Source organism: Actinomycetospora sp. C-140 (assembly GCF_054796175.1).
Map to the genome: position 1 here is coordinate 166,998 of NZ_JBTWNF010000005.1, position 57,485 is coordinate 224,482.

Below are 57,485 nucleotides of genomic sequence, written 5' to 3' on the forward strand. Positions count from 1 at the left end.
TCGGCCTGCTTGCGGGGGTCCATGACGTTCCAGCCGGTCACGGCCCGGTCCTCGGGGTCCGGGGCGTGTTCGGTGACGGCGACGCCGGCCTCCCGCACCCGTGTGACCTCGTGGCCGGAACGCCCTCCGATCAGCCCGCGCAGCCACCCGTCGGTGGCCGCGACGGGATCCGACCACACCGCCGGCGTCGGCCCCGTCCGGGCCAGGGGTACGAGGACGAGCGCCTCGTCCACGCGGGGCATGTCGGGGTCGAGCAGCAGGTCCGCCGACGTCGCCGAGCAGACCCCGCCGTCGACGTAGCGGTGCCCGGCGATCTCCACCGGCGAGAACCATCCCGGCACCGCGCACGACGCCGTCGCCGCCTCGGCCATCGACGCGGGCGGCGCGCCGGGACGACCGAAGGGCACGCGGGCGCCGGTGTCGTAGTCCATCGCCACGATCCGCACCTGCGGGTGCTCGGGCCAGGTCTCGCTCGCCCACTTCGTCGCCCACCGGCGCAGGCCGGTGGTGTCGCCGCGCCCGGTCGGCAGGAGCGCTGCCCCGAACGCCAGCGGCGGGAAGCGGCGGGGCCGCCGGGCGATCTCGCCGAGCAGCCGCATCGACCCGGGTCCGACCCGCGGCATCGGCGGCAGCCCGCGACGGGCGGTGGAGCGCGGCGCACCCCGCGGGCGGGGCGGCGCCGGCGGCGGGTCGAGCAGCCCGGCGAGCATGTCGGACGTCGGGACCCCGCTGGCCAGGGCCGCCGCGACGACCGAGCCCGCCGACGTCCCGACCAGCACGTCGGCCTCCCGCGCGTCGCGGCCCGTCGCCTGCTCCCAGGTGGTCAGCGCCGCGACGGTCCAGGCGTAGCCCAGCTGCCCGCCCGTCCCGAGGACGAGACCGAAGGTCACGCCGCCCCCACGAGGACGGATCGCCGCGTCGAGCTCCGCCTCGCTCCGTCTCCCGGTGTCACCGCGGCACCGTCGCGCGCAGCTCCGCCAGCGACTCCGCGACGAGCTCGCCGAGCTCGTCGACGTCGGCCATCGAGTCGCGGTCGGCGTTGAAGCCGTAGAACACCCCGCCGTCGTACGACGTCAGCCCCACGGCGAGCGACTGCCCCTTCGCCAGCGGCACGACGGGGTACATCTCGAGCATCTTCGCGCCGGCCGCGTAGAGGGCGTGCTGCGGGCCGGGGACGTTGGAGACGACGAGGTTGAACAGCCGGCGGGCGAACCCGTTCGCCGCCCGGGCGCCCAGCGCGTGCAGCGTCGGGGGCGCGAACCCGCCGACCCGCACCAGCGCGTTCGCCCCCACCGACTGGCCCGACTCCTGGTGCTCGCGCATCGCGTGGGACACGTGGTGCATCCGCAGGACGGGGTTCGGCTCGCCGACGGGCAGGTCGACGAGGAACGACGCGATCTGGTTGCCGAGCAGCCCGGCGCCGGCGAGCGAGCCCGTCGTCTCGGCGTCCCCGCGCACCGACAGCGGCACCATCGCGCGCATCGTCGTCGTCGGGGACACCGACGCCCCGCGGGAGAGCAGCCAGTTGCGCAGCGCCCCGGCGATCACGGCCAGCACGACGTCGTTGATCGTCCCGCCGTGGGCGCGCCGCACCGCGCGGTAGTCCTCGAGGTCGGTGCGGGCCATCGAGAAGCGCCGCTGGGTGGAGATGGGCACGTTGAGCGGGCTCACCGGAGCGGGGCGCACCGCGGTGCGCACGGCGGAGAACAACCCGCCGGCAACGCCCGCGACCTTGGTGACGGTGTCGGCCGCGTCGCGCACGGCGTCGCGGGCCGCCTCGACGGCGTTGCCCGGCCGCGCCACCGCCTCGCCCACGGCGTCGTAGACCAGACGCCAGGCGGACGGCTCCTGGCGGGCGATCCACTCCTCCTCGTTCGCCGGGGCCCCGGAGGCGGTGTCGTCGAGCACGACCTGGCCGATGTCGATCGACGCGACCCCGTCGACCATCGCCTGGTGGGTCTTCGTGACGAGCGCGACCCGACCGCCGGACAGGCCGTCGACCAGGTACATCTCCCACAGCGGGCGGGTGTGGTCGAGCGGGCGGGACATCAGCCGGGCGACGAGCTCGCACAGCGCCCGTTCGGTGCCCGGCGCGGGCAGCGCGGACCGGCGGACGTGGTAGGTGACGTCGAAGTCGACGTCGTCGATCCACACCGGCCGGGCCATGCGGCCGGGGACCTCGCGGATCTTCTGACGGTAGCGGGGGACCAGCCCGATGCGGCTGGAGATGAGGTCGACGAGGCCGTCGTAGTCGAAGCCGTTCCGCGGTTTGCGGAAGACGGACACGCTCCCCACGTGCATCGGGGTCGTCGGCTGGTCCATGTAGAGGAAGGAGGCGTCCAGCGCCGACAGGCGGTCCGGCATGGGCGCGATCGTCGCACAGGGCCGCGTGCCGAGCCGGGCGTCGGGGCGTCTGCCAGGCTGGTCGTGATGTCGCCCTCACCCAGCTCACGGACCGATCGGCCGGTGTCGCCGAAGGACGCCTTCGTGACGGTGTACGGGCGCAAGCCGGTGCTCGAGGCGCTCGGCGACCCGGAGCTGACCGTCGACAAGGTGGTGCTCGCCGACGGCGTCGACCGCGACGCGGTGCGGACCTTCACCGAGGCCGCGCGGGCCCGCGGGCTGACGCTGCAGCGGGCGTCGGCGCAACGGGTCAAGGTGCTGGCGGGCAACGGACGACAGGACCAAGGGGTGCTCGCCGACGTCGTCGCCCCGCGGATGCGCACGGTGGAGCACTTCCTGGAGGAGCTCCCGGACGCCGCCGACGCCCGGGTGCTCGTGCTCGACGGCCTGACGAACCCCGCGAACGTGGGCATGATCCTGCGCTCGGCCACCGGTGCCGGGCTCGAGGGCGTCCTGCTGCCCCGCCGCGGGGCGCCGTCGATCGACCCGCTCGTGGTCAAGGCCTCGGCCGGCATCGCCTTCCACGCCCCCGTGCTGCGCGCCCGCACGGCCGCCGACGGCCTGGCGGCCCTGGCCGAGGCGGGGTTCGTGCTGCTGGGGCTGGACGGCTCCGGCGGGACCCCGTTGTTCGACGCCGAGCTGCCCGGGCGGGTCGCGCTCGTGGTCGGCGGCGAGACCGACGGGATCACCGACAACGTGCGCGACGAGCTCCACGGCACGGTGACGATCCCCCTGGCCGCCGGGGTGGAGTCGCTCAACGCCGCCTGCGCGGCGACGGTCGCCTGCTTCGAGCTGGCCCGCCGGCAGCAGCAGTAGCGCGGAACGGCCCTCGGCTGTCGGACGGTGCGCCTACGCTCGGCGCCGTCCCCGTGGACCGGTCCTCCCCCGGCTCCGCTCGGAGGACGCGTCGCGTGCGCGTCCGCCGCCTGCCCGGGAGGTCTTGTCGTGAGCACGATCCTCACCGCCACCGCGCCGTCCCCCGTCCCCGCTCGGGCCCGCCGGGTCGGCGACGTCCCCGCGCCGCGGGTGCGCCCGCTGGCCGAGGTCCTGCCCGCTCCCCCACGGGCCGCCGTCCCCGCGGCGGCCCCGGACCTCGACCCTCGCCGGGACCAGGACGACCTCGACCGGCTCGCCGCCACGCTGCGCCCTGTCGCGGCCCGGCTGCTCGGCGCCGTCGCGGACGTGCTCGCCGGCCGACGTCCGCCCGGGCACCTGGACGCCCTGCTCAGCGGGCCGGCGTTGCAGACGCTGGCCCGTGCCGCCCGTCCGTCGGCCGCTCGGGGCGGGGCGACCGTCCGGGCACCGGCCTCCGGACCCGCCGCGGCGAACCTCCGCGGCCTGCGGGTCTGCGCGCTGGGCCCGCGCGCGGTGGAGGTCTCCGCCGTCGTGCACGGGCGGGACCGCGTGCGGGCGCTGGCCGCTCGGCTCGAACGGGCCGACGACGGTCCGGCCGACCCCGGGCGCTGGCGCGTGGTGGCGCTGTGCCCGGGGTGACGCGGGCGGTGGAGCAGGTGGAGCCGGTGGAGCGAGCGGTTCAGGTGGAGCCGGCGGGTCAGGTGGAGCCGGCGGCTCGGGCAGAACCGGCTGGTCAGGCCGGCCCGCGGGGCGGCGCCCCGTGGCACTGCTTGTACTTGCGTCCCGAGCCGCAGGGGCAGGGCGAGTTGCGCGACGGGGTGTCGGCGCGGCGCGCCTGCTGCGGGTTGGCCCGGCCGGCGCGGCCGCCGCCGGCGCCGTTGCCCGAGCCGTTGCCCGAGCCGTTGCCGTCGGCGGCGTGCCGCGCGGCGTGGCCGTCCTCGTCGGGCCCGCTGTAGTTCAGCTCCTGCGGGCGTCGGCCACCGAGACCCGCGCCGCGGAAGGCGTCGGGCAGCGCGTCCTGCCCGAGCTGGGAGAGCGCGGGGCCGGCGGCGGTGGTGGGGCCGAGGTCGGGCTCCTGCGCGTGCGCCGCGCCCCGCTGGCCGTCACGGGCGGTGCGCTGACCGTCCCGCTGTCCGGCGCGGCCGTCCCGGCCACCGCCGGGGCGCTGCGAGCCGGGCGCGGGTCCGCGGCCGGGCCGACCCCGGCCGCTGCGGCCCGTCGGCACCTGGGGCGCCTGGGGCGTCTGGGCCGTCTGGGCAGCCGCCGCGGGCGGGGCGGCGGCGGGCGGCACCGATCCGGGCGGGCCCGCCGGGGCCCCGGGAGCGCCCGGAGCCGGGGACCCGGGGCCGGCCGGCGGCGCGCCGGCGGCGCGTCGTCCGACCGGGATCGCCCCGGTCGGCGCGCTCGCGAGGCGCGGGTCGACGGGCAGCGGCGCGGCCCCCGAGGTGGTCGGGGTCTGGCGCGGGTCCGGGGTGTCCGGGCGGATGGCCGCCTGGACGCTGGTGTCCGTGGTCGGGTTGGCGCCCGGCACGGCGTCGACGGGGGCCTGCTCCTCGACCTGGATGGTGAGGTTGAACAGGAACGCGACGGACTCCTCGCGGATGCCCTCCATCATGGAGGTGAACATCTCGTAGCCCTCGCGCTTGTACTCGATCTTGGGATCGCGCTGGGCCATCGCACGCAGGCCGATGCCCTGCTTGAGGTAGTCCATCTCGTAGAGGTGCTCGCGCCACTTGCGGTCGAGCACCGAGAGGACGACCTGCCGCTCGAGCTCGCGCATCCCACCCTCGGGCGCGATGCGGTCGATCTCGTCCTCGCGACGGGCGTAGGACTCGAGGGCGTCCTCGGTGAGCACCTCGACCAGGTAGTCGCGGTCGACGTCGTCGTGCTCCTCGAGGATCTCCTCCCACGAGACCCCGACGGGGTAGAGCTGGCCCAGCCCGGTCCAGAGCTTGTCGAGGTCCCAGTCCTCGCTGTAGCCCTCGCTCGTGGCGCCGTCGACGTAGGCGGTGACCACGTCGACGATCATGTTCTGGACCTGCTCGGAGAGGTTCTCGCCCTCGAGGACGCGGTGGCGCTCGGCGTAGATCACCGTGCGCTGCTGGTTCATCACCTCGTCGTACTCGAGGATGTCCTTGCGGGCCTCGAAGTTCTGCTGCTCGACCTGCGTCTGGGCGCTGCGGATGGCCCGGGAGACCATCTTGGCCTCGATGGGCATGTCCTCGGGGAGGTTGAACCGGGTCATGATCGACTCGACCATGGCGCCGTTGAACCGCCGCATGAGCTCGTCGCCCAGCGAGAGGTAGAACCGCGACTCGCCCGGGTCACCCTGGCGGCCGGAGCGGCCGCGCAGCTGGTTGTCGATGCGGCGCGACTCGTGGCGCTCGGTGCCCAGGACGTAGAGGCCGCCGGCCTTCTTGACCTCCTCGGCCTCCCGCTCGACCTCGCTCTTGACCTCGGCCAGCGTCTCGTCCCACGCCGCCTCGTACTCCTCGCGCGACTCCACCGGGTCGAGGCCCTGGGCCCGCAGCCGCTGGTCGGCGATGAAGTCGGGGTTGCCGCCGAGCACGATGTCGGTGCCGCGGCCGGCCATGTTGGTGGCCACCGTGATCGCGCCGCGCCGGCCGGCCTCGGCGATGATCTGCGCCTCCTGCTCGTGGAACTTGGCGTTGAGCACCGAGTGCGTCACGCCCCGCTCGGTGAGCAGCTTCGCGAGGTACTCCGAGCGCTCGACGCTCGTGGTGCCGATCAGCACCGGCTGCCCGCGCTCGAAGTGCTCGGCGACGTCGTCGGCCACGGCCTCGAACTTGGCCGGCTCGGTCTTGTAGACGAGGTCGGGCTGGTCGAGGCGCTTCGGGTCCTTGTTGGTCGGGATGGTGACCACCCCGAGCTTGTAGGTCTTCGAGAGCTCGGCCGCCTCGGTCTGGGCGGTACCGGTCATCCCGCAGAGCTTCTCGTAGAGGCGGAAGTAGTTCTGCAGCGTGATCGTGGCCAGCGTCTGGTTCTCGGCCTTGATCTCGACGCCTTCCTTGGCCTCGATCGCCTGGTGCAGGCCCTCGTTGTAGCGGCGCCCGACGAGCACGCGGCCGGTGAACTCGTCGACGATGAGGACCTCGCCGTCGCGGACGATGTAGTCCTTGTCGCGGAGGAAGAGCTCCTTGACCTTGACGGCGTTGTTCAGGTAGCCGACGAGCGGGGTGTTCGCGGCCTCGTAGAGGTTCTCGATGCCGAGCTGGTCCTCGATGAAGGACACGCCCTCCTCGGTGACACCGATGGTCTTCTTGCGCTCGTCGACCTCGTAGTGGACGTCGCGCGTCATCTTCGGGGCGAGGCGGGCGAACTCGGTGTACCAGCGGGCGCTCTGCTCCGCGGGACCCGAGATGATCAGCGGCGTGCGGGCCTCGTCGATGAGGATCGAGTCGACCTCGTCGACGATCGCGAACGAGTGCCCGCGCTGCACGCACTCGGCCTTCGACCAGGCCATGTTGTCGCGCAGGAAGTCGAACCCGAACTCGTTGTTCGTGCCGTAGGTGATGTCCGCCTGGTACGCCGCCCGGCGCTCCTCCTGCGGCATCCCCGAGTAGATGGCGCCGACCTCGAGGCCGAGGAAGCGGTGCACACGGCCCATCCACTGCGAGTCGCGCTGGGCCAGGTAGTCGTTCACCGTGACGACGTGGACGCCCTCCTGGGCGATCGCGTTGAGGTAGGCCGGCAGCGTCGAGACCAGGGTCTTGCCCTCGCCGGTGCGCATCTCGGCGACGTTGCCCTCGTGCAGCGCCGCACCGCCCATGAGCTGCACGGGGTAGTGGAACTGGCCCAGGGTGCGGCTGGCGGCCTCGCGCACGACGGCGAACGCTTCCGGCAGCAGGTCGTCGAGCGACTCGCCGTCGGCGTAGCGCTCGCGGAACTCGTCGGTCTTGGCCTGCAGCTCGGCGTCGCTGAGCTCGGCGGTCTCGTCGGCGAACGTGTCGACGTAGTCCGCGATCTTGCCGAGGCGCTTGACCGTGCGCGTCTCGCCGGCGCGCAACAGTCGGTTCAGGACCACGGTAGTGACCTCGCTCGTGCTTCGTCGGCGCCACGGATGAGCCGTCCGGTGGCGCGCACCGGCACGGGCCCGCCCCCCATCGTAGGTGTTCGGGGGACGGGCCCTGTGCGCGCGTGCGGTGTGCCGGGCGAGTCAGACCAGTGCGATGACGCCGTACGCGTAGCCGTGGCGGCGGTACACGACGCTCGGGCGCCCGGTGGCCTTGTCGGAGAAGAGGAAGAAGTCGTGGCCGACGAGCTCCATCTGGGAGAGGGCGTCGTCCACGGTCATCGGGATCGCGTCGTGCTCCTTGTGCCGCACGATCTGCCCCGGGAGGTACTCGTCGGTGTCCTCGGCGGGCTCCCGTGCCGCGGGGACGTCCACCGACCAGGGCTGCTCGGCGAGCTCGCGCTCGAGCAGGTCGGTCGCGGCGGCCGCCGCGGACCCGGTCGGCGTCTCCGGGGACGCGATCCCCCCGAGGGCCCGCGCCACCGACACCGGCACGCGCCGGCCGTGGCTCACGCGACGACGGTCGTGCGCGCGGCGCAGACGGGCCTCGAGACGGGCCACGGCCTGGTCGAGCGCGCAGTAGAAGTCGGCGGAACAGCCCTCGCCGCGGACGACGGGGCCGCGTCCACGGCCCGTGATCTCGACGCGCTGACAGTTCTTCGACCGGCGGGGGTTCGGCTCGTGGGAGAGCTGGACCTCCAGCCTCATGATCTTGTGGTCGTAGCGCTCGAGCCGGGCCAGCTTGTCGGCCGTGTGCTCGCGGAAGTGATCGGGGACCTCGACGTTGCGTCCACAGAGAACGATCTCCATTGACGACCTCCCGGTTGGGGGACACGTTGCGCGGCCCGGTGCTCCGGTGGAGGGCGTCCATGTCCTCGCCGGGAGCCAGACCGCGTGAACTGCGACGTTCGCGCCTCCTGTCGTTCACCGACTCAGGATGTGGCCGTCACCGTAGTGACTCCGACCGTTCTCGCGGTAGGTCCGATCTGCCCGATGCCGTCCCACGGACGACACCCGACCGGGTCGGTCACCGGCCGTCACGGACTCCGGGCGGGTGAGACCCGCGCGACGCGCGCGTCCCCACTCGGACGAGTGATGAGCGGGCGCGGGGATCGGCCACGGTGAGCACCACGACCACGTCCACCGGACGGCCCGCGGCGGCGAGCAGGGCCGTCGCGGCCCGTGCGGTCGCCCCGGTCGTCAGGACGTCGTCGAGCAGCGCCACCGCGCAGCCCGGCGGCGGCAGGCCCCGGGGGCGCAGCCGCAGGTGGCGCGCGAGGTTGTCCGCGCGGGCGGCGGCGTCGAGGCCGACGGCGTCCGCGGCGCGCCGGCCCAGCGCGAGGGCGCGGGACACGCACGGCACGTCGGCGCCCGATCGACCGGACCCCGCCACCACCGCCCGTGCGAGCCGCAGCACGTGGTCGCCCCCGCGGGCCCGGGCCGCGGCCGGCCGGGAGGGCGCGGGCACGAGCGCGGCGGGCGGGACCTCGCCGTGGCGCAGCGCCGCGGCGACCAGACCCGCCAGCGGGCGGGCGAGCTCGCGGCGCCCGCGCTCCTTGTAGGCGAGCAGCACCTCGCGCGCGCTGCCCGCGTAGGGCGCGAGCGCGAGAACCGGCGGCAGCCCCGGCAGGTCGAGGAGCCCCGGGCTCCGCCAGCGGTCGCGGCAGCGTCCGCACCAGCGCTCGCCCGCCTCGCCGCACCCGGCACACGGGGCGGGCAGGAGCAGGTCGGCCAGGGCGAGGAACGCGGGGCCGAGACCGGGACGCGGGTCCACACGCCCAGCCTCGCGCCGCGGCCCGCGACCGGGCCAGCAGCGACCCCGGGCCCTGGGGACGCATCCGGCGGATGGGGACGGCGGACGGCCCAGCGGCTCGGCTCAGCCCGGGTACGCCGGCACGGTCCCCGAGCCGAAGCCGGACACGGACTGCCAGACGTCGCCGCCGGTGGCGCTCCCGCCGCCGAGGGGCAGGGTCCAGGTGCCGCCCTGGTCGGCCACCACGAGCGGTCGGCCCGGGCGGGCGGCGACGGCGGTCACCGGCGGGGTGAGGTTGGTGGTCGGGAGCGACTCGAGGTCGAGGCCGTCGACCGACACGAGCGTCACCGGGCGGTCGGCCCGGTTGCCGACGGCGACGAGCTGGTCGGTGCGCGTCCAGCCGACGTCGAGGACCTGGTCGAGGGCCTCGGGACGCAGCGCGGTGACCGAGCCCAGGCGCGCCCCGCCGACACCGTCGCGGGCGATCGCGGCCACCAGGACCCGGCCCCCGGCGACGATCGCGGCCCGCGCGCCGTCCGGCGAGACGCGCAGCGCGGACAGCGTCCCCGGCGAGCCCGGCGGCGCGGTGACCCCGGCGGCGGCGAGCCCCGAGGCGTCCACGGCCAGCGGACGCACCGGGCTCCCGGGGCTCTCGCGGCCGGCCCGGACGACGGTCGTCGAGTCGACCACCGACCAGACCTCGGTGCCGTCCGGGGTCCACGACGGACGCGCGATCGAGCGTCCCTCGATCCCGCTCGGCGTGAGCTCCGAGCCGCCGGGGCCGGTGAGCAGCCGGGCCCGCCGCACGGCGGGATCGGCGGCGCCCCCGTCCTCGGCCACCACCGCCACCTCGCCCTCGTCGCTCGCCGACGCCGAGACCGCGCGGTACGTGCCGCGGCCGGCCGGCCCGCCCGCCGGCTCGCCCGAGAGCAGCCGCAGCCGCCCGTCGTCGGCGACGAGCACGGGGACGTCGGACTCCCCCGGCCCGCCGACGACCGGGTCGAGCGGCAGGTCGGGCCGCGTCGCGACGTCCGGCGGGAGCCCCGCCAGCGCGTCGGTGACGTCGACCTCGGGCGTCACGGGGAGCAAGGGCGCGCCGTCGACGAGCAGGCGGACCCGTGAGACGCCGATCCCGGCCAGGGTCAGCGTCACCTGCTGGGCGATCTCGCGACGTCGCGGGTCGTCGAGGGCCCCGGTCCGGGACAGGTCGACGACCGCGGTGCCCTCCGCGGTCGTCGTGACGTCGGAGCGCAGCGTCGTGCCGACCGGCAGGGCGCTGACCGCGGCGCCGGCCAGCGACTCCGACGGCCCGGCGAGCAGGTACTGCAGCGTGCGCGTGGGCACCGACCGCGCCGGGCTCGTCGCGAGATAGCGGGGGTCGGAGACGGGGGCGTCGTGCTGGGGGTCGAGGAACCAGGTGCGCACCGGGCGGGTGCTGGCCCGCAGGTCGGAGCGCCGCACGATCGTCCCGGTCGGCAGCGACGAGATGCGCCACTGGCCGTTCTGCTCGGTGAGGCCGACGTCGACCTCGACGGGACGGACGCCCGCGTTGAAGACGCCCTCCGGGGTCAGCACGCCGAGCTGGGTGGCGCGGATCCGCACGGTCGCCTCGCCGGCCGGTACCGGGCGGTCCGCGAACACCGTGTCCACCTGGTCGCTGACGACGATCGGGGCCGCCCCGTCGTCCCAGGTGCCGGCCGCGCCGGGCGTGAGGAACGCGCGGGCGGCCTGGTGGCGCTCGGCGGTCGCGCCGGACGCGAGGACCCAGCCGCGCACCGTCTCCAGCGGGCCTGCGTTGCGCGCCGGGCCGGGCGGCGCGGTCGGCTCGGCGGCGTCGCCGACACGGCGCAGCACGGTGACGTCCGACGACCCGGGCACCGACGCGCACCCGGCGCCCAGCACGAGCGCCAGCAGCAGTGCCGGCAGGAGCCGCCCGACCGTCCGGCGGCGCGTCACCGGACCACCGACGAGCCGGGATCGGAGGGTGGTGAGGGCGCGGGGACGTCCGTGCCGGAACCGCGGGTGCGGGCACTGGCGGAGTCGCGATCGCCGGTCGTGCTGCCGCCGGCTGTGTCGCGGCCATGGGCGACGTCGCCACGATCGACGGTGTCGTGACCATCGACAGAGTCGCGACTCTCGGCCGCATCGAGGTCGTCGGTGGTGTCGTGCCCGTCGATCGCCGCGCGGCCGTCAACGGTGGCGCGGTCGGCTCCGTCGTGGGGGTGGACGCCGTCGAGGTCGTCGACCCGGTCGAGATCGTCGAGGTCGTCCACCGCGTCGAGGTCGTCCACCGCGTCGAGGTCGTCCACCGCGTCGAGGTCGTCGAGGTCGACGACCCGGTCCAGGTCGTCGATCTCGTCGGCTCCCGGGGCACCCTCCGGCTCGTCGGTCCCGTCGGTCCCGTCGGAGTCCTCGGACAGGGGCGGCATCGCCGTCCCCGCGGTGGGCGCGCCGTCGTGGATGCCGGGCTCCGCGGCCGCGGGCGCGGCGGCGACGGGCAGCAGGGGCAGGGGGCTGGTGCGCAGGCGCTCGCCGTGGCGCAGCGGCAGGGTCAGGCGGAACACCGCCCCGCGGTCGACCTCGCCCCACGCCTGCAGCCAGCCGCCGTGCAGGCGGGCGTCCTCGAGGCTGATCGCCAGGCCCAGTCCGGTGCCGCCGCTGCGACGCTGGCGCGACGGGTCGGCACGCCAGAACCGGTTGAACACGAGCCCGGCCTCGCCCGGCTTGAGGCCGATGCCGTGGTCGCGCACGACGACCGCCAGCGCGCCGTCGTCGGCGGCGAGGCGCACCTCGATCGGCCGGCCCTCCCCGTGGTCGATGGCGTTCGCGAGCAGGTTGCGCAGGATGCGCTCGACCCGCCGCGCGTCGACCTCGGCGAGCACCTGCTCGCCGTCCTGGTCGCCCAGGTCGAGCAGCAGCGGCGTCCCGGTCTCCTCGACGAGGTGGCGCACGGTCTCGGCGGCCCGGCGCACGACCGCGCCCACGTCCACGAGGTCGAGGCCCAGCTCCGCCATGCCGGCGTCGAGGCGGCTGATCTCGAGGAGGTCGCCGAGCAGGCCCTCGAAACGGTCGAGCTCGTCGACGAGCAGCTGGGCCGACCGCGTCGCCATCGCGTCGCCGGGGTCGACCTGGGCGTGCAGCACCTCGGCGGCCATCCGCACGGTGGTCAGCGGCGTGCGCAGCTCGTGGCTGACGTCGGAGGTGAACCGGCGCTGCAGCGCGCCGAACTCCTCGAGCTGGCGGATCTGCGACTGGATGCTCGCCGCCATCTCGTTGTACGACTCCGCCAGGCGCGCGACCTCGTCGTCGCCGTGCACCGGCATCCGTTCGTCGAGGTGGCCGTCGGCGAAGCGTTCGGCGACGTCGGCGGCCTGGCGCACCGGCCGCACGACCTGCCGCGTCACCACCGACGAGATGCCCGCCAGCAGCACGAGCAGCACGCCGGCCGCGAGCGCGAGCGTGCTCTGGACCAGCGCGAGGGTGCGCTGCTCGGCCGACAGCGGGAAGAGCAGGTAGAGCTGCAGGTTCCGCCCGGCGGTGCGCACCGGCTGGCCGACGACGAGCGTCGGGACCGGCGCCGCCTGGCCCGAGGACGCCACGGTGAGGTACTTGGTGGCGAGGAAGCCCTGCAGCACGGGGGCGCGCAGCTGGGGCGGGATGACCTGGGCCGGCCCGGCGCTGACCTCGACGTTGCGCCCGTCCGGCACGGTCGGCAGGGCGCCGGGCACCCCGCCGACGGTGTCCGAGCCCGCGATGAGGACGGCGTCGAACGCGCCCGCGTCGCTGGCCGGGTCGTTGCCGCGCGTCAGACCGTCCTGGCCGGGGTCCTGCCCGCTCGTGGACAGGCGGTCGAGGACGTCGTCGAGCACGGCCTGCGCGCCGTCGCGGTCGGGGTCGATGCGGGCGAGGTCGCGCTCGAGGGCCTGGCGGGAGATGTCGGCCTGGATGAGCGCCGCCTGCTCCTTGCCCTGGACGAGCCGGTCGGCGATCTGGGTCTGCAGCACGAGCCCGAGCACGGCCACCACGACGATCGACATCGCGAGCGTCGAGAGCACCACGCGCAGCTGCATGGAGCGTCGCCACAGCACGCGGACCTGGCCGGTCCGCTCGGCGACGAACCGGTCGAGGCGACGGCGCAGGCCCGTGAGCAGGCCCGTCACGACGGGCTCCTGCAGATCAGGGTGGGCCGGCCTTGTACCCCACCCCGCGGACCGTCAGCACCACCTCGGGGTGCTCCGGGTCGACCTCCACCTTCGAGCGCAACCGCTGGACGTGCACGTTGACCAGCCGCGTGTCCGCCGCGTGGCGGTAGCCCCACACCTGCTCGAGCAGCACCTCGCGGGTGAACACCTGCCGCGGCTTGCGGGCGAGCGCCACCAGCAGGTCGAACTCCAGCGGCGTGAGCGGGATCGTGCGCCCGTCGCGGCGCACCTGGTGCGCTGGGACGTCGATCGTCACGTCGCCGACCTGCATCTGCTCGGCGGGCTCGGACGGGAACTGACGCAGCCGCGCCCGGATGCGCGCCACCAGCTCCTTGGGCTTGAACGGCTTGACCACGTAGTCGTCGGCGCCGGACTCCAGCCCCAGCACCACGTCGACCGTGTCGGTCTTGGCGGTCAGCATGACCACCGGGACCCCGGACTCCGCCCGGATCGCCCGGCACACGTCGATGCCGTTCATCCCCGGCAGCATGAGATCCAGCAGGACGAGGTCGGGCGAGTTCTCGCGCAGGGCGGGCAGCGCGGAAGAACCGTCGCCGACGACCGTGGTCTCGAAGCCCTCGCCCTCGAGGACGATCGTCAGCATCTCCGCCAGCGAGGCATCGTCGTCGACCACGAGGATTCGCGAGCTCATGTCTCAATGGTGTCACTTCTCACCGACGATCCGGGGGCAATGTCGCCGGACAGGCCGCTGATCAGGCGTTCAGCGACCAGCGACTCCGCCGTCCGGGTGAGTGCCGCGTGCCCCTCGCCCGCGTCGACGACCGCCCAGGGCGCGAGCCATGTCCGGTCGACGAGCTGGTCGTACAGATCCGCGCACCGCGCCTGCAGGGCCGCGTCGGACTCGTACCCGTCCGGAGTACGCGTCGGGTCGGCCGCGGCGCGGTCGCGGACACGCTGCGCGGCGAGCGCGCCGGGGACGCGGACGAGCACCTGCGCGTCCGGCGCGGGCACCCCGAACCGCTCCACCTCCAGCGCGCGGACCCAGGCCACGAACGCGCCGTCGACGTCCTCGCCGCGCCGGGCGGCGCCGTAGGCCGCGTTGGAGGCGACGTAGCGGTCGACGAGCACGAGGTCGTGGGCGGCACGCGCGGCGCGGAGGTCCTCGGCGGCACCGGCACGGTCGAGGGCGAACAGCACCGCCATGGCGTGCACCGAGTCCCGCAGGTCGCCGTGCTGCCCGTGCAGCGCCTCGCCCGCCAGCCCGGCGTGCACGTCGGCGTCGTAGCGCGGGAACGCGTGGGTCGCGACCGTCGCGCCCCGGCGTCGGGCGGCGTCCGCGAGCGCCGCGACCAGCGTCGCCTTCCCCGCGCCGTCGAGCCCCTCGACGGCCACCATCGCGCCCACGACGGAACCCTATGCGGCGGCCCCGTGCGGTCGGAGCGAAGGGCACCTTCGGTCGGATCGACGGGTGAGGGGCGCCCACTGCCGGAACGGGCATCAGTCGTGGGGACGGGCGTCGTGCGCGACGGCTCGCGCCCGTGGAGATCAGGAGTGCACCACGCACCTCGGCGGCCCCGAGGAGGTGCGTAGCGCGCTCCTGATCTCACCGCACGCCCTGGGCGACCTCCCCCGTGACGAGCGAAGGGCCCCGTCGCTCGACGAGGTCGAGCGAAGGGGCCCTTCGGTCAGTACGCGGCGCAACCATCAGCGCGCGGCGCAGGTCGGTCGGTAGCGCGACGGAGGAGCGCTGACGATCGATCTGCTTGCCGCGACCGATCAGTAGCGGTAGTGCTCCGGCTTGTACGGGCCCTCGACGTCCACGCCGATGTACTCGGCCTGGTCCTTCGTGAGCTTGGTCAGCTCGGCGCCCAGCGCCTCGACGTGGACGCGGGCGACCTTCTCGTCGAGGTGCTTCGGCAGGCGGTACACGCCGATCGGGTACTCACCGGGCTTGGTGAAGATCTCGATCTGCGCGATCGTCTGGTTGGCGAACGAGTTCGACATGACGAAGCTCGGGTGGCCCGTGGCGTTGCCGAGGTTCAGCAGACGGCCCTCGGACAGCACGATGATCGAGTGGCCGTCGGAGAACTTCCACTCGTCGACCTGCGGCTTGATGTTGATCCGGGTGGCGTCGCTCTTCTCGAGCTTCTCCATCTGGATCTCGTTGTCGAAGTGGCCGATGTTGCCCAGGATCGCCTGGTGCTTCATCCGCTTCATGTGGTCGAGCGTGACGATGTCCTTGTTGCCGGTCGTCGTGATGACGATGTCGGCCTGCTCGATGACGTTGTCGAGCGTCTGGACGTCGTAGCCCTCCATGAGCGCCTGGAGCGCGCAGATCGGGTCCGACTCGGTGACGGTCACGCGGGCGCCCTGGCCCGCGAGGGACTCGGCCGAGCCCTTGCCGACGTCGCCGTAGCCGCAGATCACGGCCTTCTTGCCGGAGATCAGCACGTCGACGGCGCGGTTGATGCCGTCGACCAGCGAGTGGCGGCAGCCGTACTTGTTGTCGAACTTCGACTTGGTGACCGAGTCGTTGACGTTGATCGCCGGGAACAGGAGCTTGTCCTGCTCGAAGAACTCGTACAGGCGGTGGACGCCGGTCGTGGTCTCCTCGGTGACGCCCTTGATGCCGGACGCGACCTTGGTCCAGTGCTGCGGGTCGTCGGCGAGCGAGCGGCGCAGCGTCTCGAGCACGACCTGGTACTCGGCCGGGTCCTCGTCGGTGACGGACGGGACGACGCCGGCCTTCTCGAACTCGACGCCCTTGTGGACGAGCATCGTGGCGTCGCCGCCGTCGTCGAGGATCATGTTCGGACCGCGGGTGTCCGCGTCCTTCCACGTCATCATCTGCTCACAGCACCACCAGTACTCCTCCAGCGTCTCGCCCTTCCAGGCGAAGCAGGAGACGCCCTTGGGGTCGTCCGGGGTGCCGTGCGGGCCGACGACGACCGCGGCGGCCGCGTGGTCCTGGGTGGAGAAGATGTTGCAGGAGGCCCAGCGGACCTCGGCGCCCAGCTCCACCAGCGTCTCGATGAGGACGGCGGTCTGCACCGTCATGTGCAGGGAGCCGGAGATGCGCGCGCCGTGCAGCGGCTTCGCCTCCGAGTACTCCCGGCGCAGGGCCATCAGCCCGGGCATCTCGTGCTCGGCGAGCCGGATCTCCCGGCGACCGAAGTCGGCCTCGCTCAGGTCGGCGACGGCGAAGTCGATGCCGTTCTTCTCGGCAAGCTTCTGGTTGACGGTGCCCACTGCGTTCGTCATGACTCCTCGTCTTCTCGGGTGTGTCGTCCGCGCGTCTCCACGGGACCTCGGCGCGTGTCTCGACCGGCGGACGGGACACGCCGGGAGGTCACGGGGTCGGACGCACGGTTCACCACCATCCACAGGCGCCCTTGCGATGGTGCGGACCACTGCCGAGCGTGGCGGCCGGGAGACCGGCCGTTGCAGCGCCACTCGACAGCTTCCGTCGCACGGGGAACGTGCGATCGATGCCGTGGGAGAAGTCCAGCACAGGCCCTATGGACGGTCAACCGGAGCGCGCCGGGCGCGGGACCGGAGGCACGGATCCGGTGACCCGTCCGCGCAGGTCTGCTCCGCGTCGACACGGAGTGCGTCGACCGGATCACACCGGGTGCGCCACGGCGCGTGACCGGCCCGTCGTCGATTCCGGCGAGGGGGTGATTCCGGGCGCCGGACCGTAGGATTGCGTGACCGGAACCACAGAGATCCAGGAGGCCACGGACGTGCTCGGACAGATGCAGGACTACCCGCTCGCCCTGCCGCACGTGTTCCACCGCGCCGAGCAGCTGTTCGCCCACAAGCCGATCGTCGGCGTGGGCGCGGGCGGCACGGTGCACCGCAGCGACTACCGCACCTGGGCCGAGCGGGTCCGGCGGGCGGCCGCCGCGCTCGACGCGCTCGGCGTCTCGGCCGAGGGCCGGGTGGGCACGTTCTGCTGGAACAGCCCGGCGCACCTCGAGCTCTACTTCGCGGTGCCCTGCAGCGGGCGCGTCCTGCACACGCTGAACATCCGGCTCTTCGTCGAGCAGCTCATCTACATCGCGAACCACGCCGAGGACGAGGTCGTCTTCGTCGACCGCTCGCTGTTCGGCCAGTTCTGGCCGCACGTCGACCAGATGACGACGGTGCGCAAGGTGATCGTCATCGACGACGGCGCCGACGTGGCGATCCCCGACGACGAGCGCATCACCGACTACGACACCCTGCTCGCCTCGGTGGAGCCGAAGGCCGGCCGCTTCGAGATCGACGACGAGAACCGGGCCGCCGCGATGTGCTACACGTCGGGCACCACCGGCAACCCCAAGGGCGTCGTGTACTCCCACCGGTCGTCGGTGCTGCACTCGATCGCGGTGCTGATGGCCGACGTCGCGGGCCTCGTCGAGCGCGACGTGCTGCTGCCGATCGTCCCGATGTTCCACGCGAACGCCTGGGGCACGCCGTACGCGGCGATCTTCGCGGGCTCGTCGCTCGTCATGCCCGGGCCGAACATGACCCCGAAGGCGATCGCCGGCATCCTGCGCGACCACCGGGTCACGGTGACCGCGGGCGTCCCGACGATCTGGATGGGCGTGCTGCCCGAGCTCTCCGAGGGCGACCTCCCCGACCTGCGCCTGCTGCTCTGCGGCGGCTCGGCGGTGCCGAAGTCGCTGTCCGAGGCGTGGCGCCAGAAGATCGGCCTGCCGATCACCCAGGCCTGGGGCATGACCGAGACGAGCCCGATCGCCACCACCGGCGTGCTCAAGAGCGTCCACGACGGCCTGTCCGACGACGAGCTCGCCGACGTCCGGGCGACGGCGGGCACGCCCGCGCCGCTGGTCGACCTGCGCATCTGCGACCCGGACACCGGCGAGGTGCTCCCCTGGGACGGCGAGACCTCCGGCGAGCTCCAGGCCGCCGGGCCGTGGATCGCGGCGTCGTACTACCGCAACGAGGACGGCGGCAAGCAGTTCACCGAGGACGGCTGGCTCAAGACCGGCGACGTCGCCGTGATCGACCGGTACGGCTACGTGAAGCTGGTCGACCGCACCAAGGACCTCGTGAAGTCCGGCGGCGAGTGGATCTCCTCGGTCGACCTCGAGAACGAGATCATGTCGATGGAGGGCGTCGCCGAGGCCGCGGTGATCGCGATCCCCGACGAGAAGTGGTCGGAGCGCCCGCTGGCCTGCGTCGTCCCGAAGCAGGGTGTCGAGCTGACCCGGGAGGCCGTGCTCGAGCACATCGCCTCGCGCGTGGCCAAGTGGCAGGTGCCCGACGACGTCGTGTTCATCGACGAGGTGCCCAAGACCTCGACCGGCAAGTTCTCGAAGAAGACGCTCCGCGAGAAGTTCGCCGGCCACCAGGCGCCCGCGAAGGCCTGACCCGCACGCGCCCGACCCACGGACGACAGCGCCCCCGGAGCCGGAGCTCCGGGGGCGCTGTCGTGTCCAGGGCCGTTCAGGGCCGGTCAGGACTCACCCGGGCTGGGTGGGTGTCGCGGCCGGCGACTCGAGGCCGCGCTCGCGGCGCCCGACCACGGAGTGGCTCTTCCCGTAGGCGAAGTAGATGACCGCGCCGATCAGCATCCAGACGATGAACCGGATCCAGGTCTCCGCGGTCAGGTTGATCATCAGCCAGAGGCAGGAGATCACGGCCAGGACGGCCACGATCGGCAGCCCCTTGACCACGAAGCTGCGGGGCAGGTCGGGCTGTTTGACGCGCAGCACCCAGGTGCCGATGGCCACCAGCACGAACGCGAACAGCGTGCCGATGTTGACCATCTCCTCGATCACCGTGGCGTCGAAGAAGCCGGCCAGGATCGCGCAGAACACCCCGATGATGACCGTGATCGTCGACGGCGTGTCGTAGCGCCCGGTGCGCGCGAGATTGCGCGGCAGCAGCCCGTCGCGGCTCATCGCGAAGAACACCCGGCTCTGGCCGAGCATGAGCACCAGGACCACCGTCGTGAGACCGGCCAGGGCGCCGACCGAGATGATCGTCGAGGCCCAGTCGGCGCCGACCAGCGAGAACGCCGTGGCCAGGGTGGCCGTGTCGTCGGTCCCGGGCGGGGTCTTGAGCTGGGTGTAGCTGACCATGCCGGTGAGCACCAGCGCGGTCAGGACGTAGAGCACGGTCACGACGCCCAGCGAGCCCAGGATGCCGCGGGGCAGGTCCTTCTGCGGGTTCTTCGTCTCCTCGGCCGTGGTCGAGACCGCGTCGAAGCCGATGAAGGCGAAGAAGACCAGCGAGGCGCCGGCGAGCAGCCCGAACGCGCCGTAGGTGCTGCCGTCGCTGCCGAAGATCAGCGAGAGCAGCGAGGAGTCCAGGCCGGACCCGCCCTCCTTGGGCGGCTCGGCCGGCGGGATGAACGGCGAGTAGTTGGCCCACCGGATGAACGTGGCGCCGACGACGATCACGAACAGCACCACGAGCACCTTGGTGATCGTGAGGATCGCGCTGACCCGGCTCGAGAGCTTGATGCCCAGCACCAGGATCACGGTGAGGACCGCGATGACGAGCACGGCGCCCCAGTCGAACTCGGTGATCCCGATGTCCACCTTCGCCGACCCCGGGAGGCCGACCGCCTCGAAGATCTGGCCGAGGTACTTCGACCAGCTCTTGGCCACGGTCGCGGCGCCGAGCGCGTACTCGAGGATGAGGTCCCAGCCGATGATCCAGGCGATGAACTCGCCGAACGTGGCGTAGGAGAACGTGTAGGCGCTGCCGGCCACCGGCACCGTCGAGGCGAACTCCGCGTAGCAGAGGCCGGCGAAGCCGCAGGCGATCGCGGCGATGACGAAGGCGATCGACACGGCCGGGCCGGAGACGTCACCGGCCACCCGCGCGGTGATCGTGAAGATGCCGGCGCCCACCAGGACCGAGACACCGAAGATCGTCAGGTCGATCCAGGTCAGATCTCGCCGGAGCTTGTGCTCCGGTTCGTCCGTGTCCGCGATCGACTGCTCGACCGACTTGGTCCGCAACAAAGGGGACCGCGGGGTCGTCGACGTCATGGCACCTCCCGCTCGCTGCTTCAAGAAGGTCCGGGACGTCCAGCGACGACCCGACGCGTGCGGCGGGACCCTACGCCGGGTGAAGCCCGCATGAGCACGGACACGAGCGGATCGGTGACCGCGCGTTCACCGTGTTGCTCCGTTCGGCCCAACGAGGCCGCCCGTCAGCGCGGCGACGGGTCCAGGGCGTCGTCGACCGGTCCGGCGTCGCTCCGGTCGAGATCCGGCTCGAGGTAGACCAGACGCGCCTCCGGCACGGCCGCGCGCAGCCGCGCCTCGGCGTGGTCGATCGCCTCGGCCACGGTCTCGGTGGGCAGCTGCGACGAGACGGCGATCTTCGCGGCGACCAGGAGCTCCTCGGGGCCGAGGTACTGGGTGCGCAGGTGGATCACCCGTTCCACCGGCCCGCCGACGAGCGAGGACGTGATCGTGCGGACCAGGGGCGGCCGGGCGCCCTCGCCGATCAGCAGGCTCTTCGTCTCGACGATGAGGATGACCGCGATGACCCCGAGCAGGACGCCGATCGAGATCGTGCCGATCGCGTCCCAGACGACGTCGCCGGTGAGCATCGTCAGCCCGACGCCGGCCAGCGCGAGGACGAGGCCGATGAGGGCGCCGAAGTCCTCCAGCAGCACGACCGGCAGCTCGGGGTTGACCGACTGCCGGATGAAGCCCCACCAGGACAGGTCGCCCTTGAGCTCCCGCGACTCGTGCACGGCGGTCCGGAAGCTGAAGCCCTCCAGCCCGATGGCGACCAGGAGGATCACGACCGCGACGATCGGGCTCGTGAGGTCCTCGGACTCGCCGGTGAGCTTGTGGATGCCCTCGTAGAGCGCGAACACCGAGCCGAGCGAGAAGATCAGCAGCGCGACCACGAACGCGTAGAAGAAGCGGTCACGCCCGTAGCCGAAGGGGTGCTCGCTGTCGGCCTCCCGCCGGGCCCGCTTGCGTCCGAGCAGGAGCAGGCCCTGGTTGCTGGTGTCGGCGACGGAGTGCACGCCCTCGGCGAGCATCGACGACGACCCGGTGATCGCGAAGCCGATGAACTTCGCCAGCGCGATGCCGGCGTTGGCCGCGAGCGCGGCGACGATCGCCTTGCCGCCTCCGGATGCGGACACGGGGTGCCTCCAGGGATGGACCGGGCGGGTGCCGGGTGAACCTAACGTGTGACCTGGCCGGGAGCCGTCAGGAGGCCAGGCCGTCGGCGGCGGCGAAGGCCAGCGCCGGCCCGTCGACCGACGCGACCGTGACCGGGCCGTCGCAGGCGGGGATCCAGACCGCGGATCCCTTGCCGACCTCGCGGGCCTGCCCCCGCGACGTCCGCAGCCGCACGGCGCCGTCGACGGTGACGAGGATGCGCGGGCCCTCGAGCCCCAGGTCGGCCTCCCCCTCGTCCCCGTCGAACGCGGCGCGGGCGAGGCTGAAGTACTCCGAGGGCGTGTACCGCAGCACCGGCCCGGTGCCCTCGCCCTTGAGCAGGGTCGGGGTGCCCGGCGCGAAGTCGAGCACCCGCAGCAGCTCGGGCACGTCCACGTGCTTCGGCGTCAGCCCGCAGCGCAGGACGTTGTCGGAGTTCGCCATCAGCTCGACGCCGGCGCCCGCGAGGTAGGCGTGCGGCGAGCCCGCGGGCTGGTAGAGGCACTCCCCCGGGGCCAGCACGACCCGGTTGAGCAGCAGCGCGGCCAGCACGCCGGCGTCGTCCGGGTAGCGCTCACCGAGGTCGAGCAGGGTGCGGGCCTCGGTGGTGAACTCGCCGCGGTCGCGGACGTGCGCCACCGCGCCGTCGAGCAGCGCGGGCACGAGGTCGTCGACCGCGCGCTGCGGCAGCGTGATCCAGGTGGTGAACAGCGCGCGCAGGCCGTCGCCGTCGGGCTGGGCGGCGAGCAGCTCGGTGTGGTGGTCGAAGGCCCGGACGTCGAGGGCGCGCAGCAGCCGCACCGTGCGCTCGGCGTCGCGGAACCCCGCCAGCGCGTGGAACTCGGTGAGCGCACACAGCAGTTCGGGCTTGGGCAGCGGGTCGGGGTAGTTGCGGTCGCCCGCCGTGCGCGGCACGCCCGCCGCCTCCTCGCGCGCGTAGCCCGCCGCGGCCTGCTCGGCCGACGGGTGGGCCTGCAGGCTCAGCGGCTCCTCGGCGGCGAGCACCTTGAGCAGGTAGGGCAGCCGGTCGGACCACCGCTGCCGCCGCGACGGCCCCAGCGTGCCCGCCGGGTCGTCGGCCACCACGTCGGTCAGCGGCCGGGGCTCCGGATCGCCCACCGTCGAGGACTGGTCGCGGTGCGCGCCGAGCCAGAGCTCGGCCTGCGGGTGCGGGGACGGGACGTCCTCGCCGAGCAGCTCGGCCAGGTGCGTCCGGGAGCCCCACGCGTACGTGCGCACGCTGCCCCTGAGGACCTCCACGAGATCGTGCCTCTCCGTCTCCTCAGGCGGTCCGGACGCCCGGCTCCCGCGCCCCGAGGGCGAGGCCGAGGTAGACCGCGGTGAAGTCGAGCCGGGTGGCCAGCACCGCCGCGCGCAGCGCGTCCGGCACCGGCCCCTCCCCGGCCAGGTCGACGTCGTCGATCTCCAGCACGTCGGCGCCCGGGTGGCGCGCGCCGACGTCGGACACGAGCCGGCGCACCGCGAGGTCCTCGCGCACCGCCAGCACCACCAGCCGCGGCGGCGCCGCAGGGGGTGGGTCGTCGAACGGGTCGGCGAAGATCGACGCCTCCCCGGAGCTCTCCTGCAGCCGGGCCCGCAGGGCCGGCTGGGCGCCCGCCGCGGCCACCGTCGTGGCCTGGGCGACGACACCGGCGTGGGTCGCCAGCACCGTCGCGCCGTAGCCGGCGAGCAGGCCCGCGACCGGGTCGGCGCCCCACAGCAGCGGGGTGCGCTCGGCCAGGCGCAGGGCGAGGCTCTTGGCGGGGTTGACGAACGCCTCCCCGCGCGGCCCGTCGCGCTCGGCCTCCGCGTCGAGCCGGTCGGCGAGGGCGTCGAGGTCGATGTCCAGCAGGTCCAGCCCGCGCGCCACGGCCAGCCCGGTGGCGAGCACGGTCGCGGTGTCGAGCCCGTCGGCGTCCTCGCCCGGGACCCCGAGCGTCATCCGCGGCGTCACCGCGAGGGCGCGCCCGGCGCCGGCGGCGGCCACCGGGCCCTCCTCCGGGCCGGTGAGCACGACGTGGGCACCGCGCCGGACCGCGCGGTGCACCGACTCCGCCACGTCGGCCTCCACCGGGTCGCCCTCGCGCCCGCGGTGGGTGGCGACGACGACGTCGAGCGGGCCGAGCCACGGCGGGGCGACGCCGGTGACGATCACCGGGAGCGGCGCGGTGGGCGTCAGGAGCGCGGCGAGCAGGCGGCAGGCCGACTCGGTGGTGCCGGGGCGGGTCAGCAGCACCAGCGCGCGCGGCCGGAGCCCGGCGAGGTCCGCGGGCACGCCGGCCTCGACCGTGGCCTGCGCGGTGGTGCGCACCTGGGCGCCCGCGGTGGCCACGGCACGCAGGACGCCGTCACGGTCGGCGGCGAGCAGCCGCGTCTCGTCGGAGAGCAGGGCGTCGTCGAGCACGGCGCCTCACCGCCCCTCGGGGTCCGGCTCCGCCGCCCTCGGGTCCGACTCCGCCGGTCCCCCGCTCGCCTCCGACAGCAGGAGCACCGGGATGCCGTCGGTGACCGGGTACCGCCGCCCGCACGCGGAGCACGTCAGGGCGGACGCGTCCGCGTCGTCGGGCGTGCCGGGGCGCAGCGTGCCGTGGTCGGGCGCGGGGCAGGCCAGGATGTCGAGCAGGTCGGGGTCCAGACCGAGCGGCATCGTCGGATCTCCTCTCGGTCGGGTCAGCCGCGCACGAGCGCGAGCACCTCGTCGCGCAGTGCGGCCACGGCGTCGTCGTCGGCGGCCTCGACGTTGAGCCGCAGGAGGGGCTCGGTGTTCGAGGGCCGCAGGTTGAACCAGGAGCCGTCGGGCTGCGTCACCGTCAGGCCGTCGAGGTCGTCGGTGGTGACGCCGTCGCGGTCGCCGAAGGTCTGCTCGACCTCGGCCATGACCGCCGTCGGGTCGGCGACCGTCGAGTTGATCTCGCCCGAGGCGGCGTAGCGCTCGTAGCGCGCCATCAGCTCGGACAGCGGGCGGTCCTGCTCGCCGAGCGCGGCCAGGACGTGCAGCGCGGCGAGCATCCCCGAGTCCGCGCGCCAGAAGTCACGGAAGTAGTAGTGGGCCGAGTGCTCGCCGCCGAAGACGGCACCGGTCTCGGCCATCGTGCCCTTGATGAACGAGTGGCCGACCCGCGAGCGCACCGGCGTGCCCCCCGCCTCGGTGACGATCTCGGGCACGGCCCGGGACGTGATCAGGTTGTGGATGACCGTCGAGCCGGGGTGCTTCGCGAGCTCGCGCGTGGCCACGAGCGCGGTGATCGCGCTGGGGCTCACCGCGTCGCCCTTCTCGTCGACGAGGAAGACGCGGTCGGCGTCGCCGTCGAAGGCGAGGCCGGCGTCGACGCGGCCGAGCGTGACCACCTCGCGCTGGAGGTCGCGCAGGTTGTCCGGGTCGAGCGGGTTGGCCTCGTGGTTGGGGAACGAGCCGTCGAGCTCGAAGTAGAGCGGGTAGACCTCGATCGGGAGGGGGTCGAGCACGGCCGGGACCGTGTAGCCCGCCATGCCGTTGCCCGCGTCGACGACGACCGACAGCGACCGGATACCCGACAGGTCGACCAGTGAGCGCAGGAACGCCGCGTAGTCGTCCCGCAGGTCGCGGTGGGTGACCGCGCCGCGCTCGGCGGACGACGCCTCCGGGGTCGCGGCCCCCTGGCCGCGGTCGAGCAGCGCGGCGATCTCGTCGAGCCCGGAGTCCTGCCCCACCGGCGCCGCCCCCGCACGGCACAGCTTGATGCCGTTGTAGGTCGCCGGATTGTGGCTCGCGGTGAACATCGCGCCCGGCATCTCCAGCGCGCCGGACGCGTAGTAGAGCATGTCGGTGCTGGCCAGGCCGATCTGCACGACGTCGACGCCGAGCGCCGTGACGCCCTCGGTGAACGCGTCCGCGAGCTCCGGCGACGACTCGCGCATGTCGTGCCCGACGACGAGGCCCTTGCCCCCGCCGAGCCCGGACCCCGTGCCCGCGTCCTGCTCGTCGAGCAGGACGCGCGCGTAGGCGGCGCCCACGTCGCGCACGAAGGTCGCGTCGAGCTGGGTGCCCACGAGCCCGCGGATGTCGTAGGCCTTGACGACCTGGTCGATCACCTGGGCGCGGTCGGGTGCGGTGTCGGCGGTCATCGTTCCGGCTCCGTGTCCCTGAGGTCCCTGAGGTCCCTGGCCTGCACGCTGAACACGGGGTTCAGCCTATCGGCCCCGGGGTGATCACTGTGGCCGCCGGGCGATCGCGTCCGTCGAACGGTGACGCGCCGGGAGGACGGGTCAGGAGGAGGCCGGGTCCGGCAGGACCCGCAGGTGTCCGCGCCGACCCGTGGTGGTCGTGGGGATGCCGCCGGTCATGCCCGGCGCGGGCCCGGGCGGCAGGGCGTCGCCGAGGCCCTGGCCCGCGGTGACGCGGGCGCGGCCGTCCCCGACCCCCGTGTCGGCGAGGGGGCGGTCGGCCCGCCCGGCCTCGCGCACGGCCTCGGCCAGGGCCGTCAGGTCGTCGGCCGACGGCTCGGCCGGGAACTCGCCCTCGTAGCGCACGACCTCCCACCCCCGCGGGGCGGTGAGGCGCACGGCGTGGCGCTCGCAGAGGTCGTACGAGTGGGGCTCGGCGCTCGTCGCCAGCGGACCGACCACGGCGGTCGAGTCCGAGTAGACATAGGTCAGGGTGGCCACGGCCGCGTGACCACACCCGGTCCGTGAGCACTTCCGCACTCCTCGCACGGCACGCACGATAGCCCCGCGCGCGGCCCCCGCCCGGCAGGCGCGCGGGGCGCGTCGGCCCGTGCGGGGGCACGGACGGGCGCGTCCGGAGCACATCACCGCACCCCTGTGCGCCCCCGCGTAGGCTCCGGGCCGTGACCAGGAGCGCGAGTCGCCGGGGCGCCACCCCGTCCGCCGGGCACGTCACCGGCCCGCGCCGGCGTCGCCGCGACCGTCGCGGCCGGGGCCTGCGGATGCCGCTGTACCCCTCCGGCTCCCCCGCCGCCCGCACCCGCGCGGAACGCTTCGACGCCCTCGTGCTCGAGGCCCTCGAGCCCATCGAGGAGCGCTGGAGCGCCGAGCTCACGGATCTCGACGTGGCCGTCGACGACGTCCCCGAGGTGCCGTCGGGCGGCCTCCGGTCGCCGGTGGAGGACGACGCGGTGCTCGGTGACGGCGAGGTGCCCCTGGCCCGCCTCGTGCCCGCGGGCATGGACCGCCGTGGGGCGGTCACCCGCGCCCGCATCGTGCTGTACCGCCGCCCGCTCGAGGCGCGCGCGCTCGACGGCGAGGACCTCGCGGACCTGCTGCACGACGTGCTCGTCGAACAGGTCGCGGGCTACCTCGGCGTCGAGCCCGACACCATCTCCGGCGACGAGGGCTGAGACCCCGGCGGCCCCGGCGTCGGCCGGGTCGCCACCAGGGCCGCGCCGATCCCGGCGAGGTAGGCCAGCGCGGCGGCGAGCATCGGCCCGGTGAGCGAGCCGTGCCCGAGGCTGAGCAGTGACCCGAGCACCGCGGCGCCGAGCGCGCCCCCGGCCTGGCGCGCGGTGGTGAGCACGCCGCTGCCGACACCCACGCGGTCGGCGGGCACCCCGGACATCGCCACCGCCGTCAGCGCCGGCATCGCCACCGAGACGCACCCGAGCACCACCGAGCCCGCGACGACCAGCCCGACCGAGGGCCGCGACCCGCCGAGGGCGAGCAGCCCCGACCCCGCCACCCCGGCGCCGAGGCCCAGGAGCATCGGGACCCGCGGCCCGACCCGCGCGGTCAGCCGGCCCGAGAGCGTCGACCCGAGCGCGACCGCGGCGGTCATCGGGAGCACCGCCAGCCCGGCGGACCACGGCGCGAGGGCGAGCGGCCCCTGCAGGACGAGGGACACGACGAGCAGCACGCCGTAGATGCCGAGGTTGAACACGCCGCCGACGGCGACCCCTCCCGAGAACCGCCGCGACGCGAACAGGGACGGCGGCACCATCGGTGCGCCCACCCGGCGCTCGACGAGCACCACGGCGACGGCACCGACGACGCCGGTGATCAGCAGGACCGCGGCGAGGGGGTCGTCCCACCCGCGCTGACCAGCCTCGATGGAGCCGCCGGTGAGGGCGCCGAGGGCCAGGGTGCCCAGAGCGAGGCCTGCGAGGTCGGGGCGCCCCGCGCGTACGGGGGCCGCACGCGCGACCGCCCTGCGGACCATCAGGGCCGTGACCAGGCAGAACGGGACGTTGACGAGGAAGATCGCGCGCCAGTCGACCAGGGTGATCAGCAGACCGCCGGCGAGCGGCCCGAGGGCCATCCCGAGGCTGCCGAACCCGCCCCACGTGCCCAGCGCCCGCGCGCGCCGCGCGGGGTCCGGGAACTGCCGGACGATCAGGGCCAGCGAGCAGGGCAGGAGCGCGGCAGCGCCCACGCCCTGCGCCGTGCGGGCCGCGATCAGCCACGGCATCGACGGCGCGAGCGCGCACGCGGCCGACGCCAGCCCGAAGAGGCCCAGGCCCAGCAGGCACACCTTCCGGGCGCCGACCCGGTCGCCGGCCGAACCCGCCGTGAGCATGCCCGCGGCCAGCGCGACCGTGTACGACGCGACGATCCACTGCTGGTCGCCCACGCCGGCGGCGCCGCCCGCCGTGCCACCGGCGCCGAGGTCGCGGCCGATCGCCTCCAGGGCGACGTTGACGACCGTGACGTCGAGCTGCACGACGAGGAACGCCAGCGACAGCGCGACGAGGGCGAGCCGGTCGCGGCCGCTCCCGCCCGAGTCCGAGGTGGTCATGGCCCCGACGATGTCGCCGGATCGCTTCGGCGTGGGCCGCAGCGAGGGCGCGGGGCCCGCCTCAGCCGAAGGTGTGGTGCACCGCCTCGACGTTGTGGCCGTCCGGGTCGCGCAGGAACACGGCGTAGTAGCCCGGGTGGTACTCCGGGAAGATCCGGGGCGCGTGGAGCACCTCGGCGCCGTGGGCCAGCGCCGCCTCGTGCACGGCGTCGACCGCTCCCCGGTCGGGCGCGGCGAAGGCGACGTGCAGTTCCTGGGCGACGGCCTCGCCGGGGGCGAGCCAGAAGTCGGCGTGCGGCCCACCGGAGCTCAGCCCGACGACCTCCGGCGCGCCGGGCGGGCCGGTGGGGATGCGCATCCCGACGGTCATGCCGAGCGGCGCGAACACCGCGGTGTAGAAGGCGACGGAGGTCTCGACGTCGCCGCAGGGGAAGCCCATGTGATCGAACACACGGCGGAGCCTAGGACGGGCCCCCGACAGCGCTAGTCCAGACGCTTGCGGCTCGGCAGGGCCGACAGCGCCGTGAACAGCACGAGCGCGAGCTGCAGGAGCAGGAGCAGCAGGCGCGTGGTGTCGCCACGGTCGACGACGACCGGTCCGCCGGCGGCCGGGACGGGCACGCCAACCAGGTGCCCCCAGGCCGGGACCGGGGCGACGGGCGCGCCGCCGACGGTCGCGCTCCAGCCCGACTCCTGCTCCGCGGCCAGCACGAGCAGCCGGCGGTCGGCGCCCGGGGACACCCGCACACCGACGGTCGGGAGGTCCGAGGGGACCGGGGTGAGGCCGTTGGGGCGACGCGGGGCGGCCCGGCCGTCGGTGGCGTCGTCGGAGACCGGCGGCTCGAGCAGCACCGCCCCGGCGACCGGCAGCGCCACCCGGGCCGTGGGGCGCCCGTCGGAGACCGGCGGGGCGTCGCCGAGCAGCGGCCCGGCCGCGCCGCGCACCGCCCGGGCGGTGTCCTCGTCGGGCAGCACGATCGCGCCGGTGCCGGCGGTCGCGAGCTCGGCGACACCGGCCTGCACCGTCGCGGGGTCGCCGGAGAGCAGGGCGCGCACGTCGCGCTGCAGCCGAGCGGGTGCCGCCCCGACCGGCGCGAGGTCGTCGTCGCCGTAGCGTGGCAGGGCGGGTCCGGCGCGGCGGGTGGTGTCGGCGTCGCGGGTGACGACGACGACGCCGGCGTCGGCCCGGGTGAGGTCGTCGGCCAGCGGTGCCGCCAGTGCCGGCGCCCGGGTGTCCGCCAGCGGCCCGACGCCTCCGGCCAGCACGGTGACGACGGCCAGCGCGGCCACCGCGGTCGCGACCACCGGGACCGCCACGCCCCGCGCCCGCGCGCTGCGCTCGTCGCCGTCGCGGCGGGACCGCAGGCGCGCCGCCAGCCCCGTCACCCCGGCGCCGGCGCGCTCCGCCGCGCCCGCGATCCGTCCGCCGAACCCGGCGCCGCCGAGGTCCAGCTCGGACTCGCCGCGGCGGGTCGGCGCGCGCGCCGCGCGGTCGGCGGGGTCGCGGCGCCCGAGCAGCCGGCCCAGCGGCTCGGTGCGGGCGGCGGCGACCTGGGCGAGCAGGCTCCACAGCGCCCCGCAGGCCGCGAGGGCGAGCGCCGGGCCCGTCCAGCCCGGGCGCGGGTCGCCGCCCGAGAGCGGGGCGAGGGCGAAGGAGCCGACCACCCCGGCCGCGACGACGCCGAGCAGCAGCAGCGCGAGCCCCGGCACCGCGGCCCGGCGCGGGGCGACCAGGGCGCCGCCCACCGCGAGCAGCACGAGCACGAGGCCCACCCAGGGCAGCACGCCGGGGCCGCCCGGGTCGAGCGAGAGGACCGACAGCGGCGTCACGACCCGCTCCGCGACCGGGGAGCCGGTGCCGTGCAGGAGGACCTCCGGCCCCGCGAGCAGGGCCGTCGCCCAGGGCAGGAGCAGCAGCACCGGCAGCACCACGATCACGGCCAGCGCCATCGCCCGGCGCCGGGCGGCCTTCGGCGGCGCGGGGACCAGGACGAAGCCGATGATCACGACGACGAGCACGAGCAGGTGCACCAGCGGGGCGAACGCGCTCACGACGCCGAGGGCGAGCGCGGTGCCCGCGGCGGTGCTCCACCACGACCCGCGCCGGCCCGACACCCGCACGCCGCGCAGCACGGCGATCACCCCGGCGAGCACCAGCGGCAGCAGCACCACGGCGACGACGCCGTCGAGCCGGCCCTGGGCGACCGCGCCGGCCGGGATCCCGAGCAGCGCGTAGACCGCGCCGGCCAGCGCGCGCAGCACCCGCCCGACCCGCAGCTCGCGCGTCGCGAGGTAGGCCGAGAGCCCCGCGAGCGGCAGTGCCAGGAGCAGCAGCAGCGACGCGGCGGCGGGCGGTCCCCCCAGGGGCGCGAGGGGGGCGCCGAGCACACCGAGGACGGCCAGCGACGCCGCGGCGGGCGCCCCGGTGCCGCCGGCGACCGGGTGCCAGACCGCGAGGTACGACGACCACAGCTCCCGCAGACCCGGGACCTCGGCGATGCGCCCGCCGGCCAGGCCGAGCCCGAGGCGGGCGCGCTGGGTCGCCAGCGAGACCAGCGTCAGCCCGACCACGAGCAGCAGCGGCGGCGCCAGCAGGAGCTCGCGCGCGACCCGGCCCGGCGTGATCGGGACGACGACGACCCGCTCGCTGGGGTCGGTCGGGGGGTCGTGGTCGTAGGCCTCGCCGCCGGCGCCGTACGGCGCCGGCACCGGCCCCGTCGGTGGCCGCGCGTCCTCGACGGGGGCCCGCGGGCCCGGGAGCGCGACCGCCAGCGACTCGCCGGGGCGGCGCAGGCCCGCGGCACGCCGGCGGCGGACACCGGTCGCGGCCCCGACGGGCAGCGCCTCCGGCCCGACCACCGGGGCGCGCCGGCCCCCGTCGCCGGCGGCGTCGAGCGCGTCCGCCCGGGAGCTGCGCTCGGCCCACTCGGGCAGGCGGCCGAGGTCGAGCTCCTCGCGCAGCCGGCCGCGCACGAGGGAGGTCAGCCCGCCGCGCACGGCGTTGCGCAGCCGGGTCGTGCGGCTGGTCAGCAGACCGCGCAGCTCGCGGGGCAGGGCGGTCGCGCCGGTGCTGCGCCGGCGGCGGGCGTCGGCGAGGTCCGCGATGCCGGGACCGGAGCCCAGGACCCGCGACAGGCCGGCGAGCTCCGCCCCGGCGGCGCGGGCGCGGCGCACGAGCAGCAGGCCCAGCGCGCGCAGCACCGCGAGCACGGGCAGCCGGACGAGCCCGAGCACGAACGCCGGGCTCGAGCAGTTCGCGAGGAAGGTCCGCACGCCGTGGGCGCGGTCGGTGGCCCGGTAGCGCGGGTCGACGCCCGCCGTGTCCAGCGTGCGGACGCGGGTGGCGAGCGCGCGGGCGTGGCGCAGGCGGGCCGACGGGGCGCAGAGGACGAGGCCGCCGGCGCGGTTGACGCGCCAGCCGAAGTCGACGTCCTCGCGCAGCAGGCCGAGCGCCGTGTCGTAGCCGCCCAGGGAGTCCCACTCCCGGCGGCGCACCAGCGACCCCGCGGACCCGACCGCGAGGACCTCGGAGTTGGTCGCGAACTGGCCGAGGTCGAGCTCGTCGGCACCGATGCCGGTCTGGCGCGACCCGGACGCGTCGATGGAGACACCGGCCTCGACGACGAGCCGCGGGTCGTCCCAGTCCAGGCACAGCGGCCCGAGGACGGCGGCCGACGGGGAGGCGTCGGCGACCGAGAGCAGGACCTCGAGGCAGTCGGGCGCGGGCGCGGCGTCGTCGTGGAGGACCCAGAGCCAGTCACCCGACCCCCGCTCGCCGTACTCGGCGTTGCGTCCCCACCGCCGGTCCGCGTCGTCGACGGCGGTGTGCACGGCCTCGGCGAACCCCGTGTCGTGCGGCATCCGCAGGACGACGTCGACCTGGTTGCTCGACGCGAGGAGGGCGGCGGTGCCGTCGGTCGAGCCGGTGTCGACGGCGATGACCCAGCGCGGACGGCGGGTCAGGCGCGCCAGGGCGTCGAGGGTGGACGGGAGCCAGGACTCACCGTCGTGGCACACGAGCACGGCCAGCACGGGTGCCGGTGGGGAGGGTCGAGCCACGTGCCGTCCTTCCCCTCGGGCCACCACCCGAGGGCGCCCACGCTGCGGTCCGCCGACCGAGACTAGGGCCCCGGCGACGGCCGCTCCGCCCGGGGTGTCCCGGGCCGGAGGTCAGACGGCGTCGACCGCCCGGCGCTTCAGACGGCGCCGCTCACGCTCGGACAGGCCGCCCCAGATCCCGAACCGCTCGTCGTGGCCGAGCGCGTACTCGAGGCACTCGGTACGGACCTCGCAGCTGTTGCAGATCTGCTTGGCCTCCCGGGTGCTGCCGCCCTTCTCGGGGAAGAACGCCTCGGGATCGGTCTGCGCGCACAGCGCGCGCTCCTGCCACTCCTGCTCGTCCTCGGTCACCATGGCGAGCTCGGACAGGACGTCCCTCATCCCGACCGGCGACCTGCCCGGACCGTGCGTCTCGAATCCTTGACTACCCAGCACCACCGACCCGCTCTCCGCACCGTTCACGACGCCTCCCTCGTCTCGACTCCCCCCGGCCCCCGCAAGCGGACGAGGCGTCGGCCCCGCACCGACGTGTCATCGCGTAGGAATTACACCGGTGTCGTTCCATCCGGGTCAAGCTCGGGGCCCCGGATAGCCGCATGTCGCGACGACCGGTCGTCACGTGCGGTGAGCGTCATGCGCTATCCGTAGCAACGAAGGCCCGAACCGCTTCGGGGACACTGGTCCTCGTGGCCCCCCGCTCACGCCTGCGCGCTCGCTCCCCGGTCAGCCCCATCTTCCTGGTGCTCGTGGCCCTCACCGCCGCGGGGGGCGCCCTGACCCTCCTCGGGTCGCGGGGCGCGGTCATCGGCGGCACCGTCCTGCTGGTCCTCGCCGGCTGGGCGGTGTCCCTGTGCCTGCACGAGTTCTCCCACGCGCTGACCGCCGACCGCTGCGGCGACCACTCGGTGCGCGCGCTGGGCTACCTGACCCTCGACATCCGCCGCTACGCCAACATCGGCCTCACCCTGGTGCTGCCGCTGTTGTTCCTGCTCATCGGCGGGATCCCGCTGCCCGGCGGGGCCGTGTGGATCCAGCGCGCGGCCCTGCGCTCGCGCCCCGCGATCAGCGCGGTCTCGCTCGCGGGTCCGGTGGCGAACCTCGTGCTCGCGGCCCTCATCGGGATCGGTGTCGCGCTCACCGCGCCGCCGTTGCCGCTCGCCGCCGCGCTGTCCTTCCTCGGGCTGATCCAGGTCCTGACGTTCGTGCTGAACCTGCTGCCGATCCCGGGCCTGGACGGCTGGGGCGTCATCGACCCCTACCTGCCGTACTCCACCCGGGCAGGCGCCGCGCGCATCGCGCCCTACGCGCCGTTCGCGATCATCCTGCTGCTGTTCCTGCTGCCCGGCGCGTCGTCGCTGCTGTTCACCGTCGCCGACGCGCTCTTCGGCCTCGTCGGCGGAGACAGCTCGGCCGCCTCCCTCGGCAGCGCGCAGTTCACGGCGCTGCTGTCGCGCTGACACCGGCCCTCCGGACCCTCGGCACGCCGCTGTCGGTCCCGGGGAGGACGATCGTCGCCAGGAACCGAGAGAGGAGTTCGGGGTGCAGGTCACCGTTCTGGTCGGCGGTGTCGGGGGCGCGCGCTTCCTGCAGGGCGTCAAGGCAGCGGCCGCACCCGGCGACACGATCCGTGCCGTGGTCAACGTCGGCGACGACATCTGGCTGCACGGGCTGCGCGTCTGCCCCGACCTCGACACGTGCATGTACACGCTCGGCGAGGGCATCGACCCCGAGAAGGGCTGGGGCCGCGCCAAGGAGACCTGGTCGGTGCGCGAGGAGCTCGAGGCCTACGGCGCCGACCCGACGTGGTTCGGCCTCGGCGACCGCGACGTCGCCACCCACCTCGTGCGCACCCGGATGCTCCGCGCCGGCTACCCGCTCTCCCAGGTCACCGCGGCGCTGTGCCACCGCTGGGCGCCGGGCGTCGAGCTGATCCCGGCGAGCGACGACCGCATCGAGACCCACGTGGTCGTCGACGACCCCGACAGCGCCGACGACCCACCCGCCCGGCGCGCCATCCACTTCCAGGAGTGGTGGGTGCGCCACCGCGCCGCGCCGACGGCGCACTCGTTCGCCTCGGTCGGCCGCGACCAGGCGACGGCCTGCCCCGCGGCGCTCGCCGCGGTCGCCGAGGCCGACGTCGTGCTCGTGGCGCCGTCCAACCCGGTGGTCAGCGTCCACACGATCGTGGACGTCCCCGGCATGCGCCCCGCCCTGTCGGCGGCGCCCGGGAAGGTCGTCGGCGTGTCGCCGATCGTCGGCGGGCACGCCGTGCGCGGCATGGCCGAGGCCTGCCTGGCGGCGGTGGACGTGCCGGTCAGCGCCGAGGGCGTCGGGCGCTGGTACGGGTCACGGTCCACCGGTGGCCTGCTCGACGGCTGGCTCGTGGCGCCGGGCGACGGCGCCGAGGTGCCGGGCGTCGAGGTCCGCGAGGTGCCGCTGATGATGACCGACCCGGACACCACGGCGGCGATGGTGCGGGCGGCCTACGAGGTCGCCGGTGCGTGAGACGAAGCGAAGCGGGAGCTCGAACCGACGATGACTGACCACGCGTCCGAGGGCCTGACCCTCTGGGGCGTCGGGGGTCTGCCGGAGTTCCGCCCCGGCGACGACCTGGCCGGGGCGCTCGCCGCCCGCCTGGAGGGCACGTTGATCGACGGCGACGTCCTCGTCGTCACCTCGAAGGTGCTCTCGAAGGTCGAGGGACGCCTCGTCGCCGTCCCGTCCGACCCCGACGAGCGCGACGCCGCCCGGCGGGCGCTGATCGACCGCGAGACCGTCCGGCTGCTGGCCACGAAGGGCCGCACCAAGATCGTCGCCAACCCGCTGGGCATCGTGCAGGCCGCGGCGGGGATCGACGCCTCGAACATCGCCGGCGACGAGGTCGCGCTGCTGCCCGCCGACCCCGACGCCTCGGCGGCCGCCCTGCGCGCGGCGCTGCGCGAGGCGCTCGGGGTCGACGTCGCCGTGGTCGTCACCGACACCATGGGCCGCACCTGGCGCACGGGGCAGACCGACGCCGCGATCGGGGCCGCGGGCCTCGAGGTCGTGCACGCCTACGCCGGCGCGGTCGACGCGCAGGGCAACGAGCTGGTGGTCACCGAGGTCGCCGTGGCCGACGAGGTCGCCGCGGCCGCGGACCTCGTGAAGGGCAAGCTCGGCGGGGTCCCGGTCGCGGTCGTCCGCGGGCTGCCGGCGGCCCTGCGGTCGGAGACCGCGCGCGGCGCCGACCTCGTGCGCCCCGTGGAGGAGGACCTGTTCTGGCTGGGGACCGAGGAGGCCCTCGCCCGGGGCCGCCGGGACGCCGTGCCGGCGCGGCGGTCGGTGCGGGCCTTCGCCCCCGACCCCGTGGAACCCGCCGCGCTGCGGCGCGCCGGTGCCGCCGCCCTCACCGCGCCCGCCCCGCACCACACCCGGCCGGTGCGGTTCGTGCACCTGATCTCGGCCGACGTGCGCGCCCGCCTGCTCGACGCCATGGCGGAGGCGTGGCGGGCGGACCTGCGCGGCGACGGGTTCGGCGAGGACGCCGTGGCCCGGCGCGTGGCCCGCGGCGACATCCTGCGCAGCGCGCCCGCGGTCGTGCTGCCGTTCCTGGTGCCCGAGGGGGCGCACCCCTACCCGGACGCCCGGCGCGCCGCCGCCGAGCACACGATGTTCACCGTCGCCGGGGGCGCCGCGGTCCAGGGGCTGCTCGTGGCGCTCGCCGCCGAGGGCCTGGGGTCGTGCTGGGTGTCGTCGACGATCTTCGCCCCGGACGTCGTCCGCGCCGAGCTCGGGCTGCCCGGCGACTGGGAGCCGCTCGGCGCCGTCGCCGTCGGGCACCCCGCGAGCACCCCGCCCCCGCGCGGCGAGCTCGTGGCCGACGACCGCTGGGTGGAGATCCGGTGAGCACCGAGCCGACCCTGGCCGCGACGACCCGCGCCGCCGTCACCACGGCCGCCGTGCACGCCGACGCCCGCGCGGTGCTCGACCGCTGGCGTACCGGGAGCCGCGAGCTCGACTCGGTGCGCCAGGCGCTGCTGTCCTACCTCGACGCCCGCCCCGACGCCTGTTCCCGGTCCTGCGCGCCCGGCCACCTCACGGCGTCGGCGCTGGTCCTCGACGCCGCCGGCGAGCGCGCCCTGCTGACCCTGCACCCGCGCGTCGGCGCCTGGATCCAGCTCGGCGGGCACGTCGAGCCCGGCGACACGACCCTGGCCGGCGCCGCGCTGCGCGAGGCGACCGAGGAGTCCGGCATCCCCGGCCTCGTCCTCGACCCGGACCCGGTGCACGTCGAGGTGCACGCCCTGACCTGCTCGCTCGGCGTGCCGACCCGCCACCTCGACGTCCGCTTCGTCGCGCACGCGCCCGCGGGCGCCGTCGAGGCGATCAGCGACGAGTCGCTGGATCTGCGCTGGTGGCCGCTGACCGAGCTGCCCGACGAGGTCGCCTTCGGCCGGGCGCTGGCTCAGTAGCCGCGGTAGTCCTTCGGCGAGAAGCGCGGCCCGAAGCGCGGGCGGCGGAAGCCCGAGGCCTCGATGTACCGCACCGCACGCTGGCGCTGGGGGGCGTAGCAGGCGAGGACCTCGAGCATGCCGGCGTCGTCGAGCTTGTGCCCGACGAGGGCCCAGCCGACGACGGTCGGGATGTGGAAGTCGCCGACGCTCACGGCGTCCGGGTCGCCCCACGAGCGCTGGGCGACCTCGGCGGCGGTCCAGACGCCCACGCCGGGGATCTTCTGCAGCAGGGCCCGCCCGGCCTCGCCGCGCAGCTCGGCGGCCTTCTCCAGGCGGTGGGCGACGGTGGCCGAGGCGAGGATCGCGCGGCGGCGGCTCTGGTCGACGCCCGCCTTGTGCCACTCCCAGTCGGGCACCTCGCGGATGCGCCGCGGCGTGGGCGGCAGCTTCATCCGCCGCGGCGTCGGGCCGGGCGCGTCCTCGCCGAACCGCCAGCACAGCTCGCGCCAGGACCGGCGCGCCTCGGTCCCGGTGACCTTCTGCTCCAGGATCGCGGGGAAGAGCTGGTCCCACACGGTGCGCGTCGCGCCGAGGCGCAGGCCGGGCATGCGCCGGCGCGTCTCGGCGACGAGCGGGTGGTGGCCGACGAAGCCGGAGTCGTCGTCGTCCGCCCCGAGCAGGGCGGGCACCCCGTCGACGACCCACGCCGCGCCCGGACCCCAGGCGCGGGCGCGCACCTCGCCGTCACGGCGCGACAGCGCGAGCGTGGCCGGGCCCTCCGGGGTGGGCGTCGACCGCCAGAGGACGCCGCCGTCGGGACCCTCGAGCTCGGTGTGGAACGTCGGGTCCCCCCGCCCGCGGCGCAGCGGCGCGACCAGCGAGCGCAGGTCGAGGACGAAGTCGGGACGCCAGGTCCGCTCGGCTCCGGGAGCGAGGACCTCAGGCACCACCCGAGAATCGCACGCCGCCGTCGGGGATCACGAGACCGGGCCAGAGCCGCACGCCCGCCAGCAGCTCGCAGGACGCCCCGACCGCGGTGCCCTCGCCGACGACGGCGTCGCTGACCACGGTGTCGTCGCCGATCGACGCGGCCGGTCCGATCACCGAGCGCTCGACGACCGCGCCGTCGCCGATCCGCGCGCCGTCCATGAGCACCGAGCCGGACACCCGCGCGCCCTCGCCGATCTGGACGTCGGCGCCGACGGTCGTCCCGTCGGTGAGCGAGGCCGAGGGCGCCACCTTGGCGCCGGGCAGCAGCAGCGCCGTGCCGACCGGGCCGGGCAGCGCCGCGGTGGGGGCGGCGCCCTGCACGAGGTCGGCGCTGCCGCGCACGAACGACGCCGGCGTGCCGAGGTCGAGCCAGTACGAGGACTCGACGTGGCCCTGCAGCCGCGCGCCGCCGGCGAGCAGGCCGGGGAACGTCTCCCGCTCCACGGACACGGGCCGCCCGGACGGGATCGCGTCGAGCACCTCGCGCCGGAAGACGTAGCACCCGGCGTTGACCTGGTCCGTCGGCGGCGCGAGCGTCTTCTCGAGGAACGCGGTGACGCGCCCGTCGATGTCGGTGGGCACGCAGCCGAACGCGGTCGGGTCGGGCACGCGCACGAGGTGCAGCGTCGCCTCGGCGGACGCGGCGCGGTGCTCGGCGACGACCGCGCGCACGTCGACACCGGAGAGGATGTCGCCGTTGAACACGACCACCTCGTCGTAGGACGCGTCCAGCGCGCTCCCCGCCCAGCGGATGCCGCCGCCGGTGCCCATCGGCTCGGGCTCGGGGCAGCACTCGAGATCGAGGTCCAGCGCCGACCCGTCGCCGAGGAAGGCCTCGAACACCTCCGCGCGATAGGCGGTGCCGAGCACGACCTTGCGGATGCCGGCCGACGCGATCCGCGACAGCAGGTGCGCCAGGAAGGGCACCCCCGCCGTCGGCAGCATGGGCTTCGGCGTGCTCAGCGTCAGGGGCCGCAGCCGGCTCCCCTGACCACCGACGAGCACGATGGCGGCCGTCCTGGCCGGGTCGATGTCCGCCGTGTCCTCCGTGTGCACCACCCGTGACCCCCCACGTCGATGACGAATCGTGACTGCGGGCGATAGTGTGGACCCTCCCGGGGCGGTTCGGAGGATCACCCCGTGTCGGCCCGCCCGTCGGGGGAACGAGCAGGAGGGTCACCGTGGGCTCGAATGCGTGGGAGCGCGCGCAGGAGGCCATCGCGCACGCCCACGAACGCGCCACGGAGCGTGACGAGGACGTCATCACGCCGGACACGGCGGTCTCCCCGTTCGACGCCTCGGCGACCACGGTGCTCCCGCACGGGCTCGCCTCGCGCGCCGGGCCGCAGGACCCGGACCTCACCCAGCGCATCCCGCACGGGAACGGGCACGCCAACGGCAACGGGCGCCCGATCGTCTCCCGCGAGGAGCCGGACGACGCGCGCACGGTGCGGTTCCGGGCCCGCGGGGCGAGCCACCCCGGGACGTCACCGTTCCCGGCGAGCCCGTTCCCGACGCCGACCGACGGCGACGACGGCGCCCCGGACGAGGGGCGCCCGGGGACCGGGCGGTCGGGTGACCGTTCCGGCGACCGCTCCGGCCGTGGTGACGAGACCCCGGCGGACGAGCGCCGGCGACCCTGGTGGCGGCGCCTCTTCGGCGGGTAGGACTCCCGCATGCAGACCGCGAAGCTCGGCGACCTCACGGTGTCGCGCATCGGCCTCGGCGCCATGGGCATGTCCACCGCCTACAGCGGCGCCGGGCAGGACGACGACGCGTCCGTCCGCACCATCCACCGCGCCCTCGACCTCGGCGTCACCCTGATCGACACCGCGGAGGTCTACGGCCCGTACGTCAACGAGGAGCTGGTCGGCCGCGCGATCGCCGGGCGGCGCGACGAGGTCGTGCTGGCCACGAAGTTCGGGCTGATCTCCCACACGGGTCGGCCGCAGGGCTCCCCCGACAGCAGCCCGGAGAGCATCCGCACCGCGGTCGAGGGCTCGTTGCGCCGGCTCGGCGTCGACCACATCGACCTGTACTACCAGCACCGCGTCGACCCGCAGGTCCCGATCGAGGAGACGGTCGGCGCCCTCGGCGAGCTGGTCGCGCAGGGCACCGTCCGGTACCTGGGGCTGTCCGAGGCCTGGCTGGACACCATCCGCCGGGCCCACGCCACGCACCCGATCACCGCGCTGCAGTCGGAGTACTCGCTGTGGACCCGCGACCAGGACGAGGTCCTGCCGCTGCTGCGCGAGCTCGGGATCGGCCTCGTGCCCTACTCGCCGCTGGGTCGCGGCCTGCTCACCGGGCAGGTGCGGTCGGTCGACGACCTCGACGCCGACGACATGCGGCGCTCGAACCCCCGCTTCGCCGAGGAGAACTTCCGGCGCAACCTCGCCCTCGTCGACGAGGTGACGGCGGTGGCGACGGACGTCGACGCGACACCGGGCCAGGTGGCCATCGCCTGGCTCCTGGCCAAGGGTGGCGACATCGCCCCGATCCCGGGCACCAAGCGCGTCGAGCGGCTCGAGGAGAACGTCGGCGCCGACGCCGTCGTGCTGACCGACGAGCAGGTGCGCCGCCTCGACGACCTCACCCCGCCCGAGGGTGGGCACCACAGCGAGCAGCAGATGCGCCTCATCGAGCGCTGAGGTCCGCCCGCCACGGCCGTCGGTCGACCGGCGGCGCGCCGGTCGTCGGCGTCGTACGGATGGCCGTTCCCCGGGGGGCGCCGGAGAGGGCCTCCCGGGTGGGGCCGCGCGGGTCGGGCGCCCGCGGGGAGCTCTCCAGAATGACCTCTCGAGAGTGTCACCAGGAACGCTCGCGCAGCCCGTGCCCCGCCGGCGTCGCGACCGGCACGTCCGGCGCCCCGCCGTCTCGATCGTGCGCGGGGCACCGGTCGCCGTGGCGTGATCCCTCCTGGTGCTCCTCTGACCCGATGTCACAGGGTCAGCGGAGCACCGGGGCGGATCACGGGGCGCCGGTGGCCGAGACGCCGGGACCTGACGCCGGGTGCTGCGCGGGGAACCCGCTGGCGGACACGATCCACGGACCCGCCCGGAACGACCCTCCTGACACTCTCGAGAGATCGATCTGGAGAGCCGGCCTACGCGGGGTCGGCGGGGAGGACCCCGGGCGGTGGGGGCACCGACGTCGGCGAGGTCGACGGGCCGGCGCGCTCAGCCCGGCAGCGGCGCCACGCCGGGCTCGGCGCCGGCGAAGCGGCGGTCGATCTCGCCGCGCGTCCACGCGTCGCCGGCCCGCTCGAGCCACCGCCGCCCGGCCCGGTTGCGCGCGACGAGCCCGGAGAGCACGAGGTTGCGGGCGAACGCCACGGGCACCGGCCACGGGAGCGCGGCGGGGAGCCCCAGGTCGCGCAGCCCCTCCCGCCCGAGGAACCAGCGCAGCAGCCCGAGCACGCGGCGGCGGCGGTACTCGCCGCGCAGCCCGGCCAGCGGCCCGGAGGTCAGGGAGCGCTGCCCGTCGACGAGGGCGGTGGCGAGCGCCGGGCCGGCAGGCGTGACGTCGTCCTGCACGAGCAGCACGTGGTGCAGGAACCGGTTCTGCTCGCGTTCGGTGGCGAACAGCCAGTCCTCGTCGACGCCCATGAGCCAGCCGACGTAGCGCCAGAGGTGCATCACCGCGCGGGACTCGGCCGGCGTCACCACCCAGCCCAGCGCGCGGGCGCCCAGCAGCCCGGTGCTGTTGAACAGCCCGAGCGTCGCCGCCTGGTCGGCCTGGTTGATCGGCAGCCCCCAGTGCCCGACGTCCCACCGCCCGTTGGTCTCGAACCGGCGGTTGACCAGGGCGTGCATCGCGCGCACGTGCACGGTCAGCTGCCAGCCCGCCCCGTCGCGGCGCAGCCCGCCGGGCGCGATGAGCGACCGCGCCCACTCCTCGGTCTCCCCGAGCCGGCGCATCGCCGTCGAGCCGGTGAGCCCGCCCGTGGCGACGAGCAGGTCGGCGGGGCCGCCGAAGCGGTAGCCGCCGATCAGCGACAGGGTGAGCAGGACGTCGTCCAGCGTGCGGCCCATCCGGCGCAGGGCGCGCCCGCCACGCTCGACGAGGTCGTGGTCGACCCAGGACGGGGTGTCCTCGACGACGGCGAAGAAGCGGGCGAGCGCGGGACCCTCCGGCGGGGACCCGGCGAGGGCCCGGGAGAACGCCGCCATCGTCACGCGCTCCGGGTCGGTGCGGGGCCTGCTCATCGCGGCGGCGAGGTCGGCGCCCACCTCGTCTCGGGTGAACATGCGCCGGCCGATGGTGTCGAGCAGGTCCTCGTCGGTCTCGCGGACCCGCGCGACCACGGCGAGCGGGCGCGCGATGCGCCGGCTGCGCTCGGGCGCCGCACGGAACCGTCCGGGATGGAGATCGACCTGCTCGCGTGCCACCATGCCGTCGATGCTGATACGAGTTCCTGCTCGCTTTCAACTCGCGCCGTGACGGGCCCGCGACGACGCCGGCAGCCGCGTCAGGAGCGCTCGCGGGCGACCGTCGAGCGGATCGTCGCCGCGGGGCGCGCGGTGCTGCTCGAGCGCGGGACCGAGGGCCTGACCACCAACCACGTCGCCGCCGCCGCGGGGATCAGCCCCGGCTCGCTCTACCAGTACTTCGGTGACAAGGAGTCGATCCTCGACGAGGTCGTCTCCCGCTACAGCGACGAGCTCGAGGAACGGGTGACGGGCGCGTTCGTCGAGACGGTGGCCGTGCGCGACCCCGCCGAGGCGGTCCGACGCATCGTGCTCGCCCTGGTCGACGCGCTGGCCGAGCACCCGGCGCTGCTGCGCGCGGTCGCGCAGCGGATGCCCCGGGCCGGCGACGACCGTCGCGCCGCGTTCGCCCGGCGCGTCGACGCGCTGCTGACCAGCACGCTCGTGGCGCGCTCCGGCGGCGCGACCCGCCACCCCGCCGGCACCGTGGCATGGCTGGTGGTGCGCACCGTCGAGAGCCTCGCCGTCGGCTACGTCCTCGAGGACCCGCCGCTCGGGCGGGAGGAGTTCGCCGACGAGGTGACCGCGCTCGTCCTCGGCTACCTCGCGCGCGCTCTGGACCCCGCGCCGTAGGGCTCCGAGCCGGGGGCGGCGCGGACCCCGGTGCGCGCGCGCAGGCTCAGCCCGACCCGTAGGGCCGCGCGCAGCGGCGCCCAGCGGGCCCCGCGGTAGCGGTCGGCGAGGAAGCGGTAGGCGCTGCGGTGGTGCTCGGCGAGCATCCGGGCGGCGGTGGCGGCGTCCCGGTCGGTCGCGTGCCCGCCGGTGTGCACCACCTCGGCGTCGGGGACGTAGACGTTGAGCCAGCCGGCGCGCCCGAGGCGGTCGCCGAGGTCGACGTCCTCGAAGTACATGAAGTACCGCGGGTCGAACCCGTCGACCGAGGCCCACGCCTCGCGGCGCAGCAGCAGGCACGAGCCCGAGAGCCAGCCGGCGGTGCGCTCGGCGGCCGCGCCCTCCTGACGGTAGGAGCGCGTCCACGGGTTCTCGGGCCAGACCGCGGCGAACAGGGCGTGGCCCACGCCGCGCCCGAGCGAGGGCACCAGGCGCGCCGACGGGTAGACCTCGCCGCCGGTGCGGATGAGCGGCCCCAGGCCCCCGGCCCGCGGCCAGCGGGCACCGGCGTCGACGAGGGTGTCGAGCGCGCCGTGCCCGAGCACGATGTCGGGGTTGGCGACCAGCACCCAGCCGACGTCGGCGGGCAGCCCGGCGACCGCGCGGTTCGCGGCGGCGCCGTAGCCCACGTTCTCGCCGATCACCAGCAGCTCGACGCGGTCGTCGGCGGACGCCGCGGCCTCGGGCGTGCCGTCGACCGACCCGTTGTCGGCGAGGACGACCCGGTAGGGCCGCGCGGTCGCCTTCTCCAGCGAGCCCAGGAACTCGCCCAGCGCCTCGCCCGGCGAGTAGGTCACGCAGACGACGGCGAGCCCGTCGCCGTACCGGTCGTCGGAAGGGCTGCTCACGGCCCGCATTGTCGCCGGTCAGTCGTCGTACTCGTCGACCAGCCCGCGGTACTGCGTCTCGAGCACGGCCAGCGCGTCGGGATCCCCGCGCCGGGCGGCCTCCTCGATGTAGGACTGGGCCTCGTCGCGGCGTCCGTGGTCGAGCAGGAACCGCCCGAGGTGGAACGGCGCGCCGGGCTCGTCGACCTCGTGGGCGCGCCGCAGCTGCTCCTCGGCGCCGGCGAGGTCGTCCTGGCGGTCCCGGAGGAACCAGCCGTAGTAGATGTGCGCGCACGGCCCGTCGCCCTCGGCGGCGCGACGGTAGAGATCGCCGGCCTCCCGGACGCGCCCGGCGGCGAGCCGGCAGTCCGCGAGCGCGAGCAGCGTGGCCGGCCGGTCGGCGTCGAGCAGCTCCTCGGCGAGCTCGGTGGCGGTGCGCGGGTCGTCGAGCTCCTCGAGGTGGAGCGCGACGAGGTTGAGCGCGGCGAGCTCGTCGCCGAGGCGCACGGCGCGGTCGAGGACGTAGAGCGCCTCCTGGGTGCGCCCGCGCCCGCGCAGGAAGACGCCGTAGTCGTTGGTCGCGGCCGGGTCGCCCGCGTCGAGCCCGACGAGGAACGCCGACTCGGCGGCCTCGTGGTCGCCGATGGCGGCGAGGGTCTCGCCGAGCAGGCCGGCGAGATCGGTCTCGCCACGGCTCATCACGGCCGGGACGAGGACGTCGGCGGCCTCCCGGCGGTCGCCGCGGTCGAGGTAGGCGTGGGCGAGCAGCCCGGGCGCGGAGGGCTCCCGGCTGGCGACCGCGCGGCGCAGCAGCGCGATGCGCTCCTCCAGGCCGTCCCCGGAGTGCGCGTCCGGCCCGGCCGCGAGCGCCCGGGCCCGGTCGCAGAGGGGTTCGGCCGTCCCCGACGCGGCCTGCTCCGTCATCCGATCAGTGTGCGGGACACACCGGTCTACAGGCGAGGGCCGCTCGAGCCGTCCTCGACCGACGGGAGCGTCAGCGGCCAGTAGCGCCAGGAGTCGGGGGACGCCGCGGCCCTGTTGTCCCTGGCATCCCGGGCTTCGGCGCGTGCGGTGCGGCGGTGCTCGGCCTGCCACCGCTCGTCGCGGGCCACCCGGGCCCGCAACCGATGCCGTTCACGCCCGGCGTCGATCACCAACCACACGGCGACGAGACCGAGCAGCGCGAGGAGCACCGTCTCCACAGCCATGACCGCTCAACGCACGAACCGGCCCTGAGGACACGGGAATGACACCGATGGGATTACGAACGTAGTCCGTTCAGTCCAACAGGAGGTCCGGATGGCGGGTGACCGCGGTGTGCAGGGCATCCCGCCAGGGTGGTAGCGGCGCCAGCCCGGCGGCGCGCCAGGACGCGTCGGAGAGCACCGACCACGCCGGGCGGGGAGCGGGGCGCGGGAACGACGCCGTGTCGCACGGGCGGACGCGGCCGGGGTCGGCACCGAGCTCGCTGAACACCGCCCGCGCGAGGCCGCACCACGTCGTCTCCCCGCCGCCCGCGGCGTGCCGGGTGCCCGCGGGCGCCGACGAGCGGGCGAGGGCGAGCAGGCCGTCGGCGAGGTCCGCCGACCAGGTCGGCGACCCGTGCTGGTCGTCGACCACGTCGAGGGTGTCGCGCTCGCGGGCGAGCCGGGCCATGGTGCGCACGAAGTTCGCCCCGGTGGCGCCGTAGACCCACGCGGTGCGCACGATGTGGTGCGCCCCGGGCAGCGCCGCGCGCACCCGCTCCTCGCCCGCGAGCTTGCTGCGGGCGTAGACCCCTTCCGGGCCGGTCGGGTCGTCGGGCTCGAGCGGACGGCGGGCACCGTCGGGCAGCGGCCCGAGGACGTAGTCGGTGGAGACGTGGACCATCGTCGCGCCGACCTCGGCGCAGGCCGCCGCGAGCAGCCCGGGCGCCTCGGCGTTCGCCGCCCACGCCGCCGCCGCGGCCGCGGGATCGGTCTCGGCGAGGTCGACGGCCGTGAACGCGGCCGCGTTGAGCAGCACCGCGGTGTCGCCGGCGCCGTCGCCGGGCGCCGCGGCCCACGCGTGCACCGCGTCGCGGACCGCCGCGGGGTCGGTGACGTCGGTGTCGGCCCGGGTCAGCGCGACCACGGAGTCGCCCGGCGGGGCATCGGGGGCGGTGAGCCGGGCGACCAGGTCCGTCCCCAGCGCACCCCCGGCTCCGGTCACCATCCACCGCACGGCACCCCACCCCCCGTCGATCACGCGGAGCGCAGTCTCGCACCGCCATCGGGTGAGCACGCACCGCGGTGGGCGCGCCGGGGACCCGCGGCTCCCGGAAGAAGCCCTGCTCGGGACCGAAGCTGATCACCAACGGTCGCCGGCGACGCGCCGACGGGCCGACGGACGGGTGACGGGCCCCGCCGGGCACCGGGGGCGTCTAATCTGCGATCAACCACGGTCCCCGGACCGGCTCGTCGGCATACCCGGAGCACGGCGCGACGCGGCGCCCGTGCACCGGGGCACGTCCCCCCGGACGACGACGACCGGAGGCCCGGGACCGGACCGAGCAACGCCCCGCGGGGCCGAGGAGCGGCGGAGGGAGGCGGGACCCGTGGACCGTGACGACCCCGGCCGCGACCGCGCCCGGCGCTTCGGCCCGTCCGCCACCGCCGGGGCCGCCGCCGGACCGGCGCGCCGCAGCCCGGGTCGCGCCGGGGGACCCCCGCTCGACGACCCCGACGCCGACCCGGGCGTGCCGTCCGCGGACGAGAGCGTCACCGAACCGGACCGTCGCCCGGCCTCGGCCCGGCTGCGCCGCCGCGACCTCGCCGAGCTGTCCGCCGCCCCGGCGGGCACCCGGCCCCGGGGGAAGAGTCCGGGCCCGCCGCCCGACCGACCCGACCGACCGGAGCGCGCCGAGGGACCGGAGCGCGCCGAGCGGCCCGACAAGCCCGGCCGGCCGGACAAGCCCGGTCGACCGGACCGTCCCGGCCGGCCCCGGCGCCCGGCGCCGCCCCCGGACGACCCGCGCGATCCGCGCGACCGCCGCGATCCCCGGGATGCCCGTGAGCCCCGCGACGAGCGGACGCTGCGGGAGCCGGGGGCACGACCCCGGAAGGGGTCCTCCGAGAAGGCGCGCCCGGACCGGGAGCGCGAGCGGGACCGCGAGCGGGGTCGCCCCGGGCCGCCACCGCCCCGACCGCCCGGACGGCCCCGGCCCGAGCGGGAGGTCCCCGACGACGGGCGCCCGCCGCGCTCGGTGCGGCGCACGCTGCGCCTCGCGGTCGCCGTCCTGTCGGTGCTGATCTTCGCGCTGTCCGGGACCGCGTGGGCGGCCCTGTCCGGGAGCCTCGGTTCGGGGTCGAGCGCGCTCGGCGGCGAGGCCGTGGGCGACGCCGCCGACGGCGCGACGGACATCCTGCTCGTCGGGGTCGACAGCCGTACCGACGCCCAGGGCCAGCCGCTGCCCCCCGAGGTGCTGCGCGAGATCGGGGCGGGCGCCGCCGACGGTGTGATCAACACCGACACGATGATCCTGGTGCGGGTCCCCAACGACGGCAGCCGCGCGGTCGCGTTCTCGATCCCCCGCGACAGCTACGTGACGATCCCGGGCGCCGGGCGCCGCGACAAGATCAACTCGGCGTACCCGGGCGCGAAGGCCGAGGAGGCGAACCGGCTCGTCCAGTCCGGCGACACCGACCCGCGCGACGTCGACGTCCGCTCCTCCGAGGCCGGGCGCCAGGAGCTCGTGCGCGCCGTCGCCGAGCTCACCGGGCTGACCGTCGACCACTACGCCGAGGTCAACCTCATGGGCTTCTACACGCTCACGAACGCCGTCGGCGGCGTGGACGTGTGCCTCAAGAACCCGGTCGACGACGACCTCTCGGGCGCCCACTTCCCCGCCGGGCCACGCACCGTGTCGGGCCACGACGCGCTCGCCTTCGTCCGCCAGCGCCACGGGTTGCCCAACGGCGACCTCGACCGCATCCGCCGCCAGCAGGCGTTCCTCGCGTCGATGTCGCGCAAGATCCTCTCCTCGGGCACGCTCGCCGACCCGATCACGCTCACCCGGCTGCTCGACGCCGTGAAGCAGTCGGTGGTGCTCGACAACAACTGGGACCTGCTGCGCTTCGGACAGCAGATGCAGGACGTCAGCGCCGGCGCCGTCGCGTTCCTCACCATCCCGACGAACGGCACGCGCAACGTCGACGGCCGGGGCGAGGTGCTCGACGTCGACCCGCGCGCCGTGGAGCGCTTCGTCAGCGACGCCATCGGCCCCGAGGAGGCGTCCGGCGAGGACGACGGTCCCGCGCCCGGGACGATCCCGGTCGACGTGCTCAACGCCTCGGGCACCGAGGGCGCGGCCGCGCGCGTCGTCGCCGTGCTCTCGGCGCAGGGCTACTCGCACACGACGGCCGACAACTCGCCGACCTCGACGCCGCGCTCCGAGGTGCTCTTCGGGCCCGCGGGCGACGCCGCCGGCGCGCGTGTCGCGCGCAGCCTCGGGGACCTGCCCGCGCGGTTCGACCCGTCGGTGCCCCCGAACTCCGTGCGCGTCGTGCTCGCCCAGGACTACCGCGGCCCGGGTGCGGCGCCCCCCACGACCTCGCCGCTCGGGGCCACTGGCGCCAACGGCTCGGGCTCGGGCTCGGACGGCGAGCTCGGCGGCGACGGCGCCACCAGCGCCCCGGTGCCGCCGCCCCAGCCGGCGATCACCGCCGAGGGCGTGCCCTGCATCGATTGAGTTGTCGCGCCGAGGAGATGCGGCGGTCAGCGCTCCTCCGTCGCGCTACCGACCGACCTCCGGCGCGGTGTGCGGACCAGCGATAGCGTCGAAGCCGATGACCGTCTCCGACGCCCTGCTCTCCTCGCTGCTCGCCGCCGACCCGGCGCGGCCGCTGATCACCTTCTACGACGACGCGACCGGCGAGCGCATCGAGCTCTCGGGCGCGACGTTCGCGAACTGGGTCGCGAAGACCGCGAACCTCCTGCGCGACGAGTGCGACGTCGAGCCCGGCGCCCCGGTGGCCGTGCTGCTGCCCGCGCACTGGCAGACGGCGGCGGCGCTCTGCGCGGTGTGGTCGTGCGGCGCGGAGGTGGTCGCGGAGCCGGCGGGCGCCGAGGTCGCCCTCGCCGACGCCGAGCACCTCGAGGCGGCGGGCGCCGCCGGGCTGGTGGTCGGCTTCTCGCTCGACGCCTTCGGCCAGGGCCTCGGCGATGCGCTGCCCGGCGGTGCCGTCGACTACGCGACCGAGGTCCGGGTGCACGGCGACCACTTCGACCCGCTGGCCCCCGTCCCCGACGACACCCCGGCCCTCGCGGGCGCCGACGTCACGTCCGTCGTCGCGACGGCGCGGGCGCGGGCCGCGGAGCTGGGCCTGTCGACGGACGACCGGGTGCTCGCCACCGGCGCGTGGCCGGTCGCGACCTCCGGCGGGCTCGTCGACGGCTTCCTCGCGGTGCTCGCGGCGGGCGCCTCGCTCGTCCAGGTGCGCCACCCCGCCGGGGACCAGACCCACCGGGCGGGCACCGAGAAGGTCACGCGGACCCTCGCCTGAGCCCGCGGAGCGGCGCTCACCCGGACGCCGACCTCCACACAGAACAAACGGCGCTCTCGCTGCTGCGGAAGCAGCGAGAGCGCCGTTCGTTTTTCGTGAGCGGAGCGGGACCCCGGCCGAGCCGGCACCGGGACCCCGGTCAGGGCGTGCTCAGGCCTGCGGCTGCTGCGGGTAGCCCTGCTGCGGCTGCTGCGGGTAGCCCTGCTGGGGGTAGCCCTGCTGCGGGTAGCCCTGCTGCGGCTGCTGCGGGTAGCCGCCCTGCTGCGGGTAGCCGCCCTGGGGGCCGGCCATCGCGTCCATCTTCGGGTCCGGGCCGTACTGGTTCGGGCCGCGCGTGCCCTCGAGGCAGTAGAAGACCAGCAGCACGATGCCGCCGACGATCGGGACGAGGCCGATCAGCAGCCACCAGCCGGTGCGGTCGGTGTCGTGCAGGCGGCGGACGGCGACCGCGAGGGACGGGATGAGCACACCCAGCGAGTAGAGACCGCTGAGGAGGCCGCCACCGAACGAGAAGCCCGTTCCCGTCGAGGTGAAGCTGGCCGTGCCGATCAGCACGTCGATCAGGGCGAGCACGATGTACGCGATCGCGTTGAACAGGACGAACATCCAGAACTCGGTGCGACGAGCACGCCCGCTGAAGTCGGCGTACTGCTTGAGCACCTTCAGGTACCACTGCATGGGGGACCTCTCACGGAGCGTGTGGAGGGACCGAGATCTTCACGGTCCCTTTCGCCCGAGTAGGCTAGCTCCGCACACGCTCCGTGAGTAGTACCCCGAACGGGTTACTTCTTGAGCAGGCTCCGCGCCATGACCATGCGCTGGATCTGGTTGGTGCCCTCGTAGATCTGCGTGATCTTGGCGTCGCGCATCATCCGCTCGACCGGGAAGTCGACGGTGTAGCCGGCGCCGCCGAAGAGCTGGACCGCGTCGGTGGTGACCGACATGGCCGTGTCAGAGGCGAAGCACTTCGAGGCCGACGCGATCAGGCCCATCTTCTCGCCGCGCTCGGCGCGGGCCGCGGCCGCGTAGACGAGGTGGCGGGCGGCCTCGGTGTTCATCGCCATGTCGGCGAGCATGAACTGGACGCCCTGGAAGTCGGCGACCGCCTTGCCGAACTGGTGGCGCTCGCGGACGTAGTCGACCGCCGCGTCGAGAGCGCCCTGCGCGATGCCGACCGCCTGCGCCCCGATGGTCGGGCGGGTGTGGTCGAGCGTCGCGAACGCCGTCTTCAGGCCGGTGCCCGGCTCGCCGATGATGCGGTCGCCGGGGATGCGGCAGTTCTCGAAGTAGATCTCGGTGGTGGGCGAGCCCTTGATACCGAGCTTGTGCTCCTTCGGCCCGACCGAGAACCCGGGGTCGTCCTTGTGCACCACGAACGCCGAGATGCCGTTGGCGCCCTTGTCCGGGTCGGTCTTCGCCATGACCGTGTACCAGTCGGAGACGCCGCCGTTGGTGATCCAGCACTTGGTGCCGTTGAGCACCCAGTCGTCGCCGTCCTGCACCGCGCGGGTGCGCATCGAGACGGTGTCCGAGCCCGCCTCCCGCTCCGAGAGCGCGTAGCTGATCATCGACTCGCCGGAGGCGATGGTCGGCAGGACCTGCTGCTTCAGCTCCTCGGAGGCCGACAGGATGATCGGCATCGAGCCGAGCTTGTTCACCGCCGGGACGAGCGAGGCCGACGCGTCGACGCGGGCGACCTCCTCGATGACCATGCAGGCCACGATCGAGTCGGCGCCCTCACCCCCGTACTGCTCGGGGATGTGGATCGCGTGGAACCCGTTCTGGACGAGGGCCTTGCGCGCCTCCTCCGGGAAGCGCGGCGTCGCGTCGACCTCCGCGGCGTAGGGCGCGATCTCCTTCTCGGCGAGGGCCCGGATCGACTCCCGCAGCGCGTCGCGCTCCTCACCGAGGCTGTACAGGTCGAAGTCCGGGTCCACGGCGTCCCTCCACACACGATTGCGTTCCGGGGTCACGATACTCGGACGTCCGACCATTGTGGGAGGTCGCGACCACCCGACCGGTGTGGTCCCGGCTACGCCCGGTCGGTGGTCGCGGCCGCGCGTCACCGTCCCGGCGCCGCCCCGGTCACCCGCTCGGGCTCGCGGCGGGCGAACGCCGGGGCGTGCTCGGGCCGCAGGCCGACGCCGATGAGGTAGGCGGGGATGATCGTCGCGGGCGGGAAGGCGGCCATGAGACGACGGATCGGCGCCGGCGGGCCGCCCATCCGCCCGCGCAGCACCGGCTCGACGATCCCCCGGTGCATGACGCGCTGCAGCGTCTGGACGGCGATCGTCGGGAGCAACCGGCGGCGCCGCACGCGGTCGAGGTCCGACCCGGTGACCCGGCCCTCCCGGAGGGGCGCGGCCAGCAGCGTCGCGGCGGCGACGGCGTCCTGCACCGCCAGGTTGATGCCGACCCCGCCGATCGGCGACATCGCGTGCGCGGCGTCGCCGAGGCAGAGCAGGCCCTCGACGTGCCAGCGGCGCAGCCGGTCGAGCCGGACGTCGAGGTGCTTGACGTCGTCCATGCTCGCGAGCGTGTCGACGCGGTCGGCGAGATCGGGGGCGAGCGCGGCGACGTCCGCGCGGAACGCCTCGATGCCGCGGGCCCGGAGCTCGGCGTCGGACCCCTTGGGCGCCATGTAGGCCATCTGGAACCAGCCCTCCCGAGGGATGACGACCGCGAAGCGCCCGGCCTGCATCCGCGGGGAGAGCGCCTCGGCACGCTCGTCGTCGCGGCGCGGCAGCCGGAACCACCAGGCGTCCATCGGGCACGGGAAGTCGACGACGTCGAGGCCGGCCTGCGCCCGGGCGGTCGAGCCGCGCCCGTCGCACGCGACCGTCAGGTCGGCGGCGATCTCGCCGGTGTCGCCGTCCGCGGTGCGGTAGGCCACCCCGGTGACCGCGCCCCCGGCGTCGTGGCGCAGATCCGTGACCTCGGTGTCCATCCGCAGCGTGAACGTCGGCTCCTGCGCGGCGGCGTCGGCGAGCAGGTCGAGCAGGTCCCACTGCGGCACCATCGCGATGTACGGGTGGTCGACGCGGCCGGCGAGGCGGCGCAGATCGCCGACGACGAGCAGCTCGCCGTCCTCGCCGACCGGGAAGCCCACCCGGTCGAGCCTGCTCTGGGGCAGGGCGTCGAACCGCTCCCCCAGCCCGAGCTCGGTGAGCAGGTCGAGCGTCGTGGGGTGCACGGTGTCGCCCCGGAAGTCGCGCAGGAAGTCCGCGTGCTTCTCGAGCACCGTCACCTCGACGCCGCCCCGCGCGAGCAGGAGCCCCAGCACCATCCCGGCCGGGCCGCCCCCGACCACGCAGCAGGTCGTGCGCTCCATCGTCCCCACCTCCGCTGTTTTTCACCGCTTGTTGAATCCGAGTGTGGACCCGCCGCCCGAGAAATTCAACAGTCGATGAAAACGAGTAGGGTCGGGCGGGTGGCCAGCAGCGAGACGGCGGGGCGGCGCGGGCGGCGGCCGGGCGAGTCCGGGACGCGGTCGGCGATCCTGGAGGCGGCGCGCGTCCGCTTCGCGTCCGAGGGCTTCCGGTCGGCGACGGTGCGCGCGATCGCCGGCGACGCGGGTGTCGACCCCGCCCTCGTCATGCACTACTTCGGCACGAAGCAGGGCCTGTTCGTCGCCGCGATGGAGTTCCCGCTCGACCCGGCGCAGGTCGTGCCGCGGCTCGTCGCGCCGGGGATCGACGGGCTCGGCGAGCGGCTGGTGCGGTTCCTGCTGACGATCATCGACGAACTGGGTGACGCCAACCCGATGCTCGGGCTCGTGCGCTCGGCCGTCGCGCACCTGGACGCGGCCCGGATGATGCGCGAGTTCCTCGGCGAGGCGATCCTCGACCGGGTGGCGGCCGCGATCGACGCCGACCGCCCCCGCCTGCGCGCCGACCTCTGCGCGTCCCAGATCGTCGGGGTCCTCATGGCCCGCCAGATCCTCGAGCTGCCCGAACTGGCCGCCGCCGACCGGGAGACCCTGGTCGGCGTCTACGGCGCGACGATCCAGCGCTACCTCACGGGGCCGCTGGACTCCTCGTGAGCGCGCGCGGCCAGGGCCTCGTCCTTCGCGGCGACGGTCTCGGCGAGCCCGGTCTGGAAGCGCTCCATCGCGCGGGCGAGGGCCGGGTCGGACGCGCCGAGGATTCGCACCGCGAGCAGGCCCGCGTTGCGCGCCCCGCCGATCGACACCGTCGCCACCGGCACGCCGGCGGGCATCTGCACGATCGAGAGCAGCGAGTCCATGCCGTCGAGGTGCGCGAGCGGCACCGGCACGCCGATCACCGGCAGCGTCGTCGCCGACGCGACCATGCCGGGCAGGTGCGCCGCCCCGCCCGCCCCGGCGATCACGACCCGCACCCCGCGGCCGGCCGCCGCGGAGGCCCAGTCGAGCATGACCCGCGGCGTGCGGTGCGCGGAGAGCACGCGCGCCTCCCAGGAGACGCCGAACTCGTCGAGCGCGGCCGCCGCGGCCTGCATCGTCGGCCAGTCGGAGTCGCTGCCCATGACGAGGCCGACGGCGGGGGTGCTGTCCGGCGTGTCCTCCGGGACGGTGTTCTCCGGGAGAGTCCCAGGGGCGCTCATGAGGCGTGAGGGTCCCATCCGTCGCTCCACACGCCGGTCGCGAGGTGGTCCGCGGCGAGCCGGGCGCGGGTGCGCACGTCGTCGAGGTCGTCGCCCCGCACGGTGACGTGGCCGATCTTGCGGCCGGGACGCTCGCCCTTGCCGTAGAGGTGCACCCGGGCGTCGGGGAAGCGCGCGTAGGTGTGGTGCAGGCGCTCGTCGAGCCGCGTCGCCGGGACGGGGTCGCCGCCGAGGACGTTGGCCATCACCGTCACCGGCGCCGTGGTCGTGGTCGCACCCAGCGGGTAGTCGAGCACGGCGCGCAGGTGCTGCTCGAACTGCGAGGTCACCGCGCCCTCGATCGTCCAGTGCGCCGAGTTGTGGGGCCGCATGGCGAGCTCGTTGACCACGAGCCCGCGGTCGGTCTCGAACAGCTCCACCGCGAGCAGGCCGACGACGCCCAGCGCCGCGGCGATGCGCAGGGCGAGCTCGCCGGCCTCCTCGGCACGCTCGGCGTCGAGGCCGGGCGCGGGGGCGAGGACCTCGGTGCAGATGCCCTGCTCCTGCACCGTCTCGACCACCGGCCACACCGCCGCCTGCCCGAACGGCGAGCGGGCGAGCACCGCGGCGAGCTCGCGGCGCAGCGCCACCTTCTGCTCGACCATGAGCGGGGTCCCGGCGCCCAGCAGCTCGGTGACGACGCTCTTCGCCTCGTCGGCGTCGTCCAGCACCCACACCCCGCGGCCGTCGTAGCCGCCGCGCACCGCCTTGAGCACCACCGGCCAGCCGTGCTCGCCCGCGAAGGCGGTGACGTCGTCGACGCTCTCCACCGCGGCGAACGGCGGCACGGGCTCGCCGAGCTCGGCGAGCCGCGTGCGCATGACGAGCTTGTCCTGGGCGTGGAGCAGGGCGTCCGGGCCGGGGTGCACGGTGTGGCCCTCGGCGACCAGGGCGCGCAGGTGCTCGCCGGGCACGTGCTCGTGGTCGAACGTGACGGCCTCGGCGCCGGCGGCCGCGCGGCGCAGGGCATCGAGGTCGCGGTGGTCGCCCTCGACGACATCCGGCGCGACGAGCGCCGCGGGCTCGCCGGGGCCCGTCGCGAGCACGCGCAGCGACTGCCCGAGCGCGATCGCGGCCTGGTGGGTCATCCGCGCCAGCTGGCCGCCGCCGATCATCGTCACCACGGGTAGCCCGGTGCGCTCGTCCACGGTGGAGAGACGGTACGCGCTGGTCAGGTGTGATCCGGGTCCGACTCGGCGTCCGCGCCGGAGTCGGCGTCGGGGGCTTCGTCGGAGCCCGGCCCGGGGTCGGCGTCGGGGGCTTCGTCGGGGTCGGCGTCGGGGTCCGCGTCGCGCAGCCGTTCGAGCAGGGCACAGGCCTCGTCGTGGGTCGCGGGCAGGCGCACGATCCGCGCCGACGGGGCCCCGGCGACGCCCTCGGCCGCGGCGAGTCGGCGGGCGAGCAGCCGGCGCAGCACCGCGGCGCGCTCGACGAGGCCCTCGCGCGGCGCGAGCACGACGACCGTGCCGCGCCCGACGACCGCGATCGACTCGCCGGCGTCGAACACCACGCCCGCCGCCTCGCCGGCGATCGAGAGGGGCGCGACGCGGCGCCAGTCGCCGACCTCGAGCGCGAGCACCACCAGGGCGTGCCCGTCCCCGGCCGTCCGGCCGTGGGCACGCGCGGCACGGTAGATCTCCGCGAGGCGGGTGCGCAGGTAGCGGACGCTGGCGAGCCCCGAGAGCGGGTCGACCGCGGCGGTCTCGTTGAGGTCCCCGCAGGCGACGTCCGTCCACGCCAGCGACACCGCGCGCAGCAGCCGCACCCCGTCGGGGCCGCGGCCCACGGGGCTCGCCGAGGCCGTGTCGGTGGCCTGCGCGCCGTCCGTCGCGGTGGCACCGGAGACGGCGGTGTTGAGGGCGGCCAGGTCGGTGAGCGTCTCGGCGAGCCCGACGCCGGCGCCCGCCCGGGCGCCCGCCCACCGGGCGAGCGCGGACTCGACGGCACGCTCGCGGGCGCCGTGGCCGTCGTGGCGGGCGGTGACGACGGTGCAGACCGCGTCGACCGCGGGGTCCGGCCACTCGGCCACCGCCGCCCAGCCCAGGGCGCGGCTGCAGGCGAACCAGCGTTCCCGCAGGGCCGCGGCGCGGGCCGGGCGGGGCGTCGCGCCGTCGGGGACGGCCGTGCCGACGTCCATCGGCGCCCCGGCGTCGGCGGTGGCCGTGCCCGACCCCTCGTTGCTGCTGACGTCCATGCCCCGGCCGACCTCCGGCGTGCTCGTGCGAACTGGTCCCGGCCGCAGAGACGCGCGGGGACATCGCCCATGACGGTGACGGTCACCGGTTCGGCCGTACGGGCGCAGACACACTCGACCGGTCGGGTGAGGGGGGTGGTCGGGTGACGGTGGACGACAGCGGGCGTCCCGACGATCCCGACGGCTCGTCCGACGGGGACCCCCGCAGCGACGCCGAGCTCATCGCGCGGCTCCGGGGCCGGGGCGCCGACCGCGACTCGACCTCGGCGTTCGCCACCCTCTACACCCGCCACGAGCAGTCGGCCCGGGCGCTCGCGCGCCAGCTCGCGCGCTCGCCGGCCGACGCCGACGACCTCGTCGCGGGCGCCTTCACGCGCCTGCTCGAGGTGCTGCGCGCCGGGCGCGGGCCCACCGAGGCGTTCCGCGCGTACCTGCTGACCTCGGTGCGGCACCTCGCCTACGACCGCAGCCGCGCCGAGCGCCGGCTCGACCTCACCGACGACGTCACCGCGGTGCACGCCGCCGACCCCGACGACACGATCGTCCCGTTCACCGACCCCGCCCTCGCCGGTCTCGAACGGACCCTGGCCGCACGGGCGTTCGCGACACTGCCGGAGCGCTGGCAGGCGGTGCTGTGGCACCTCGAGGTCGAGGGCGACACGCCCGCCGACATCGCGCCGCTGTTCGGGCTGTCCGCCAACGCCGTCTCCGCGCTCGGCTACCGCGCCCGGGAAGGGCTGCGCCAGGCCTATCTCCAGGAGCACCTGGCCTCGTCCTCCGGTCACTGGGACCGGCGCCACCGCGACACCGGCGAGAAGCTCGGCGCCTACACCCGCGGCGGCCTCGCCCGCCGCGAGGCCGAGCGCGTCGAGACCCACCTCGCCGAGTGCGCCGAGTGCCGGGCGCTGGCCGAGGAGCTGCGCGACGTCAACTCGGGGATGCTGCGCGCCGTCGTGGCGCCGCTCGTGCTCGGCGCGGGCATCGTCGGCTACCTCGCGTCCCGGGGCACGACCGGCCCGCTCGCGTTCGACGCCGACAGCAGCCAGCTCGCCGTCGCCGGCGGCGGCGCGCTCGGTGTGCTCGGCGCGCTGAGCGGGATCTCCGGTCTCGGCGGGGTGAGCGCGCGCCCGGCGGCCTCGACCCGCGCGACCCGCCGGCGCGCCGCGGGCGTGCTGGGCCTGGCGGGCGCGGTCGGCGTCGCCGCCTTCGTCGTCGGCGACCACGCCGAACCCCCGCCGCCGCCCCCGCGCGCCGCCCCGGTGCTGCCCCTGGTCCCGGGCCCCTCGCCGACGCCACCCGTCCCGGACCCCGCACCCGACGCCGCCCTGGCCCTGCCGGGTCTTCTCGACGGGACCGAGGGGGCGGGCGCGCGGGACCGTGATCCGGGCGATCGGGCGAGCCGCGGCGCCGGGGACGACACCCGCGGTGTGTCAGCGGTGCGTCCCCGCTGGCGTTCAGCGTCAGGATCGCCACACGCTCGCTCGCGCGACACGCCGAGAGGGGTCGGCGACGGGACGGGCGACCGTACGACCCCCGCGGCCGGAGCGAGGGACGGGACCGCCCCCGGGTCGACCGCCGGATCCGTGCCCGTCGCGGCCATGCGAGCTGCCTCCGCGGACGCCGGGCCCGCCCGGCCGGCGGTCGCGCTCCTCGC

The 57,485-nt window shown here is 75.4% G+C and carries 49 protein-coding genes (2 of these 49 cut by a window edge); 15 read left to right on the top strand and 34 right to left on the bottom strand.

Going from position 1 to position 57,485, the window contains the following annotated elements; genetic code table 11:
- Positions 1-890, bottom strand: the 5' portion of a protein-coding gene (locus ACR9E3_RS10735) for a patatin-like phospholipase family protein (RefSeq protein WP_460380221.1). The gene continues 67 nt to the left of window position 1, outside the view; the window shows 890 of its 957 coding nt (coding positions 1-890); its start codon is at positions 888-890; its stop codon lies beyond the left edge, outside the window.
- A 58-nt stretch (positions 891-948) separates the two neighbouring features.
- Entirely contained in the window at positions 949-2,364 is a 1,416-nt protein-coding gene (locus ACR9E3_RS10740; protein WP_460380222.1) for a WS/DGAT/MGAT family O-acyltransferase, read from the bottom strand.
- A 66-nt stretch (positions 2,365-2,430) separates the two neighbouring features.
- On the opposite strand from ACR9E3_RS10740, the gene ACR9E3_RS10745 reads away from it, so the two are divergent.
- The gene (locus ACR9E3_RS10745; protein ID WP_460380223.1) at positions 2,431-3,219 is read left to right on the top strand and encodes a TrmH family RNA methyltransferase; all 789 of its coding nucleotides are present in this window, start codon (positions 2,431-2,433) and stop codon (positions 3,217-3,219) included.
- 129 nt (positions 3,220-3,348) lie between these two features.
- A complete protein-coding gene (locus ACR9E3_RS10750; protein ID WP_460380224.1) occupies positions 3,349-3,897 on the top strand; it encodes an Rv3235 family protein in 549 nt (182 codons plus the stop codon).
- Positions 3,898-3,991: 94 nt separating this feature from the next.
- Here the strand turns inward: ACR9E3_RS10750 and secA are convergent, their stop codons facing one another.
- The 8 genes from secA to ahcY all read right to left on the bottom strand — a co-directional run bounded on the left by secA (position 3,992) and on the right by ahcY (position 16,468).
- The gene (gene secA / locus ACR9E3_RS10755) at positions 3,992-7,303 is read right to left on the bottom strand and encodes a preprotein translocase subunit SecA (protein ID WP_460380225.1); all 3,312 of its coding nucleotides are present in this window, start codon (positions 7,301-7,303) and stop codon (positions 3,992-3,994) included.
- A gap of 132 nt (positions 7,304-7,435) precedes the next feature.
- On the bottom strand, positions 7,436-8,101 hold the full coding sequence (hpf, locus tag ACR9E3_RS10760; protein WP_460380226.1) for a ribosome hibernation-promoting factor, HPF/YfiA family: 666 nt from the start codon (positions 8,099-8,101) through the stop codon (positions 7,436-7,438).
- 217 nt (positions 8,102-8,318) lie between these two features.
- Complete coding sequence (locus ACR9E3_RS10765; RefSeq protein WP_460380227.1) at positions 8,319-9,065, bottom strand: ComF family protein; 747 nt, start codon at positions 9,063-9,065, stop codon at positions 8,319-8,321.
- 102 nt (positions 9,066-9,167) lie between these two features.
- Positions 9,168-11,000 (bottom strand): LpqB family beta-propeller domain-containing protein, encoded by a 1,833-nt coding sequence (locus tag ACR9E3_RS10770; RefSeq protein WP_460380228.1) that lies wholly within the window; start codon positions 10,998-11,000, stop codon positions 9,168-9,170.
- Entirely contained in the window at positions 10,997-13,114 is a 2,118-nt protein-coding gene (gene mtrB / locus ACR9E3_RS10775) for an MtrAB system histidine kinase MtrB (protein WP_460380409.1), read from the bottom strand. Before mtrB ends, ACR9E3_RS10770 begins: the two co-directional genes overlap by 4 nt.
- Positions 13,115-13,220: 106 nt before the next feature.
- Positions 13,221-13,898: an MtrAB system response regulator MtrA gene (gene mtrA, locus ACR9E3_RS10780; RefSeq protein WP_285657607.1), complete on the bottom strand. Its 678-nt coding sequence runs from the start codon at positions 13,896-13,898 to the stop codon at positions 13,221-13,223.
- Complete coding sequence (locus ACR9E3_RS10785; protein ID WP_460380229.1) at positions 13,895-14,611, bottom strand: dTMP kinase; 717 nt, start codon at positions 14,609-14,611, stop codon at positions 13,895-13,897. The genes mtrA and ACR9E3_RS10785 overlap by 4 nt, the downstream gene beginning before the upstream one ends.
- A 372-nt stretch (positions 14,612-14,983) precedes the next feature.
- Entirely contained in the window at positions 14,984-16,468 is a 1,485-nt protein-coding gene (gene ahcY / locus ACR9E3_RS10790; RefSeq protein ID WP_460380230.1) for an adenosylhomocysteinase, read from the bottom strand.
- 446 nt (positions 16,469-16,914) lie between these two features.
- Between ahcY and ACR9E3_RS10795 the strand changes: the two genes are divergently transcribed.
- A complete protein-coding gene (locus tag ACR9E3_RS10795; RefSeq protein WP_460380231.1) occupies positions 16,915-18,585 on the top strand; it encodes a long-chain fatty acid--CoA ligase in 1,671 nt (556 codons plus the stop codon).
- Between the two features lie 93 nt (positions 18,586-18,678).
- Here the strand turns inward: ACR9E3_RS10795 and ACR9E3_RS10800 are convergent, their stop codons facing one another.
- The 7 genes from ACR9E3_RS10800 to ACR9E3_RS10830 form a co-directional block, all read right to left on the bottom strand.
- Entirely contained in the window at positions 18,679-20,217 is a 1,539-nt protein-coding gene (locus ACR9E3_RS10800; protein WP_460380232.1) for an amino acid permease, read from the bottom strand.
- A gap of 164 nt (positions 20,218-20,381) precedes the next feature.
- The gene (locus tag ACR9E3_RS10805; protein WP_460380233.1) at positions 20,382-21,335 is read right to left on the bottom strand and encodes a cation diffusion facilitator family transporter; all 954 of its coding nucleotides are present in this window, start codon (positions 21,333-21,335) and stop codon (positions 20,382-20,384) included.
- 67 nt (positions 21,336-21,402) lie between these two features.
- A complete protein-coding gene (gene manA, locus ACR9E3_RS10810; RefSeq protein WP_460380234.1) occupies positions 21,403-22,614 on the bottom strand; it encodes a mannose-6-phosphate isomerase, class I in 1,212 nt (403 codons plus the stop codon).
- Positions 22,615-22,636: 22 nt separating this feature from the next.
- Positions 22,637-23,758, bottom strand: coding sequence for a hypothetical protein (locus ACR9E3_RS10815; protein ID WP_460380235.1), 1,122 nt, complete (start codon positions 23,756-23,758; stop codon positions 22,637-22,639).
- Positions 23,759-23,764: 6 nt separating this feature from the next.
- The gene (locus tag ACR9E3_RS10820; RefSeq protein ID WP_460380236.1) at positions 23,765-24,001 is read right to left on the bottom strand and encodes a Trm112 family protein; all 237 of its coding nucleotides are present in this window, start codon (positions 23,999-24,001) and stop codon (positions 23,765-23,767) included.
- A 23-nt stretch (positions 24,002-24,024) separates the two neighbouring features.
- Positions 24,025-25,458 (bottom strand): phosphomannomutase/phosphoglucomutase, encoded by a 1,434-nt coding sequence (locus tag ACR9E3_RS10825; RefSeq protein ID WP_460380237.1) that lies wholly within the window; start codon positions 25,456-25,458, stop codon positions 24,025-24,027.
- A 141-nt stretch (positions 25,459-25,599) separates the two neighbouring features.
- Positions 25,600-26,046 (bottom strand): DUF3499 domain-containing protein, encoded by a 447-nt coding sequence (locus ACR9E3_RS10830; protein ID WP_460380238.1) that lies wholly within the window; start codon positions 26,044-26,046, stop codon positions 25,600-25,602.
- Positions 26,047-26,279: 233 nt separating this feature from the next.
- Here ACR9E3_RS10830 and ACR9E3_RS10835 point away from each other — a divergent pair, with 233 nt between their 5' ends.
- Positions 26,280-26,690 (top strand): metallopeptidase family protein, encoded by a 411-nt coding sequence (locus ACR9E3_RS10835; RefSeq protein ID WP_460380410.1) that lies wholly within the window; start codon positions 26,280-26,282, stop codon positions 26,688-26,690.
- Here the strand turns inward: ACR9E3_RS10835 and ACR9E3_RS10840 are convergent.
- The 4 genes from ACR9E3_RS10840 to ACR9E3_RS10855 form a co-directional block, all read right to left on the bottom strand.
- Positions 26,645-28,081, bottom strand: a complete 1,437-nt coding sequence (locus ACR9E3_RS10840; protein WP_460380239.1) for an MFS transporter — start codon at positions 28,079-28,081, stop codon at positions 26,645-26,647. The genes ACR9E3_RS10835 and ACR9E3_RS10840 overlap by 46 nt on opposite strands.
- 61 nt (positions 28,082-28,142) lie before the next feature.
- Positions 28,143-28,532 (bottom strand): VOC family protein, encoded by a 390-nt coding sequence (locus ACR9E3_RS10845; protein WP_460380240.1) that lies wholly within the window; start codon positions 28,530-28,532, stop codon positions 28,143-28,145.
- Positions 28,533-28,564: 32 nt separating this feature from the next.
- Positions 28,565-32,140 carry a glycosyltransferase gene (locus tag ACR9E3_RS10850; protein WP_460380241.1) on the bottom strand — a complete coding sequence of 1,192 codons (3,576 nt, stop codon included), beginning with the start codon at positions 32,138-32,140 and terminating at the stop codon, positions 28,565-28,567.
- Positions 32,141-32,251: 111 nt separating this feature from the next.
- Positions 32,252-32,521: a WhiB family transcriptional regulator gene (locus ACR9E3_RS10855; protein WP_345417173.1), complete on the bottom strand. Its 270-nt coding sequence runs from the start codon at positions 32,519-32,521 to the stop codon at positions 32,252-32,254.
- Positions 32,522-32,826: 305 nt separating this feature from the next.
- Between ACR9E3_RS10855 and ACR9E3_RS10860 the strand changes: the two genes are divergently transcribed.
- The 4 genes from ACR9E3_RS10860 to ACR9E3_RS10875 all read left to right on the top strand — a co-directional run bounded on the left by ACR9E3_RS10860 (position 32,827) and on the right by ACR9E3_RS10875 (position 36,591).
- Positions 32,827-33,597 carry a site-2 protease family protein gene (locus ACR9E3_RS10860; RefSeq protein ID WP_460380242.1) on the top strand — a complete coding sequence of 257 codons (771 nt, stop codon included), beginning with the start codon at positions 32,827-32,829 and terminating at the stop codon, positions 33,595-33,597.
- 82 nt (positions 33,598-33,679) lie between these two features.
- Positions 33,680-34,645 (top strand): 2-phospho-L-lactate transferase, encoded by a 966-nt coding sequence (cofD, locus tag ACR9E3_RS10865; protein WP_460380243.1) that lies wholly within the window; start codon positions 33,680-33,682, stop codon positions 34,643-34,645.
- A gap of 30 nt (positions 34,646-34,675) precedes the next feature.
- Positions 34,676-36,025 (top strand): coenzyme F420-0:L-glutamate ligase, encoded by a 1,350-nt coding sequence (locus tag ACR9E3_RS10870; protein WP_460380244.1) that lies wholly within the window; start codon positions 34,676-34,678, stop codon positions 36,023-36,025.
- Positions 36,022-36,591: an NUDIX hydrolase gene (locus tag ACR9E3_RS10875; RefSeq protein ID WP_460380245.1), complete on the top strand. Its 570-nt coding sequence runs from the start codon at positions 36,022-36,024 to the stop codon at positions 36,589-36,591. Before ACR9E3_RS10870 ends, ACR9E3_RS10875 begins: the two co-directional genes overlap by 4 nt.
- Here ACR9E3_RS10875 and ACR9E3_RS10880 read toward each other — a convergent pair.
- A complete protein-coding gene (locus ACR9E3_RS10880) occupies positions 36,585-37,520 on the bottom strand; it encodes a DNA-3-methyladenine glycosylase family protein (RefSeq protein WP_460380246.1) in 936 nt (311 codons plus the stop codon). The genes ACR9E3_RS10875 and ACR9E3_RS10880 overlap by 7 nt on opposite strands.
- Positions 37,513-38,622 carry a mannose-1-phosphate guanylyltransferase gene (gene manB / locus ACR9E3_RS10885; protein WP_460380247.1) on the bottom strand — a complete coding sequence of 370 codons (1,110 nt, stop codon included), beginning with the start codon at positions 38,620-38,622 and terminating at the stop codon, positions 37,513-37,515. The genes ACR9E3_RS10880 and manB overlap by 8 nt, the downstream gene beginning before the upstream one ends.
- A gap of 122 nt (positions 38,623-38,744) precedes the next feature.
- On the opposite strand from manB, the gene ACR9E3_RS10890 reads away from it, so the two are divergent.
- Entirely contained in the window at positions 38,745-39,230 is a 486-nt protein-coding gene (locus tag ACR9E3_RS10890) for a hypothetical protein (protein ID WP_460380248.1), read from the top strand.
- Between the two features lie 9 nt (positions 39,231-39,239).
- Positions 39,240-40,214, top strand: coding sequence for an aldo/keto reductase (locus tag ACR9E3_RS10895; protein WP_460380249.1), 975 nt, complete (start codon positions 39,240-39,242; stop codon positions 40,212-40,214).
- 528 nt (positions 40,215-40,742) lie between these two features.
- On the opposite strand, the gene ACR9E3_RS10900 is transcribed toward ACR9E3_RS10895, so the two are convergent.
- Positions 40,743-41,957: an oxygenase MpaB family protein gene (locus tag ACR9E3_RS10900; protein WP_460380250.1), complete on the bottom strand. Its 1,215-nt coding sequence runs from the start codon at positions 41,955-41,957 to the stop codon at positions 40,743-40,745.
- Positions 41,958-42,002: 45 nt separating this feature from the next.
- Between ACR9E3_RS10900 and ACR9E3_RS10905 the strand changes: the two genes are divergently transcribed.
- The gene (locus ACR9E3_RS10905) at positions 42,003-42,626 is read left to right on the top strand and encodes a TetR/AcrR family transcriptional regulator (protein WP_460380251.1); all 624 of its coding nucleotides are present in this window, start codon (positions 42,003-42,005) and stop codon (positions 42,624-42,626) included.
- Here ACR9E3_RS10905 and ACR9E3_RS10910 read toward each other — a convergent pair.
- From ACR9E3_RS10910 to rfbD, 4 genes are all read right to left on the bottom strand, one after another.
- A complete protein-coding gene (locus tag ACR9E3_RS10910) occupies positions 42,593-43,513 on the bottom strand; it encodes a glycosyltransferase family 2 protein (RefSeq protein WP_460380252.1) in 921 nt (306 codons plus the stop codon). The two genes, ACR9E3_RS10905 and ACR9E3_RS10910, sit on opposite strands and share 34 nt — an antisense overlap.
- An 18-nt stretch (positions 43,514-43,531) precedes the next feature.
- On the bottom strand, positions 43,532-44,416 hold the full coding sequence (locus ACR9E3_RS10915) for a tetratricopeptide repeat protein (RefSeq protein WP_460380253.1): 885 nt from the start codon (positions 44,414-44,416) through the stop codon (positions 43,532-43,534).
- Positions 44,417-44,442: 26 nt separating this feature from the next.
- Positions 44,443-44,700 (bottom strand): hypothetical protein, encoded by a 258-nt coding sequence (locus ACR9E3_RS10920; RefSeq protein ID WP_460380254.1) that lies wholly within the window; start codon positions 44,698-44,700, stop codon positions 44,443-44,445.
- A 70-nt stretch (positions 44,701-44,770) separates the two neighbouring features.
- Positions 44,771-45,685, bottom strand: coding sequence for a dTDP-4-dehydrorhamnose reductase (gene rfbD, locus ACR9E3_RS10925; protein ID WP_460380412.1), 915 nt, complete (start codon positions 45,683-45,685; stop codon positions 44,771-44,773).
- A gap of 382 nt (positions 45,686-46,067) precedes the next feature.
- Here rfbD and ACR9E3_RS10930 point away from each other — a divergent pair, with 382 nt between their 5' ends.
- Positions 46,068-48,200, top strand: a complete 2,133-nt coding sequence (locus tag ACR9E3_RS10930) for an LCP family protein (RefSeq protein WP_460380255.1) — start codon at positions 46,068-46,070, stop codon at positions 48,198-48,200.
- 97 nt (positions 48,201-48,297) lie between these two features.
- A complete protein-coding gene (locus ACR9E3_RS10935) occupies positions 48,298-49,014 on the top strand; it encodes a TIGR03089 family protein (protein WP_460380256.1) in 717 nt (238 codons plus the stop codon).
- Between the two features lie 150 nt (positions 49,015-49,164).
- Here ACR9E3_RS10935 and ACR9E3_RS10940 read toward each other — a convergent pair whose 3' ends face one another.
- The 3 genes from ACR9E3_RS10940 to ACR9E3_RS10950 all read right to left on the bottom strand — a co-directional run bounded on the left by ACR9E3_RS10940 (position 49,165) and on the right by ACR9E3_RS10950 (position 52,345).
- Positions 49,165-49,692 carry a DUF805 domain-containing protein gene (locus tag ACR9E3_RS10940; protein WP_460380257.1) on the bottom strand — a complete coding sequence of 176 codons (528 nt, stop codon included), beginning with the start codon at positions 49,690-49,692 and terminating at the stop codon, positions 49,165-49,167.
- A 104-nt stretch (positions 49,693-49,796) separates the two neighbouring features.
- On the bottom strand, positions 49,797-50,951 hold the full coding sequence (locus ACR9E3_RS10945; RefSeq protein WP_460380258.1) for an acyl-CoA dehydrogenase: 1,155 nt from the start codon (positions 50,949-50,951) through the stop codon (positions 49,797-49,799).
- 125 nt (positions 50,952-51,076) lie between these two features.
- Positions 51,077-52,345 carry an FAD-dependent oxidoreductase gene (locus ACR9E3_RS10950; protein ID WP_460380259.1) on the bottom strand — a complete coding sequence of 423 codons (1,269 nt, stop codon included), beginning with the start codon at positions 52,343-52,345 and terminating at the stop codon, positions 51,077-51,079.
- 99 nt (positions 52,346-52,444) lie between these two features.
- Between ACR9E3_RS10950 and ACR9E3_RS10955 the strand changes: the two genes are divergently transcribed.
- The gene (locus tag ACR9E3_RS10955) at positions 52,445-53,056 is read left to right on the top strand and encodes a TetR/AcrR family transcriptional regulator (protein ID WP_460380260.1); all 612 of its coding nucleotides are present in this window, start codon (positions 52,445-52,447) and stop codon (positions 53,054-53,056) included.
- Here ACR9E3_RS10955 and purE read toward each other — a convergent pair.
- Genes purE through ACR9E3_RS10970 form a run of 3 tightly spaced genes read right to left on the bottom strand, consistent with a single transcriptional unit; the run spans position 53,026 to position 55,831 of the window.
- A complete protein-coding gene (gene purE / locus ACR9E3_RS10960) occupies positions 53,026-53,598 on the bottom strand; it encodes a 5-(carboxyamino)imidazole ribonucleotide mutase (protein WP_460380261.1) in 573 nt (190 codons plus the stop codon). The two genes, ACR9E3_RS10955 and purE, sit on opposite strands and share 31 nt — an antisense overlap.
- Positions 53,595-54,785, bottom strand: coding sequence for a 5-(carboxyamino)imidazole ribonucleotide synthase (locus ACR9E3_RS10965; protein WP_460380262.1), 1,191 nt, complete (start codon positions 54,783-54,785; stop codon positions 53,595-53,597). The genes purE and ACR9E3_RS10965 overlap by 4 nt, the downstream gene beginning before the upstream one ends.
- A gap of 23 nt (positions 54,786-54,808) precedes the next feature.
- Positions 54,809-55,831, bottom strand: a complete 1,023-nt coding sequence (locus ACR9E3_RS10970) for a GGDEF domain-containing protein (RefSeq protein WP_460380263.1) — start codon at positions 55,829-55,831, stop codon at positions 54,809-54,811.
- A gap of 143 nt (positions 55,832-55,974) precedes the next feature.
- Here ACR9E3_RS10970 and ACR9E3_RS10975 point away from each other — a divergent pair, with 143 nt between their 5' ends.
- Positions 55,975-57,485: the 5' portion of a sigma-70 family RNA polymerase sigma factor gene (locus tag ACR9E3_RS10975; RefSeq protein ID WP_460380264.1), read on the top strand. The gene runs 103 nt beyond the window's last position; only the first 1,511 of its 1,614 coding nucleotides appear in the window; it begins with the start codon at positions 55,975-55,977; its stop codon lies beyond the right edge, outside the window.

Excerpts from the sequence above, each read along its gene's own strand:
- ACR9E3_RS10740 (WP_460380222.1), bottom strand. The coding sequence starts at position 2,364 with ATGCCGGACCGCCTGTCGGCGCTGGACGCCTCCTTCCTCTACATGGAC.
- ACR9E3_RS10745 (WP_460380223.1), top strand. The coding sequence starts at position 2,431 with ATGTCGCCCTCACCCAGCTCACGGACCGATCGGCCGGTGTCGCCGAAG.
- hpf (WP_460380226.1), bottom strand. The coding sequence starts at position 8,101 with ATGGAGATCGTTCTCTGTGGACGCAACGTCGAGGTCCCCGATCACTTC.
- mtrB (WP_460380409.1), bottom strand. The coding sequence starts at position 13,114 with ATGCAGCTGCGCGTGGTGCTCTCGACGCTCGCGATGTCGATCGTCGTG.
- mtrA (WP_285657607.1), bottom strand. The coding sequence starts at position 13,898 with ATGAGCTCGCGAATCCTCGTGGTCGACGACGATGCCTCGCTGGCGGAG.
- ahcY (WP_460380230.1), bottom strand. The coding sequence starts at position 16,468 with ATGACGAACGCAGTGGGCACCGTCAACCAGAAGCTTGCCGAGAAGAAC.
- ACR9E3_RS10800 (WP_460380232.1), bottom strand. The coding sequence starts at position 20,217 with ATGACGTCGACGACCCCGCGGTCCCCTTTGTTGCGGACCAAGTCGGTC.
- ACR9E3_RS10820 (WP_460380236.1), bottom strand. The coding sequence starts at position 24,001 with ATGCCGCTCGGTCTGGACCCCGACCTGCTCGACATCCTGGCCTGCCCC.
- ACR9E3_RS10825 (WP_460380237.1), bottom strand. The coding sequence starts at position 25,458 with ATGACCGCCGACACCGCACCCGACCGCGCCCAGGTGATCGACCAGGTC.
- ACR9E3_RS10835 (WP_460380410.1), top strand. The coding sequence starts at position 26,280 with ATGCCGCTGTACCCCTCCGGCTCCCCCGCCGCCCGCACCCGCGCGGAA.
- ACR9E3_RS10840 (WP_460380239.1), bottom strand. The coding sequence starts at position 28,081 with ATGACCACCTCGGACTCGGGCGGGAGCGGCCGCGACCGGCTCGCCCTC.
- ACR9E3_RS10855 (WP_345417173.1), bottom strand. The coding sequence starts at position 32,521 with ATGAGGGACGTCCTGTCCGAGCTCGCCATGGTGACCGAGGACGAGCAG.
- ACR9E3_RS10870 (WP_460380244.1), top strand. The coding sequence starts at position 34,676 with ATGACTGACCACGCGTCCGAGGGCCTGACCCTCTGGGGCGTCGGGGGT.
- ACR9E3_RS10895 (WP_460380249.1), top strand. The coding sequence starts at position 39,240 with ATGCAGACCGCGAAGCTCGGCGACCTCACGGTGTCGCGCATCGGCCTC.
- ACR9E3_RS10900 (WP_460380250.1), bottom strand. The coding sequence starts at position 41,957 with ATGGTGGCACGCGAGCAGGTCGATCTCCATCCCGGACGGTTCCGTGCG.
- ACR9E3_RS10915 (WP_460380253.1), bottom strand. The coding sequence starts at position 44,416 with ATGACGGAGCAGGCCGCGTCGGGGACGGCCGAACCCCTCTGCGACCGG.
- ACR9E3_RS10920 (WP_460380254.1), bottom strand. The coding sequence starts at position 44,700 with ATGGCTGTGGAGACGGTGCTCCTCGCGCTGCTCGGTCTCGTCGCCGTG.
- rfbD (WP_460380412.1), bottom strand. The coding sequence starts at position 45,685 with ATGGTGACCGGAGCCGGGGGTGCGCTGGGGACGGACCTGGTCGCCCGG.
- ACR9E3_RS10935 (WP_460380256.1), top strand. The coding sequence starts at position 48,298 with ATGACCGTCTCCGACGCCCTGCTCTCCTCGCTGCTCGCCGCCGACCCG.
- ACR9E3_RS10940 (WP_460380257.1), bottom strand. The coding sequence starts at position 49,692 with ATGCAGTGGTACCTGAAGGTGCTCAAGCAGTACGCCGACTTCAGCGGG.
- ACR9E3_RS10950 (WP_460380259.1), bottom strand. The coding sequence starts at position 52,345 with ATGGAGCGCACGACCTGCTGCGTGGTCGGGGGCGGCCCGGCCGGGATG.
- purE (WP_460380261.1), bottom strand. The coding sequence starts at position 53,598 with ATGAGCGCCCCTGGGACTCTCCCGGAGAACACCGTCCCGGAGGACACG.
- ACR9E3_RS10970 (WP_460380263.1), bottom strand. The coding sequence starts at position 55,831 with ATGGACGTCAGCAGCAACGAGGGGTCGGGCACGGCCACCGCCGACGCC.